Origin of the sequence: Actinoplanes sp. NPDC049265 (assembly GCF_043197135.1) — a bacterium.
In the GTDB taxonomy this organism is placed as follows: domain Bacteria; phylum Actinomycetota; class Actinomycetes; order Mycobacteriales; family Micromonosporaceae; genus Actinoplanes.
The window spans coordinates 1-47,746 of sequence record NZ_JBICSP010000008.1 but is presented as its reverse complement, the minus strand read 5'-3'; the positions used below and the strand labels follow the sequence as shown (position 1 = coordinate 47,746).

The following is a 47,746-nucleotide window of genomic DNA, read 5'->3' as shown; positions in this document are numbered from 1 at the left end:
CTTGGCGGCACGGCGGGGTTGAGGGGCGCGGCGGGATTCGGCGCGGCGGCGGCCACATCGGCGGCGGCGTTGGCCACGCGTACGCGGGAAGCGCCCGCCACCCCATCGCCCAGTACGACCCACGTCCAGCCGAAACCGTTGGCGATCCGCGCGCCCAACGCCGGGTCGTGCGTCGCGCACCAGGTCAGCGCCGCGTCCACGTCGGCCCGTTCCGCCCGGGCGAACGCGAGGCACGACGCCTGTTCCGGGCCCCGGACCAGAACGGCGTGCCGGTCGGACTGCGCGGCGTACCAGCCGGCATGCGCGGCGGGGCCACGGGCGTCCGGCCCCAGGCGCTCGGCCGCGAAGGCGCGGATGCTGTCCAGCAGCCGGTAGCGCACCGCGCCGGCGTCGTCGAACTCGGCCACCACCAGCGAACGCGAGACCAGCCGGCCCAGCACGTCCAGCACCGACGACGACGGGACGCCGAGGGCCGGCAGCACGTGCTCGGCCGCGGCCAGCGACGCACCGCCCGCGAAGCACGACAGAGCCAGCAGGCCGCGCTGGTCGTCGGGGGCGAGCAGGTCGTAGCTCCAAGCTATCGCGGCGGCCAGCGCGGGGCGGCGGCCGGCCGGGTCGCGCAGCAGGGTGAAACGGTCGTCGAGGCGGCGGGCAATGTCGCGTACCGGAAGAGTTTTGACCCTCGCCGCCGCCAGCTCGATCGCCAGCGGCAGACCGTCGAGCGCGCGGCAGATCTCGGCGACCGTGGCCGGGTCCGGCGTGAAGTGCCGGCGGCTCTCCCTGGCCCGGGCCGTGAACAGGGCGACCGACTCGCCGGCGGACAGCGGCGCCAGCGGGTGGACGGCCTCACCGTCGACGTCCAGCGGCACCTGGCTGGTCGCCAGCATGCGCAGGCCAGGCGCGGCGGTCAGCAGCCGCTCGGCCGTCTCGGCCACCGGGCCAGCCAGGTGCTCGCAGTTGTCCAGCACGAGCACCGTTTCGGTGCCGGCCAGGCGGTCGGTCAGCTCGGGCGCGGCGATCTGCATGGTTTCGGCGATGATCCGCGGGATCGAGGCGGTGGCGTCGGCGGCGTCGAGGCGTACGAGCCAGACTCCGCCGTCCGCCCGCAGCCCGCGCGCCGCCTCGATCGCCAGCCGGGTCTTGCCGACGCCGGCCGGGCCGACCAGCGTGACCAGCCGGCGGTCGGCCAGCCGAGCGCCGAGACCGGCCAGCTCGGCGGTGCGCCCGACCAGTGGTGCGCTGAGCCCGGGGAGATTGCCCGCGCTGGTCGCACGCAAGATCCGGCCCTGGAGGGTACGCAGCTGAGCGCCCGGCTCGACACCCAGCTCGTCGTCGAGGAGGCGCCGGACCCGGGTGTACGCGGCCAGTGCGTCGGCCGGGCGCCCGGCCCGGTGCAGCGCCGTCATCAGGGCCGCCCAGAGTCCTTCGCGCAGCGGATGCCGGTCGACGAGTTCCTCGAGGTCGCCGATCAGGTCGGTGCGGGTGGCGGCCTGCTGCTCGATGAGGCCGAGGCGGAGGTCTTCCAGGCGTACCCGATGGGGGTTGAACCACTCACCGACCGGGAGCTCGCCCCGGAACAGCGCCAGCGCCTCGCTCGCACGCTCCGGGTCGCGGGCCAGTCGCGCCACGCGCAGCGCGTCGACGGCGTCCTCGTCGACGTCGAGCAGATAGCCGCCGTCGCGGCCCACGATCAACGCCGGGTCGCCGAGCGCGCGGCGCAGCTGGGACACCTTCGACTGCAGGGTGTTGCGCCCGGCCGTACCCCACAGGTCGTCGATGATCCGCTCGGCCCGCACCGGCCGCCCCGCGTCCATGGCCAGCCGGACCAGCACCTCGGCCGACCGCCCGGACGGCACCGCGAGCAGTACGCCGTCGCGGCGCACCTCGAGCGGGCCGAGCACGGCCACGGTGATCACGCGGCGAGCCTATGCCCTCGTCAGAGCGCCGTCAGCACATCGTCAGCGCGACGCGGGACGCTGCCCGAATGACACCGCACCGCCTGGCCGCCGCGACCATCAGCGTCGCCGCCCTGCTCGCCATCGCCGGCTTCACCGCACTCGGCGCGATCTTCGACTATCCGCGCATCCTCAAGGAGCCGACCGCCGACATGCTGGCCGCGTTCCACAGCCGCGAGGGTGCCGTGGTCGGCTGGTTCGTCGTGCTCGTGATCGGCGCCGCGCTGCTGGCCCCCGCCGCCGTCCTCTTCGGACGCATCGCCGGTGGCGCGACCGGCCGCCCGATTGCCACGGCCTCCAGCACGCCCGCCGCGGCCTTTGACACATCCGGCGCGGCTCTTGACACACAGGGCGCGGCTTCTGACCCACCCGCCGCCCCGGTTTTTGACACACCTGCCCGTCGGATCATGGCGGCCTTCGACACGCCCGCCCGTCGGGTCAATGCGGCCTTTGGCCCGCCCGGCCCATGGATCACCGTGGTCGGCGTCGCGGCGGCTGTGGTTCAGGTGGTCGGCTTGTCGCGCTGGATCGTGCTGGTCCCGTGGATCAATGACACCGGCGTGGTCGAGCGGCTGCACTTCTGGCTGGGCGAGATCGTCGGAGAGACCATCGGGTACGCCCTGACCGCGGCCTTCACCGTCCTGGTCACGCACTTCGTGGTCCGTACCCTGGCCCCGGCCTGGCTGACCGCCCTCGGTCACGCGTCCGCGGTCCTGATCGCCTCCGGCGTGATCAGCACGCCGGTGTTCGCCGCGATCAACTTCGCCGGCTACGTGGCCTGGTGTCTCTGGCTGCTCACTGTCGCCGTCGTCCTCTGGCGGACGGGAGCGCCCGAACGAGTTTCGCCATCGCTCTGATCGCCTCGACCCGACGATTCCTGGGTACGAGGACCAGCGCGCAGACGAACATAATCATGATCGCCACCAGTGGCGCGCAGATGATCAGCACGGCCGCCCAGGGTCCACTGGCCAGCAGCGGGTCAAGGAAGTTGATGGCCATCCTCGTCCGCCTCTCGACTCGGCGGTCGGGAGGGCACCAGGGCTCAGCCCGACCAGTCCACAACTGGAGGGAGGCTGAGTCCGACTGCCATCGGCACTCAGATGTACATACCCACCGTAATCCCCCACCTCCCTAACATCACCCCCAGGTCACCCTCCCGAGTGGCCCCAAGGTGCTAGCACCCACAACATCCCCCGCCCCCACCACGCCCCTAGCGGTAGCCCAACAAGGCATTACCCCGCCCAAACCACACGCCCAACCCGAGTGGCAGCCCACAACACGGCATCCGTCCCGCTAACCGCCCAGCCCTACCACCGCTACCGGGAGTGGCGGCCCAGCGCGGTGCCTAGCCACCGACGGGCGCCTGGGTCTCGGGTGGCGGGCGGCGGATGGCGATCGCCAGGAGCGCGGCGCCGGCCAGCTGGGCGGCGATCAGCAGGACGACCAGGAGCAGTGGAGCCGGAGCGTAGAGCGCCCCGGCCAAGGCGCCCCCGGCCAGCGCCGCCGCGCCCTGGATCGCGGCGAAGACGCCGTAGGCGGTGGCCCGGCGAGGTGCGGCGACCAGGTCGGCCACCAGGGCTTTGACGGTGGAGTCCAGCACGCCGCCGGCCGCGCCCCAGAGCAGGCCGCCGACGACGATGGCCGTCACGCTGTGCGAGAGAGACAGGGCCGGGGCGGCGCCACCGATCACCGGCAGGGCGAAGAGCACCCGTGCGCCCCACCGGTCGTAGAGCCAACCGGTGGCGAGCGCGGCGATCGCCCCGGCGGCCATCGCACCGGCGTAGAGCAGGGGTGCGGCCGCCACCGGGACCAGGCCGGCCTCCACCGCGTGGAACGACATCAGTCCGAAGGTGAGCAGTCCCGCCGTCGCGGCCGCCGCCGAGCCCGCGAACCAGTAGAACCGGGCGGGCAGGCCGGCTCCGATCCATCTGGCCCACCGGCTGGACGCCGCGGGGGAAGCAGACGGCGCCACCGAACCAGCGGCGGACATGGCCGAGGAAGGCGCGGCCGGAGCCGGCAAAGACGAGGCCGGAGCGAACGCGGCGGGAGGAGGCGAAGCCGGTGAGGATGCGGCTGGGATGGACGCGGCCGGAGGAGGCGGAGAGGACGAGGTTGGAATGGACGCGGTGGAAGGAGATGGCGAGGGCGGGGTGGACGGGGTGGCGGCGGGTGGGGCCGGGGCCGGGAAGCGGGGACGCAGGTAGAGGAGCAGGCCGAGCGTGACGGCGCCGGGGAGGGACAAGGCCGCCAGGGCGGGCCAGAGGACGCCGGTCGCGGCGACGACGGCGGCGATCGCGAGTGGGCCCGCGAAAGCGCCGACCTGGTCGAGGGCCTTGTGCACCGCGAACCCGCGCCCCTGACCGACCTGCACGGCGGCCTGGGCGAGGAGGGCCGACTTGGCGGGGCTGCGGATCGCCTTGCCTACGCGCTCGGCGATGATCAGGGTGGCGGCCACGGTCAGGCCGGCGGCGCCCAGGGCGGGTGTCACCGCCAGCAACGGTACGCACGCGGCGGTCAGCGCGTACCCGAGGATGGTCAGGGTCCAGTAGCGGGACGTACGGTCGGCGAGCGGGCCCGACACCAGCCTGAGCAGCAGCGCGGCCGCCTCGCCGGCCCCGGTGACCAGGCCGACGGCGAGCGCCGACGCGCCCAGGGCGGCGAGCAGAGGGCCGGTGATCGAGCGTGCTCCCTCGTACACCATGTCGGCGGTGAGGCTGACCACCCCGAAGCCGGCTATGGCCCGCCAGGGTGTCATCGCGCCGGCGGCACGCGCAGGATCAAGGCCACGAGCAGCAGCCTAGAAGACTCAGCCGTCAAGGTGGGCACGCAACTCGGCCAGCGCCTTGGCCGGCAGGCTGGAAAACTCAGCCGCCGAGGTGGGCACGCAACTCGGCCAGCGACTTGGTCGGCAGGCTGGAAAACTCAGCCGCCGAGGTGGGTACGCAACTTGGCCAGTGCCTTGGTCAGCAGCCGGGACACGTGCATCTGGGACACACCGACGTGGGTGGCGATCTCCGACTGGGTCAGGTTGCCATAGAAGCGGAGCGACAGGATGCGCTGCTCGCGCTCGTCCAGGGCGGCCAGCGCGGGGCCGAGGGCGACGCGCAGTTCGGCCAGCTCGTACCCATGGTCCTCGCTGCCGAAGGTGTCGCCCAGCTCGCCCTGACCGTCCTCGCCGGCAGGGGTGGACAGGCTGGTCGCGGAGTAGGCGCGGGCGCCCTCCAAGCCTTCCAGCACTTCTTCCTCGGTGGTGCCGAGGTGGTCGGCGACGTCGGCGACGGTCGGTGCGCGGCCCAGCGTGTGGGTGAGTTCGTTGTTGGCCGCAGTGATCTGCAGGCGCAGTTCCTGCAGGCGGCGCGGGACCTTGATGAACCAGGTCCGGTCGCGGAAGTGCCGCTTGATCTCACCGATGATGGTGGGTACGGCGAAACCGGAGAATTCCACGCCGCGGTCCGGTTCGAAGCGGTCAACCGCCTTGATGAGCCCGACCGTGGCGACCTGGGTCAGGTCTCCGAGCGGCTCGCCCCGGCCGTGGTATCGGCGGGCCAGGTGCTGGGCGAGCGGCAGCCACGCCTCGATGGCGCGTTCGCGGCGGCGGGCGCGGGCCGGGTCGCCGGGCGCGGTGCGCGCGAGGGCCTCGATGAGCTCACTGGCCGCGGCGGTGTCGGCCACTACTGAGTTCTGCACGTCGAACCCCTCCTTGCAGGTCGGCAAAGTTTGCCGTTAGACAAACATAACCGTACGTCCGGAGGAGGCCAACCGATAGGACGAGCGGAACGGCGAGTCGTACCCTTACGAGGGTTTCTTGAGCCACTCCCGGCGTCGCGCCTCCGACGCCCGGGCCAGCCAGGCGTCCTGGATGACCTCTCGCAGCTCGGCCCGGGTGATCTCACCCAGCCGGCCGGCCCGCACCAGCACCGAGAGATGCCCGTCGAAGTGCCTGGTGGTGAAGAACGGCGTCACCGGGTCGCGCACCAGCGCCTGCTTGTCGGCGTCGGTCTCGACCCAGAACACGATCACGTCGGGGTAGCGCTCGCCGGTGTCCGGGTCGACCGCGTCGGGGCGCGGCGTACGGAAGAACACGAACGACTTCCCGCCCACCTGATAGACCGGGTTTTCCCCCGACCCGTACTCGACCTTGACGTGCGGCATCGCCAGCGCGATCTCATGCACGTCCTCGACGGTCGCGGCGTCCTTCATCTCTTCCACCCCCGGCTGACGAACACCACTGTTACCACAACCGGGACGATCGCGAGCACCCGCAGGACCCCCCGTTGCACCCAGCGATGCCCCGAAAGCTCAACCCACCGGAAAGACGGCCGCAGCCGTCAGGTCTGGCGCAGCACCGAGACGACCTTGCCGAGGATGGTCGCCCGGTCGCCGTCGAGGTCGGCGTACGCCGGATTGCGGGCCTCGAGCACGACGTGCCCAGAGCGGCGGCGGTAGACCTTGACCGTCGCCTCCTCGTCGATCATGGCCGCGACGATGTCGCCGTTGTACGCCTCGGACTGCTGCCGCACCACCACGATGTCCCCGTCGCAGATCGCCGCCTCGACCATCGAGTCGCCGCGCACCCGCAGGCAGAACAGGGTGCCCCGGCCGACCAGGTCGCGCGGCAGGGCGAGGATCTCGTCGGCGTTCTGCTCGGCCAGGATCGGCGTGCCGGCCGCGATGTCGCCGACCACCGGCACGGTCACGGTGGCCGGGGCCTGGCGTTGCCGGGGCGGTTGGAGGAACGCGCGCACGTCGACCGGGCGGGTGGCGGTGCGGCCGCGGCGCAGGAAGCCGTACTCCTCCAGGGCCCGCAGGTGGCGGCCGGCCGACGAGGTGGCGATGCGCAGCGAATCGGCGATCTCCCGGGTGGACGGCGAGTGGCCGTACCGGATCGCGTAGTCCCGGATGACGGTCAGCACCTGCCGTTGCCGCTCACTGAGCGTAGACGTGTCGAGATCCTCATCCGGTAGCACCGCCCGATCCTGCCCTACGCGCGAGTCGCAGGTCGGAAGCCACGCCGGACACCGTAGAGGGTAGCGCCGAGGGCGAGCACGGCCGCGCCGGCGATCACCGAGGAGAGTGGCAGCGCGAAGGCGAGCATCGCGCAGCCGAGCAGGCCGGCGGCGGGGACGACGCGTCTGCCGAGCGTCCAGGCGCTGGCGTTGGCGATCGCGTAGTAGGCCAGCACGCCGAACGAGGAGAACCCGATGGCCGCGCGCAGGTCGGTGGTGGCGGCGAGGACGGCCACGACGGCGCCGACGGCGAGCTCGGCGCGGTGCGGGACGCCGAAGCGCGGGTGGACGGCGGCCAGGCCGTGCGGCAGGTGGCGGTCGCGGGCCATGGCCAGGGTGGTGCGGGAGACGCCGAGGATCAGGGCCAGCAGGGAACCCAGTGCGGCGATCGCGGCGCCGACCCGGATCGCCGGGGCCAGCTGGGCGGGGACGGCGTCGGCCAAGGGGGCGGTCGCGCTGCCGAGCCGGTCGCCGAGTACGCCGAGCACGGCGATCGCCACGGCCGCGTACACGATCAGGGTGATGCCCAGCGCGATCGGGATCGCCCGCGGGATGACCCGGGCCGGGTCCCGCACCTCCTCGCCGAGCGTAGCGATCCGGGCGTATCCGGCGAAGGCGAAGAACAGCAGGCCGGCGGACTGCAATATGTTGCCGGCGGCAAGGGTGGAGACGGGTTGCCGTGGCATCTCGAAGGACGACACGACGACCACGGCCAGCACGATCAGGACGATCGCCACGATGATCCGGGTGACCCAGACCGCCTTCTGGACGCCGAGGTAGTTGACCGCGGTCAGCAGCACCACCGCGGCCACCGCGACCAGGTGGGCGTGATCGGGCCACAGGTAGGTGCCGACGGTCAGCGCCATCGCCGCGCACGACGCCGTCTTGCCGACCACGAAGCCCCAGCCGGCCAGGTAGCCCCAGAACGGGCCGAGGCGCTCGCGTCCGTACACATAGGTCCCGCCCGAAGCCGGATATCGGGCCGCGAGCCAGGCCGAGGACATCGCGTTGCAGTAGGCCACCACGGCGGCGATGCCCAACGCCGGCAGCAGCCCGTCGGCGGCCGGCGCCAGGGCCGAGAAGATGCCGGCGCCGATCATCGCGCCGAGCCCGATCACCACCGCGTCGAACAGCCCGAGGCGGCGTCGCAGCTGATCTGTCACTTGGCCACGAACTCCTGGTAGGCCCGCAGGACCAGCCCGTGGAAGTGGTGGACGCCGTGCTCGGACAGCCCCGAGCCCTGGGGGTCGTACACGATCCGGCCCTGGTCGAAGGCTGGTGTCGCCATGCCGCGCTGGACACTCTCCACGATCGCGATGTCCTGCCGTTGCAGCACGTCGTCGATGTAGCTGACCGCCTCCTCCTCGGCCGGCTCGAGCTGGTCCGTCTCGAAGAAGAAATCCCAGGTCTCCAGCGTGCGGTCGACTCCGGCCGGCAGCACCTGGAAGACCATGAAGTTGCCCCGCCCGGGGTAGCGCAGCAGGCAGGTGTTGGGCCACAGCCACCAGACGGCGTGCTCGGTGACCGACGCGCCGGTCACGTCGTACGCCGGGTTGTCGGACTTGCCGGCCTCGGCGAAGTGGCTGGACCAGATGCCGTGCGTCTTCACCTCGTAGGTGTCCATGTCGACCAGGGCCACGAACTCGCGGTGGGCGATGTGGCAGTGGTAGCACTCGAGGAAGTTGTCGATGACGTTCTTCCAGTTGGACTTCACGTCGTAGGTGAGCCGCCGCGCGAAGGTGAGCTTGGCGACGTCGGGCGCCCCGGCGGCGATCTCGGCGGCCAGGTCGGGTGCCTGCTCGCCCAGCGGCCTGGCGGTGCTGTCCAGGTTCACGTACACGAACCCGCCGAACTCCTCGACCAGCACCCGGTCGAGGCCGATCTGACTCTTGTCGAAGGTCGGCATGTGCTGCGTCTGCCGTGCGTTGCGCAGCGACCCGTCGAGGTCGTAGACCCAGGCGTGGTATGGGCACACGATCGTCCCGGTCCGCCCCTCGCCGGACAGCAGCTCATGGGCGCGGTGCTTGCACACGTTGTAGAACGCCCGCAGCTCACCGGCCCGGTCCCGGACGACGGCGATCGGCATGCCCGCCACCTCGGCCGCGACGTAGCTGCCGGGTTCCCGCAGCTTCTCCACATGGCCGATCCATTGCCAGGTGCGGGCCAGGATCGCGCGCAGGTCGAGATCGAGGAACCGCGGATCGGTGTACGCCGCCGCCCGCAACGACATCGAGCGTCCCGGTTCGGGGTCGTAGCCCGCCCCGATGTCCCGTACGTCCCGCGCATTCACACCCGTCATGGCCCGACGGTAGCGTGACGGCATGACGGGGAGGCCGAGGCGCAGCTGGTGGTTGCTGTGGCCGATTCTGGGGTTCAGCTGCCTGGGTGGTGCGGCGTTCATCTATCTGGGCGTACGGACGAGAAGGGCCGGCTGGTGGATCGCCGGCGTCATCTATCTGGCCCTGGGCTGGACCGCTATCTACACGTTGCGGGACGCCGACCCGGACGGGCAGCTCTATCGCTGGGCCCTGGGCCTGGCCTTCGGCGTGTGGGTCGCCGCGATCGTGCACGCCTTCATGATCAACCGCTCCTAGCAGCGCTGGCGGGCGACCCACCCGTAGTCTGCTGATCCTCGCCGAGTCCCGACGACACCGTACTTTCCAAGATCCCGTCGAAGGTATGTCCCTGGCGACGGTCTCAGCCTCCGTCCACTCGCCAGGACGTCAGACCAGCTCGTCCGGTGACCAGGTGATGAGCCGCCGTTCGACACCCGCGGCCAGCACGACCCGGCCGTCGACGTGGGTCACCGCGAGATCGACGACACCGGCGCGGAAAACCCCGAGGTGCGGGCGTACGACCTGCTCGCCGGTGGCCGGGTCCCACACCGTGACCTTGGTGTCGCCGGCCGAGAAGACCAGCGGCCGGCCGGCGTGCTCGAGCATCACCACCGCGTCGTTGCGAGGGCGACCCGGTTCGGTGAAGGCCGACAGCACCTCGCCGGAAGCCAGGTCATAGACATTCAGGTCAGCTCGGTCCGGCCGCTTGTACCACCCGTTCTGCGCCGGGTCCGCGGTGTCCTCGCCGGGCGAGCCCGGACGCCCGTGCACCACCACCGGGCGGCCGTCCAGCATGCCAAAGGTGCCGACGGCGCCTTCCTCCCGCAGCGGCACCAGCGGGCGCAACGGCGCCCCGGCGGCCACGTCCCACACCACTGCCGTGTCACCGACGGTCAGCGCGACCGGCCGCCCGGCCAGCGTGGACAAGGCGACGCGACGTGGCACCCCGCCGATGTCGAAATCGGCGTGCAGTTCCCCGGACACGACATCCCACACCCGCAATCGGCGGTCCCGGCCCGCGCCTGCGACCAGGATCCGGTCATCGAGGCGGGTCGCGGCCAGCGCCGTCGCCGAACGGGGAGCACGGTGCAACGGCTCGTACGAGGCGCCGGTCGCCGGGTCCCAGCGGGCGACGACGCCGTCCGACCCGCCGCTGACCAGCACGTCACCGGCGAAGACGAGCGCACCGGCCCGCAGGCCATGCGCCTCGACGGTCCAGATCGGCTCGCCGGTCGCCGCATCCCACAGCGAGATCCGATCGTCGTTCGAGCCGGACGCGAACACCGGCCGCCCCTCGACCGTACCGGCGGCGACGGCGAGGACCATGTCGCCGTGGCGCAGCGCGGCACGGACGCCCCGGCCCCGGATCGCGGCCGGAGGCTGCCCGGCCGGGCTGTACGTTCCGCCCATCGTGTCGCCGTGAAAGGTTAGGTCGCCCTGGTTGCCGCGGGTGTCCCGCCAGCTGAGCCGGACCGGCGGGTGACCCGTCTCCCCCACCGCGAGGAGCAGCTCCTCCGACGGCGTCCACCAGGTGTCCGCCGACGGTGCGGCGTCCCAGGTCTGCTCGATCAGGAAACGCCGGGCGTCGGGGGTGTCCTTGTCCCGTCCGGCCAGCTCGCTGCGGAACTCCTCGCGTTCGGCACCGGCCGTCCGGCGGTGTCCGTGGGCGGTGCGCTCGTCCTCGTCGACGGTGATCGCGAACTCGGTACCGTCGGTGTCAGCCCAGCTGACCTGCTCCGGGCGGGCCTCCTCGCCGCGATCCAGGTAGACGGTGAACGGCGGCGCCGACGATGACGCGAAACGCAACACCGGTCGGCTCAACCGTCGCGCCTCGGTCTCCTGGCGCTCGGCTACCGCCGGATCAGGCCGGAGCAGGACCTCGTAGGCATGGACGGGATCCTCCTCCGCATCGACGATGTCCGCGCCACCGGAGTCCGGTCGCACCAGGCCGAGGTGCAGCGAACCGGACTCGGCGGCCGCACGCGCCAGATAGAGGGGCCGGCCTTCGTCGTCCTTCCCGGCGGGGTACGCGTCCGGCGGCACCCCGCCCCCGTTGTCGATGCCCCAGACGCCGCGATTCATGAGCACCTCGTACTCGAGGTGCACCGCCTCCTCGCCGTCCCACGCGACGTACGCGCCCTTCGACCGGCGCCTCACCTGCCCGGGACGGACACCGTCCTCGGTCTCGACCCGGCACGCGTAAATCGGCTCGCCATCGTGCTCGTACCCATGCGGCACGGCGCCGGCCGGGACATCGCCGTACGAGGCAGGCTGCCACCAGTAATCCTGCTCCACGCCGCCGGAGCGTACTGAGATGGATCAAGCTGTCAAGCTCCGGGTTTGATGGGCGATCGCCGGGACCGTGTTGCCTCCGGCCGAGGCGAGCACGACCATCGCCCGACGCAACCGCACTGCCGAACCGGTGCCGCGACGGACCAGGCGCCGCAGCTTCTGACCCTCTTGGTCGCTTGATCGGCGTACTCGATCGGGTTCTGCCATCCGCACAGCGTCGACCGACACCGACACCGACACCGCGACGCGGACCCGGCCCGGTGTGTCATCCGACCCGGCCAACGTTCGCGGTCAAGGCACTAGACCGGCTTGAGGTGCTCGATCGCCCATCGGGTCAGCTCGCCCAGGGCCGATCGCATGGCCACGCCGTGCTCGGTGAGCTGATATCGCACCCGGATCGGCCGCCCGTCGAGCACGGTCCGGGTGACCAGGTCGAGCTCGGCCAGCTCGATCAGCCGCTCGTTGAGGATCCGGTCGCTGATGCCCGGGATGGCCCGTTTGAGGTCGCTGAAGTACGCCGGCCCCTGCATCAGCGTGCTCAGCACCATGCCGGTCCAGCGCTTGCCCAGCATCGTCATCACGCGCGAGAGCGGCTCGCCCAGGTCCTCACACGGATCACCGCTTGACACGGCACACCCACCCCACTTACTTTTCTCAAGCGACTTACGTTTTGTTATTTACCCGTACGACAACAGCTAGGATGCCATGACCACCCTCGAACAGCGAGTCCAGCGCCTCGAAGACCGCGCCGCCATCATCGACCTGGTGATCGACTACGCGGCGGCGATCGACGACGGCGACTGGGACCGCTACGCGACGCTCTTCACCGACCCGGTGCACATCGACTTCTCCGACGCCGGCCTGCCCGCCGCCGACTTCCCCCGCGACCAGTTCGTCGGTTTCGCGGCCCAGGGCCTCTCGGTGTGGGACGCCCGCCAGCACATCAGCCCCAACCACCGCGTGACCTTCGACGAGGCCGACCCCGACCGCGCCGTCTGCCACTCCTACATGTTCGCCCAGCACCACAAGAAGGGCGCCGATCTCTACCTGATGCGCGGCGCCTACGACCACCACGTGGTACGCACGCCCGACGGCTGGAAGATCGCCAAGATCGTCCAGCACGTCAGCTGGACCGAGGGCGCCAACATCAGCACGCCTTGATTCACCACTGCAACGAGTACGGGTCCAGGACGTCCTCGGGGGCCGACTCGATCGTCATCTTGCGGCCCAGGCCGAGCTCGTCGGCGAAACCGAGCAGCACGTCGAGGGCGATGTGATCGGCGAACGCGCTGCCGGTCGAGTCGAAGACGCTCACGCCGTCACGGTGCGGGGCGGCCAGCCGGGGCGCCGCGCACAGGTCGGCCAGGGACGGGCCCAGGTCCCGGTCGGGCAGCTGCTGGAACTCGCCCTCGGCCCGCGCCTGGCCGGGATGGTCGACGCAGATGAAGGCGTCGTCGAGCAGGGCACGCGGCAGCTCCGTCTTGCCCGGCTCGTCCGCACCGATGGCGTTGACGTGCAGGTGGCCGGGGCGAGGCGCGGCCGGTACGACCGGTCCCCCGCCCACCGGCACCGAGGTGGCCGTGCTGAGGACGTCCGCGGCGGCGGTCGCGGTGGCCGCGTCGGTGACCTCGACGGCCAGCCCGAGGAACGCGACCCGGAAGGCGAACGACTCCGCGTGCGCCGGCCGGATGTCACTGACCAGGATGCGCTCCAGCGGAAGAACCCGGCTGAGAGCGTGCGCCTGGGTGACCGCCTGGGCGCCCGCACCGACCAGCCCGAGCGTGGTGCTGCCGGGCCGGGCGAGCAGCCGGGTGGCGACGCCGGCGACCGCACCGGTCCGCATCGCGGTGATGGTGCCCGCGTCGGCCAGCGCGACCAGGCTGCCGCTGTCGTCGTCCAAACGCGACACGGTGCCGACGATGGTCGGCAGGTGGAACCGTTCCGGGTTCTGCGGGCTGTAGCTGACCGTCTTCATCGTCACGCCGACACCCGCGGCCCGATGCGGCATGAATTCGATGACGCCGGGCACGTCACCGCGCCGGGCGAAACCGGTCCGTGAGGGCGGCGGGTCGGTCTCGCCCCGGCCCAGACGCGCGAATTCCCGCTGCATTTCGCTGATCAGCCGATCCATCACCTCGTCCCGGCCGACCACCGAAAGAATGCGCTTGATGTCGCGCTGGCAGAGAATTCTGGTCTGCATTTCGCCTCTCTTTCGGTGCGTGTGAAAAGGCCCCACCCACCGGTACGCACGCGATTCGCGAGAGGGTAACGGCGACGTTAGCAGTCGGTCGAGGACGGTCACCCCCTAACCATCCCCCTGGGAACGGAAGGCAGCCGAATAGCGTGCTTCTAGGGGGTTGCGGTAATTGACGCGCACATATTTTCTGGCTGGTACACGCCCGGGAACGGCGAGGGAGGGTGAGGCGATTGTCCGCGCCAGGAACGGCACCGTACTGCAGCTTCGAGAAGCTCGGGTCGGCCGATCTCGACGGCGACGAGACGCTGCTCGGTGTCATCGAGCACGGGACCGGGCCGGCCGACGTGTCGGTGATCGACGGTCGTCTGCGCGCGGCCGTGCACACGACGACCCGGGAAGACGAGTCGTTCGCCGAGGCCTGGCACGCGGAGGGGCCGAAGGAGTCGGGGCATCACGCGGGCGTCGCCTGGGCCCGAACCCCCGATTATCTGCTCGGCGTCGCCCGCGTCCCCGAGGCCGGCCGGTACGCCGCCGGCACCGCGGCCGCGTACACCGCGATCTTCGATCTGACCGCCGCCCTCGGCTATCCCACGCTGGTCCGCACCTGGAACTACCTGAGCGGCATCAACACGGCCAACGCCGACGACCTGGAGGTCTATCAGGATTTCTGCGTGGGCCGGGCCGAGGCGCTGGACGCCCGCGGGCTGGACCCGGCGACCATGCCCGCCGCCACCGGTGTCGGCGCCCACAGCGGCGGCATCACCTGCTATTTCCTCGCCGCCCGGCACGGCCACCGGATCAACGTGGAGAACCCGGCCGTGCTCACCGCCCACCGCTATCCGCCGCGTTACGGCACCCGGCCGCCGATCTTCGCCCGGGCCACCTGGCACGCACCGCCGGGCCCGGGCGAAGGCCGGCTCTTCGTCTCGGCGACCGGCGGCATCCTCGGCCACGAGACCGTCCACCGCGGCGACATCGCCGGCCAGTGCGAGGTGGCGCTGGCCAACATCGGCCGGGTGATCAGCGGCGAGAACCTCGGACGGCACGGTCTGGCGCGCCATCACGGTCTGGCCGACCTCGACCACCTGAAGGTCTACGTCCGCCACCGCGACGACATCCCGGTCGTACGCCGGATCTGCGCCGACCGGCTCGCGCGCGAGGCCACGATCGCCGTCCTGCACACCGACATCGCCCGCTCCGACCTGCTGGTCGAGATCGAGGGCGTGGTCACCGTCCCGCCCGGAAAGGACCCGCGATGAGCACCGAGGTTGAGCAGCCGGGCAGCACGGCCGGGCGGTGCCCGTTCGCCGTCCAGGACGGGCACCGCGCCGTGCTGGAGAGCGGCAGGATCGGCTCGTTCGACATGTTCGGCGTCAAGCACTGGCTGGTGGCCGCAGCCGACGACGTCAAGCTGGTCACCAACGATCCGCGGTTCAGCTCGGCGGCGCCGTCGGGGATGCTGCCCGACCGGCGTCCGGGCTGGTTCTCCGGCATGGACGCGCCGGAGCACAACCGGTACCGGCAGAAGATCGCCGGCGACTTCACCCTGCGGGCCGCGCGCCGGCAGGAGGAGTTCATCCGCCGGGCGGCCGACGCCTGCCTCGACGACATCGAGGCCGCGGGGGCCGGGGCGGACCTGGTTCCGGCGTACGCCCGCCGCCTGCCCTCGCTGGTCATCAACGACCTGTACGGCCTGGGCGAGGACGAGGGCGCCGCCCTGGAGTCGCGCATCCGGGCCATCACCGGCGCCGCCGACCTGACCGACATCAAGGACCTGACCGACGAGTTCTTCACCCACGCCCTGGCGCTGGTCCGGGCCAAGCGGGCCGAGCCGGGCGACAACCTGCTGCACCGGCTGGCCGAGGCCGGCGAGGACCAGATCCTGCTCAGCGACGACGAGGCGACCGGGGTGTTCGCGGTGCTGCTGTTCGCCGGGCACGATTCGGTGCAGCAGATGGTCGGCTACTGCCTGTACGCACTGCTGGCCCACCCCGAGCAGGCGGCGGCGCTGCGGTCGGACCCGGCGCTGATTGACCGCGCGGTCGAGGAGATGCTGCGTTACCTGCCACTCAACCAGTTCGGCGTGCCCCGGGTGTGCGTCGAGGACGTCGAGGTGCGCGGCCAGACGATCGCGGCCGGCGACGCCGTCATCCCGCTCTACTCGACGGCCAACCGCGACCCGGGCGTCTTCGCCGGCCCGGACACCTTCGACGTCACCCGGGCGCCGGAGCACAACTTCGCGTTCGGGTACGGCATTCACAAGTGCCCCGGTCAGCACCTGTCCCGGGCCCTGATCAAGGTCGCGGTGACTCGCCTGTTCGACCGCTTCCCGGACGTACGCCTGGCCGGCACGGTGCCGATGAACGACGGCCCGGGCCTGTTCAGCCCGGCCGAGCTGCGGGTCACCTGGGGTGCGGCGTGAGTGCGCCGGTGCCGACGATGGAGCTGCCGAACGGCGCCACCGTCGCGTACGTCAAGGCCGACGAGGCGGAGTTCCTCTACCGGGAGATCTTCACCGAGCGCTCCTATCTGCGCCACGGCCTCGAGGTGCGTCCGGGCGACGTGGTGTTCGACGTCGGCGCCAACATCGGCATGTTCACGCTGTTCGCGCACCTGGAGTGCCCGGGCGTCACGGTGCACGCGTTCGAGCCGGCGCCGGTGCCGTACGCGGCGCTGCGGGCCAACGCCGAACGGCACGGGGTGGCCGGACGGTTCGACCAGAGCGCGGTCGCCGACGTGGCCGGGCGCGGCGAACTGACCTTCTACCCCGAGGCGACGCTGCTGTCGGGCCTGCATCCGGACCCGGCCGCGCGTACCGAGATGCTGCGCACGCTGGCCCTCAACGAGGGACTGCCGGCCGAGGAGGTCGACCGGGCGCTGGCCGGGACCGAGCTCGTCGGCGAGGTGATCGACAGCCCACTGGTCCGCCTCTCCGACGTGATCGCCGACCGCGGAATCACCGCCGTGGGACTGCTCAAGATCGATGTGGAGAAGAGCGAGCGGCAGGTCCTGGCCGGTGTCGACGAGGCCGACTGGCCGCGGGTACGCCAGGTCGTGGCCGAGGTGCACGACGTCGGCGGCGCCCTCGACGAGGTGCTCGGCTTGCTGCGCGGGCGCGGTTTCACGGTCGTGGCCGAGCAGGCGTCGCTGTTCGCCGGCACCGGTATCCACCAGGTCTTCGCCCGCCGCACGGCCGGCTGACCACGCGTACACGGAGGTTCTGGGATGTCTCTGCCCGCGCTGCCGCTGCCCGACGAGAGCCGGCAGCCGTTCACCCCGCCCCCGGAGTACGCCGAACTGCGCGAGCGCCGCGAGGTCACCCAGGTGTCCTGCCCCACCGGCATGGACGCGTGGCTGGTCTCCGACTACGCCGCCGCGCGCGAGGTGCTGGGCGACGGCCGCCGCTTCTCCACCCGGCCCGGCCCGGTCGGCCACGTCCTCGCCGCGTACGGCGGCCCGGACGCCCCGATCAACGGTTTCCCCCAGATGGACGGGCCGGAGCACATCCGGATCCGGCGCAACTACGCGCCGCAGGTCTCGCACCCCCGCCGGCTCGCCGAACTGCAGCCGCTGGTGCAGCAGATCACCGACGAGGCGGTGACCGGCATGCTCGCCTCCCCGCAACCGTTTCCCCTGCACAGCGGGTTCTCCACGGTGATCACGACCGCGGTGATCGCCGAGCTCATCGGTGTACCGGCCGACCACCGTCATCTGCTGCACGACGCCGCCACGGCGATGTTCACCACCTCGACCACGCAGGACGAGCTGCGCCGGGCCCTGACGCCGCTGTGGACGTACCTCTATCAGCTGGCCGCCGCCCGGCGCGCCCGGCCCGGCGACGACGTCCTCAGCCGCATGATCAAGCACACCGCGAAGGACAAGCGCCCGCTCACCCCGGCCGAGCTGACCGACATGAACGGCGGCCTGCTGATCGCCGGGTACGACACGACCGCGTCGATGATCACGTACGGGCTGGTCTGCCTGCTGAACGCCCCCGGGGAGTGGGCGAAGCTCCGCGCCGAGCCCGATCTGGCCGGTTCGGCGGCCGAGGAGCTGGTGCGCTACCTGGGCGTCGCCACCGGGCTGTTCCGCCAGGCGACCGAGGACACCGAGGTCAACGGGCAACCGATCAAGGCCGGCGAGTACGTGGTGGTGGCCGTGCAGTCGGCCAACCGGGACACCGCCCTGCATTCCGACGCCGACACGCTCGACGTCGCCCGCAAGCCCGGCCCGCACCTGGGCTACTCGCACGGCGCGCACGCCTGCGTCGGGCGGCAGATCGCCCAGATGGAGCTGACCACGGTGCTGCGGGCGCTGGCCGAGCGGGTCCCGACGGTACGCATCGCGGTCCCGCCGGAAGAGATCGAGTGGAAGACCGGCAACGTGGTGCACGGTCCGGCCGAGCTGCCGGTGGCCTGGTCATAAGACCAACGGTTCACTCGGTCAGTTCGGCCGGCAGCTGCTGGCGGCCCTTCACGCCCAGCTTGCGGAAGACGTTCGTGAGGTGCTGCTCGACCGTGCTGGCGGTGACGAAGAGCTGGTCGGCGATCTCGCGGTTGGTCTGCCCGGCCGCGGCCAGCGTCGCCACCCGGCGCTCGGCGTCGGTCAAGGACCGGATCCCCTGCGGCGGGCGGCCGAGGCGACCGGAGCGGCCGGCCTTGACGCCCAGCCGGCGCAGCAGCGGGACCGCCCCGCACTGGGCGGCCAGGTGCCGGGCCTGCCGGAGGATGCCCCGGGCCCGGCCGTTCTGGCGCAGCGCGCTGAACGCCTCGCTCAGATCGGCCAGCACCCGCGCCCGCTCGTACTGGTCGTTGCTGGACAGCAGCAGGCCGGCCGCCTCGTCGAGCAGGTCGATCCGCTTCGGCGGCGGGGCGTAGGCCGCCCGTACCCGCAGGGTCAGCGCCCGCGACCGGGGTCCCATCGGCCGGGTCAGCTGCTCGTCGATCAACCGCCGGCCCTCGGCCCGGTCCCGGCCGGCCAGCAGCGCCTCGGCCGCGTCGACCCGCCACAGGGCCAGCCCGGGCACGTCGACGTCCCACCGGCGCATCCGTTCCCCGCAGTCCCGGAACGCCGTGTACGCCGCCTCGTGCCGGCCCACCGCCAGGTTGTACCGGCCCCGCGCCATCAGCAGGTGCAGGCCGGACAGGCTGTCGTGGACGGCGTCGGGCAGCGGCTCGGCCAGCCACTTCTCCGCCCGCTCGAGCTCGCCGAGCCGGATGGCGGCGGCCGCCGCGCTGCTCAGCGGCAACACGGCGGTGATGCCGAGCGACGACGGGCGGCCGCGGTCGAGGACCGCGCCGGCCGCCTGCACCGCGGCGGCCAGATCGCCACGGCGCAGGGCGGCCTCGGTCCGCGGCCCCGCGTAGCCGGCCTCACCCTCGGCCGCCCCGGTGCCCGCGGCCAGCTTGTCCGCCCACAGCTGGGCGGCGTCGGTGTTCTCGGCGTAGAGCAGGGCCGTCAGCGCGGCCAGGGCGGTCGGGCCGGACGCCGCGGCGTCCGCGTTGCGCAGGACGTTCTCGGCCTCGGCGGCGGCCGACTCGGGCCGGCCACGCAGCGCCGCCAGCACCGCGTTGTCGGCGGTCACACCGTGCCGGGCCGACCGGGACAGGCTCGCGAGTTCCTCCGGCGCGAGGGGGTGCGGGCGCCGCTCCGCGCCCGGTACGCCCGGATGGAACAGCGCGAGCGACACGTCGGCGGCACGCAGGCGGGCCCGATCCTGGTCGGTGGCGGCCAGCGCGCGCTGCAAGGCCAGCACCTCGGCGGCCTCGCCGGGGCGTCCGGCGTCGGCCAGCCAGTGCACGACCAGGGCCGCGTGCTCGGCCGAGAGCAGGCCGGCCCGGGCGGCGGCGGTCAGCTCGTCCAGGTGCCGGCTGGAGGTCAGCGGGTTGCGGCGGCGTTCGCCGGCCACGGTCTCCACCTGCAGGGCGGCCCGGGCGCCGGCGTCGTCGGAGGCCCGGTAGGCCAGTTGCAGGTATTCGGTCGCGGCGTCGAGCTCGCCGCGTACCCGCAGCTCCTGGCTGGCCCGGGCGAACATCTCGGCGGCCTGCGGCCCGTGGATCAGTCCGGCGCCGGCCTGGTGGTGGGCGAGCACTTCGACGGGTACGCCGTCCAGCACGTCCAGCGCGGACCGGTGCAGACGGCGGCGTTCCTGGGCCGACATGTCGTCGAGTACGACCGAGCGGGCCGCCGGATGCGGGAACCGGTGGTTGCGCAGCAGGCCGCCCTCGGTCAGGATCCCGGTCGCCTCTTCCACCGTCTCGGCGCCGAGCCCGCTGACCCGGCGCACCAGGGTGACGGTGGCGCTGGGGCCCAGCACCGCCGCCGCCTGGGCGATCTGCAACGGGACGGGACCGCAGCGGTAGAGGGAGCTGAGGTACGCCAGCCGGTATGCCCGCCCGGCCGAGATGCCCGTGCCGCCGGCCGCCCAGGCCTCCCGCACGTCGTTGACCAGGCCCCGGACCAGGTTGGGGTTGCCGCTGGTGGCCTCGTAGACCTGGGCCTGCTCGTCGGCGGTGACGTCGGGCCCGAGGCCGGCGCGGGCCAACTCGGTGACGTCGGCCGGGCCGAGCGGACGCAACGCGATCTCGTGGCGGTGCCGCAGGCTGAGCAGTTCCGCCTCGAACCGGGAGTGCGCGGGCGTGAGCCGGCGCAACTCGGTGAGGATCATGGCGATCCGGGCCGAGGCGACCCGCCGGGCCAGGTGCAGCAGGCAGTTCAGCGAGGCGGTGTCGGCCTGGTGCACGTCGTCGATGCAGATCAGCACCGGTCGTTCGGTGGCCAGGGCCAGCAGGGTGCGGGTGAGATCGCGGCGCAGGTGGTTCTCGGTGTCGGCTGGCAGCGGCCGCCCGGATGCCGTCACGCAGGCCAGTTCGGGCGCCCGCGCGGAGAGTACGGGATGGTCGAGGAGTTGACCGATCACGGCGTACGGCAGGGTCCGCTCCTCGGCCGAGCAGACCGCACGTAACGTGATGAAGTCCTCTTTGGCCGCGGCCGCGTCCAGCAGTTCGGTCTTGCCGCAGGCGACCGGTCCGGTGACGGTGACCACGACCCCCCGTCCGCCGGTCGCGCGGCCGAGGGCCTGGTCCATCATTCTGAGCTCGTCTTCGCGGGCGACCAGGTCGTAAAACTCCACAGACAGGCACCACCTTCGCGTCGGACCTCAAACGCTTCCCATCGCTGACAACAACGCATCAACCACGGCAAAGTTCAGCCCGTCCGACCGGCCGGACGGGGTGCGGCGTTGTTTCCCACGTGTATCCATTTCCTTTCCCACGGCGCATTTACATGGTCGGATCACCGAATTCCCGATCGATGAAATCGAGAATTTCGCCGGCGCTCGCACCGGCCAGCGATCCGGCCGGCGCGTCCTCCGGCTGCGACCGGCGGCGCCATCCGTTCAAGATCGAGGTAAGTCGATCACTCACCACGGATAGCTGCTGCTCATCGGCGACCATCTCCGACAAGCGAGCCTCCAGGCGGTCGAGCTCGGCACCCAGCGACGTCGACCGGGTGACCTCCGGGGTCAGCAGTTCGCCCAGCCGGCCGGCCAGCGCCTGCGGGGTCGGATAATCGAAAACCATCGTGGCCGGCAACCGCAGTCCGGTCGACTTGGCCAGACTGTTCCGCAATTCCACCGCGGTCAGCGAATCAACCCCCAGTTCACGAAATGCGGCGGTCACCGGAACGGCACCCGAATCCGCATGACCGAGAATTCCAGCAGCCGTGTCCGACACCAATTTCCGCAATGCCCGCTCGCGTTCGGCCGGCCCCAACGACGCCAGGCCGTGGACCGGGGACTCACCGCGGGAACGCAGACGGCGCGCGGCCGGGCGACGGACCAGCCGCAGCAACGCCGGAACCTCACCGTCGCGCGCCGCGTCCATCGGGGCCGCCACCAGAACCGGCTCGGTCCGGCCCGCGGCCAGGTCGAACAGGCGCATCCCGCGCTCGGCGGTGATGGGCCGCAGACCGCTGCGACGGATCCGGTCCCGATCGGTGCCGCTGAGTTCGGCCGCCGCGCCACCGGTGTCCTCCCACATGCCCCACGCCAGCGCCAGCCCCGGGAGGCCCTCGGCCCGACGCCGCTCGGCCAATGCGTCCAGGAACGCGTTGGCCGCCGCGTAGGTGCTCTGCCCGGGCGCGCCCAGCAGGGCGGCGGCCGAGGAGTACAGGACGAACGCCCGCAGGTCCCGGGTGAGCTCGTGCAGATGCCAGGCGGCGTCGGCCTTGGCTCGCAGGACCGCGTCGAGCCGATCGGCCGTCTGCGCCTCGACGACGCCGTCATCGAGCACGCCGGCGGTGTGGATCACGGCGGTGAGCGGATGCTCGGGCGGCACCTTCTCCAGTGCCCGGGCCAGCGCGGCGCGATCGGAGAGGTCACAGGCGACCGTCTCGACGTGGACGCCGAGCGCGTCGGCCGGGACGGCGGCGTCCAGCCCGATCAGCAGCACGTGGCCGGCGCGATTCTCGGCCACCAGGTGGCGGACGAGGATGGTGGCAAGTTCCCCGGAATCGGCCGTGATCAGCACGGTGCCGTCAGGATCCCAGGCCGCCTCGGCTTCGGGCGTGGTCCGGGTGAGCCGCGGCACCTCCCATCGGCCGGCGGTCACCCGCAGCCGCGGCTCGTCCAGCCCCACCGTCGCGGCCAGCTGCTCCAGCTCCACCTGGTCGTCGCTCTCGACCAGGACGAAGCGGCCCGGATGCTCCGACTGAGCGGAGCGCACCAGACCCGAGACCGTGGCGGCGGCCAGGCCGGTTCCGGTGTGCACGATCATGGTGCTGTGGGCGAAACGTTCGGCGGTCAACCAGGTCTGGATCGCTTGCAGGGTACGGGTGGTCAGCGCACGAGCCTCGGTCAGCGGGTCGCCGCCGCCCGGGTGGACCGCGAGGACCACGACGTCCGGGGTCGCAGGGCCGTCGTCCTCGAACCGCCCGGCCGTGCGGCTGCCCTGTCCGGGGGCGGGGACCTCGATCCAGGTGAGGGCGAGCAGATCGCCGGGGTCGGTGGCCACCGGCCGAGTGATCAGCGTGTCGATGGTGACCACCGGTCGACCCGAGTGGTCGGCGGCCCGGACCTTCCAGCCGTCCGCCCCCGGCGTCACGGCCACGCGCAGGGCGGTCGAGCCGGTGGCCTGGACCCGGATGCCGTTCCAGGCGAACGGGAGCCGCACTTCGGTCGGCGCGTCCGGCGTGTGGAGCATGCAGGCGTGCAGGGCAGCATCGAGCAGGGCCGGGTGTACGGCGTAGCGGGACGCTTCCGGGGTTTGTGCTTCGGCCAGGGTGATGTCGGCGTAGATCGTGTTGTCGTGGCGCCAGGCGGCTTGCAGGCCCTGGAAGGCGGGGCCGTAGTGGTAGCCGTCGGTGGCCAGCTCGGGGTAGAAGCCGGCGACGTCGATGGGGTCGGCACCCTCCGGTGGCCACGCGAGCTGGTCCGGGGCGGCGGCCGGGGTGGCGGCGGTGCTGATGGTGGCGGTGACGTGCCGCGTCCACTCGCTGCCGTCGTCCGGCCGGGAGTGGACCGTGACCGCGTCGCCGCTGACCGACACCGACAGCTGAACGTTTCCGGTGGCGGGCAGCACGAGGGGGGCCTCGGTGACCAGTTCGTCGATGACGTCGCAGCCCACCTCGGCGGCGGCACGCGACACGAGCTCCACGAACCCGGTCCCCGGCAGCAGAACGTCGCCCCGGATCTCATGGTCGGCCAGCCACGGGTGGGTGGCCGCGGAGATCTTCCCGGTGAGCACAAGGCCGTCGGTGCCGGGCAGCTCGACGATCGTGTCGAGCAGAGGGCCGCCGGTCGGGCGGGGCGTCTCGGCGACCCAGTAGCGCTGACGCTGGAACGGGTACGTCGGAAGGCCCGCGACGTGCCGCGTGGTCGTGCCCAGCACAGCTTCCCAGTCGACCGCCACGCCGAGAACGTGGGCTTCGGCCAGCGCGGTATGCATCCGCATCTGGGTTCCTTCGTCGCGCCGCAACGTTGCGATGGTGACCGCGTCGTCCATCGCGGGCAGCAGCACCGGGCTGGCGCTGACCTCCACGAACACGGTCTCGCCTAGTGCCTGCAGGGTTTGCACGGCGGGATGGAAGCCCACGGGTTGACGCAGGTTGCGGTACCAGTAGTCGCTGTCGAGCGGGCCGTCGATCCACGTCCCGTCAACGGTCGAGTACCACGGCACGGTGGGTGGTTGCGAGTCGATGTCGGCGGTCAGGTCGAGCAGTTCGGCGCGGATCTGTTCGATGTGCGGGGTGTGCGAGGCGTAGTCCACCGCGATGCGCCGGACCCGCTCGCCCCGCATCTGTTCTATCGCCTCAGGACTGCCCGCCACCACGGTCGAGGCGGGCCCGTTGACGGCGGCAATCCAGGCCCCCTCGGCCAGAACGACATCGTCGGCAGGCAACGCAACCGACGCCATCGCACCTTTCCCGGCCAGCCGTTCGCCGATCAGACGGCTGCGCGACGCCACAATCCGCGCACCATCACGCAGCGAGAGAGCACCGGCCACACATGCGGCGGCTATCTCGCCTTGGGAGTGCCCGATGACCGCATCCGGGTGGACACCGGCGGCCTGCCACACCGCGGCCAGCGACACCATCACCGCCCAACAGACCGGCTGCACCACATCCACCCGATCCAGCGCGGCCGGGTCGTCAAGCACGCTGAACAGATCCCAGTCGACAAACTCACGCAACGCGGCAGTGCACTCGGCGAACACCGCCGACCCCTTCAGCGTGTCGGCCATGCCCAGCCACTGCCAGCCCTGACCCGGGAAGACGAACACCACGCGCGGGTCGGTCAGGGCAGTGCCGGTGACGGTGTTGTCACCGAGCAAAACGGCGCGGTGGTCGAACAATGAACGGGTCATCGCCAACGCCCGCACGTCTGTTGCCGGTGCGTCGCTCAGGTAGGCACGGAGGCGATCCTCGTAGTCGGCCAACGCCTTCAGTGTCTTGGCCGAGATGACGAGCGGGGTGAGGGGTGGTGCCGGCTCCGGCGAGGGCTGTGCGGGCGGCCCTTCGAGGATGATGTGGGCGTTGGTGCCGCTGACTCCGAAGGATGAGACGCCGGCTCGGCGGGGTCGGCCGGTGTCGGGCCAGGGCTGGCTTTCTGTCACCAGTTGCACGGCGCCCGCGGTCCAGTCGACGTGGCGTGACGGCTCTTCCACGTGCAACGTTCGCGGGACGATGCCGTGGTGCAGGGCCATGACCATCTTGATGATGCCGGAGACGCCGGCGGCGGCCTGGGTGTGGCCGATGTTTGATTTCAGTGAGCCGAGTAGCAGTGGTTGGTCGCGGTTTTGGCCGTAGGTGGCGATCACGGCTTGGGCTTCGATGGGGTCGCCGAGGGTGGTGCCGGTGCCGTGGGCTTCGACGACGTCGATGTCGGCGGGGGTGAGGCCGGCGTTGGCCAGGGCGGCCTGGATGACGCGTTGCTGGGAGGGGCCGTTGGGAGCGGTCAGGCCGTTGGAGGCGCCGTCCTGGTTGACCGCCGAGCTGCGCACGACAGCCAAGATCCGGTGGCCGTTGCGTTCGGCGTCGGAGAGACGCTCGACCAGGAGGACGCCAACGCCCTCGGACCAGCCCGTGCCGTCGGCCGCGTCGCCGAACGCCTTGCACCGGCCGTCGGAGGCCAGACCGCGCTGCCGCGAGAACTCGATGAACGTGCGCGGGGAGGCCATCACCGTGACGCCGCCGACCAGGGCCATCGAGCACTCACCGTGCCGCAGGGCGTACCCGGCCTGGTGCAGGGCGACCAGCGACGACGAACAGGCCGTGTCGACCGTCGCGGCGGGACCCTCGAGGCCGAAAAAGTACGACACCCGGCCGGACAGGACGCTCAACGCTCCGGCGGTCCCGCCGAAGCCCTCGAGGTCGGCGCCGTAGCCACTGGTGAACGCGCCCATGAACACGCCGGTGTCGCTGCCGCGGGCGTCGGCCGGGTCGATGCCGGCCCGTTCAAAGGCCTCCCAGGACGCTTCGAGGATCAGGCGCTGCTGCGGGTCCATGGCCAGGGCTTCGCGGGGGCTGATCCCGAAGAACGATGCGTCGAAATCAGCTACCGCGTCGAGGAAGCCGCCCTCCACGCAGTACGACTTGCCGGGCACGTCCGGATCCGGGTCGTACAGGCTCTCGACGTCCCAGCCGCGGTCGGTGGGAAAGCCGGAGATGGCGTCGGTGCCGGTCTCGACCAGCTGCCACAGGTCCTCCGGGGAGGAGACCCCGCCGGGCAGCCGGCAGGCCATGCCGACGATGGCCAGGGGTTCGTCCTGGGCTGCCACCGTGGCGGCTCGGCGTGCGGGGGTGGAGGTCGTGCCGGTGAGTAGTTCGTTGAGTCTGGTGGCGAGTGTGGTGGGTGTTGGGTAGTCGAAGACCAGGGTGGCGGGGAGTCGTAGTCCGGTGGTTTTGGCGATGGTGTTGCGCAACTCGATGGCAGTCAGGGAGTCGATGCCGAGGTCTTTGAACGCGGTGGTGGTGGGTACGGCGGTGGTGTCGGGGTAGCCGAGGACGGTTGCGGTGTTGGCGCGGACCAGGGTGAGTAGGTCGGTTGTGGCGGTGGGGCGGCGTGTGTGGTGGACGGGGTTCATGCGGGCGGCGATGACGAGGGGGTTGTCGTGGCCGATCGCGGTGTCGAACAGCCGCATCCCGTGCTCGGCTGTGATGGGTTGCAGTCCGTTGCGGCGCAGCCGTTCCCGCGTGGTCTCGGTCAGGTTGGCGGTGAGGCCGCTGGTGGTTTCCCACATGCCCCAGGCCAGTGACACCCCCGGCAAGCCCAGGGTCCGGCGGTGTTCGGTGAGGGCGTCGAGGAAGGCGTTGGCGGCGGCGTAGTTGGCTTGGCCGGGTGCGCCGAGGACACCGGCGGCGGAGGAGTAGACGATGAACGCCTGCAAGTCGTGGGTGAGTTCGTGTAGATACCAGGCGGCGTCGGCTTTGGGGCGCAGGACGGTGTCGAGGCGGTCGGCGGTTTGGGCTTCGATGACGCCGTCGTCGATTACGCCGGCGGTGTGGATGACTGCGGTCAACGGGTGTTCGGGTGGCACCTGGGTGAGGGCCTGGGCCAGGGCGGCGCGGTCGGATACGTCGCAGGAGAGGGCGTTGACGTGGGCGTCTAGTTCGTCGATGCCGTCGGGGATGCTGCGGGAGAGTAGTAGGAGATGACGGACGCCGTGGTGGGTGACCAGGTGGTGGGTGAGGATGCGGGCCAGGCCGCCGGAGGCGCCGGTGATCAGCACGGTGCCGTCGGGGTCCCAGGGCTGTGCTTCGGCGGTGGTGGTGCGGGTGAGGTGGGGGGTCTGCCATCGGCCGTCGGTGAACCGTAGTCGGGGCTGATCCACGGGCACCGGGGGCAGGGGTTCGTTGCTTTCGATCAGGGTGAAACGGTTGGGGTGTTCGGATTGTGCGGAGCGGACCAGCCCGGACACGGCTGCCGAGGCGAGGTCGGTGCCGGTGTGGATGATCAGAGTGCTGTCATCAGCCAGCGCGGTATGGATGGCTTCCAGGGTTCGAGAGGTCAGCGTGCGGGCTTGGGTGAGTGGGTCGTCGTCGCTGGTAGGGAGCGCGGTGAACACAGCCGTGTCGGAGGCCGTCGTGTCTGTGATGTCGGTCCAGGTGAGGGTGTAGAGGTCGTCGCCGGTGGGGGCGAACAGGGGGATGGCTGCTGGTGTGATGCTGGAGGTGGATAGGACGGTGTGGCCGGTCGCGTCGGTGGCGGTGACGGATAGGGTGCCGTCGGGGCGCGTGGTGAGCTGGACGCGCAGGTCGGTGGCGTTGCTCGCGTGCAGGCTCAGGTTTCGCCAGACGGCGGGTGCGTCGCCGGCGACCGAGCCGAGGGCGGCGGTCAGGAGCGCCGGGTGCAGGGCGTATCTGGTGGCGTCTTCCCGGTCGTCCAGTTCGACGGCGATTGACCCGTCATCGGTGCGGGCCGGCATGGCGGTCGGGACGGCGTTTGACAGGCGTGCGGTGGCCACGCGAGTCCACGGTTCGCCGTCGCTGTAGCGGGCGTGGATGGTGAGCCGGCCGTCGGTGATCCAGGTCTGCATCCGGAGGGCGCGGTCGTCGACCAGGGCGGGCAGGAGCTCTACGGTGAGTTCGTCGACCTGGGTGTGGCCGGTCTCGTCGGCGGCGGCCAGGGCCATCTCGGCGAAGGCGGCCGGCGGCAGGGCGGTCTCATCCCGCAGCCACGGCTCGTTGTGACGCGACACGGTCGAGGTGAACAGCACGCCGCTGGTCTCGGCCAGTCGCACCGCCGGCCCCAGCAGCGGATGCCCACCGCCGACACCCTCGATCCAGTAGCGCTGCCGTTGGAAGGCGTAGGTCGGCAGGTCCCGCTCCCGCCGCCCGGCGGTGATCGGCCAGTCGACTGTCACACCACGCACGTGCAGCTGGGCCAACGCGGTCAATGCGGCCCGCGGCTCATCGTCACGGTCGAGCGTCGCGATGCCGTCGATCAGCCGCGCCAGACTCCCATCGGGTCCCAACTCGACAAACACGGCACCATCATGGGCAGCGACCTGCTCACCGAACCGGACCGTCTCCCGGACCTGCCGCACCCAGTAGTCCGGTCCATCCCCAACCGTCATCGGGATCCGCGGCGACCCATACGACAGCTGCTCGGCGACGGCCCGGAAATCGTCGAGCATCGGTTCCATCCGCGCCGAGTGGAAGGCGTGGCTGGTGGCCAGCCGCTTGGCCCGGTCGCTTAGTGTGGCGGCCGCTTGCAGCACTGCTGTTTCGTCGCCGGAAAGCACCACCGACGACGGTCCATTGACCGCAGCAATCTCCACCCCGTCGGTGAGCACAGGCTGGGCTTGTTGTTCGGAGACTGGGACAGCGACCATCACCCCGCCCGGCGGCAGGGCCTGCATCAACCGGGCACGAGCCGACACCAGCGCACAGGCATCCTCCAAAGACCAGATCCCCGACACATAACCGGCTGCCAGTTCACCGATCGAATGGCCGATCAGGGCGTCCGGGCGTACCCCCCAAGAATCGAGAAGACCGAACAACGCGACCTGCAGGGCGAACAAGGCCGGTTGGGCATAGCCGGTGTCGTTGACGTCCAGGTCGGGGATGTCGAGTTGGTCCCAGACCTGCTGGCGGATCTTCGCGAACACCGGGAACGCAGCGGCGAGATCATCACCCATGCCGGCGCGTTGGGAACCCTGACCGGAGAACACGAACACCACTCGCGGATCCGGCTCGGCCACCCCTGTGACCGTGTCCTCGCCCAGCAGGACGGCGCGGTGGTCGAACAACGACCTCGTCTCAGCCAACGTCGACGCAACAGCGGGCAGGCTAGGTTCGGTGGTGAGGTAGGCGCGCAGACGGTCTTCCAGCTGGGTCAGCGCTGCGGGGGTCTTGGCCGAAAGGAGCAGCGGGGTCAACTCGGATGGTTCCTCGAGTTGCGCCGGCTCCTCGGGCACGCCCTCCAGGATCACGTGAGCGTTGGTGCCACTGATGCCGAACGACGACACACCCGCACGACGCGGCCGGCCAGACCCGGGCCAGGCCCCGTTCTCAATGGCCAGCCGCACGGCACCCGCGGCCCAATCCACATGACGGGTCGGCTCATCCACGTGCAAGGTGCGGGGCACAACACCGTGCCGCAGCGCCATGACCATCTTGATGACACCGGAGACACCGGCCGCCGCCTGCGTATGACCGACATTCGACTTGACCGAGCCAAGCAGCAAAGGCTGGTCACGGTCCTGGCCGTAAGTGGCGATCACCGCCTGGGCCTCGATCGGGTCACCGAGGCGGGTCCCGGTGCCATGCGCCTCGACCACATCCACCTCGGCAGGCGTCAAACCGGCATTGGCCAGAGCCGCCTGGATCACCCGCTGCTGGGACGGGCCGTTCGGGGCGGTCAAACCGTTGGAGGCGCCGTCCTGGTTGACAGCGGACCCCCGTACCAGTGCCAGCACGTGGTGGCCGTGGCGCTGAGCGTCGGAAAGCCGCTCGACCAGCAGCACCCCGACGCCCTCGGCGAAGCCGGCCCCGTCCGCGCTGTCCGCGAACGCCTTGCTGCGGCCGTCGGCGGCCAGCCCGCCCTGCCGGGAGAACTCCACGAACGTGTTCGGAGTCGCCATAACCGTGACCCCGCCGACCAGCGCCAGTGAACACTCCCCCAGCCGCAGCGCGTGCCCGGCCTGATGCAGGGCCACCAGCGACGACGAGCAGGCGGTGTCGACGGTGACGGCCGGGCCTTCGAGGCCGAAGAAGTACGAGACCCGGCCGGAGAGGACGCTGCCCGCACCGGCCGTGGCACCGAATCCGGCCAGGTCGGCCCCGACCGCGTACCCGCCGGGGTAAGCCCCCATGAACACGCCGGTGTCGCTGCCGCGCAGTGAGCCCGGTTCGATGCCCGCTCGTTCGAAGGCCTCCCAGGACGCTTCGAGGACCAGCCGCTGCTGCGGGTCCATGGCCAGCGCCTCGCGGGGGCTGATGCCGAAGAACGCGGCGTCGAAGTCCGCGGCGGCCTCGAGGAATCCGCCTTGGAACGAATATTCGGCCCAGCCCCGGTCGGCCGGGAAACCGGAGATCGCGTCGGTGCCCGACTCGACCAGCCGCCACAGATCCTCCGGCGACGTGACACCGCCCGGGAGCCGGCAGGCCATGCCGACGATGGCCAGCGGCTCGTCCTGACCGACCGCCGGCGCGGACGGGCGTACCGGAGCAGGAGCCGCGCCGGTCAGCAGGTCGCTGAGCCGCGTCGCCAAAGCCTCCGGGGTCGGATAGTCGAACGCCACGGTGGCCGGCAGCCGCAGGCCGGTGGCCTTGGCCAGGCCATTGCGCAGCTCGACGGCGGTCAATGAGTCGATGCCCAGGTCCTTGAAGGCGCCGGTGATCGGCACGGCACCGCCGCCGGCGTAGCCGAGCACCACGGCGGCGCTGTCGCGGACCACGGTGAGCAGGTCGCCCTGGGCGATGGACGGGGTGCGCCGGGCGACGGGCCGGTGCATCGATCGCAGCAGCGCGGGAGTCTCGCCGACCGGGTTCATGGGCGCGGCCACCACGAACGGGCTTCCGTGGCGGATCGCCTGGTCGTACAGGCGCATTCCGTGTTCGGCGGTGATCGTGCGCTGGCCGCCACGGCGGATTCGATCGTGGTCGGCCTCGGTCAGCCGGGCGGTCAGCCCGCTGGTTTCTTCCCATAGTCCCCAGGCGATGGAGAGTGCGGGTAGGCCTTGGGTGTGGCGTTGCTCGGCGAGTGTGTCGAGGAATGCGTTGGCGGCGGCGTAGTTGCCTTGTCCGGCGTTGCCGAGCACGCCTGCGGCCGACGAGTAGAGGATGAAGGCGGCGAGGTCGTGGTGTTGGGTGAGTTGGTGTAGGTGCCAGGCGGCGTCGGCTTTGGGTTTGAGGACGGTGTCGAGCCGTTCGGGGGTTTGGGCTTCGATGACGCCGTCGTCGAGGGCTCCTGCGGTGTGGATGACCGCGGTGAGGGTGACACCGGTGAGTGCGTGGGTGAGTTGGTCGGGGTCGGATACGTCGCAGGTGGTGGTGTCGACTTGTGCTCCGAGGTTGGTGAGTTCGTCGATCAGGCTTTGGTCGGGGGTGCTGCGGGAGAGCAGCAGCAGGTGTCGGATGCCTTTGTCGGCGACCAGGTGGCGGGCGAGGATGCCGGCTAGAACGCCTGAGCCGCCGGTGATCAGGACGGTGCCGTCCGGGTCGATCGGCCGGGGAATCGTCAGGACGTTTTTGCCGGTGTGGCGGGCGCGGCTCATCCAGCTGAACGCGTCGCGGGCTTGGCGGATGTCCCACGCTTTCACCGGCAACGGCTGTAGGACGCCCTGTTCGAACAGTCCGAGCAGTTCGGTGAGGATCTCTTGCAGCCGGTCTGGGCCGGCGTCCATGAGGTCGAAGGCACGTACCCCGGCCCGGATATCGGTTTTGCCCATTTCGATGAATCGGCCGTCGGGTGCGAGGAGGTCGAGGGAGGCGTCGATGAATTCGCCGGTCAAAGAGTTGAGGACGACGTCGATGTTGTGCGGGAAGGTGTTCCGGAAGTCGGTGGTGCGTGAGTCGGCGATCCTTTCTATCCCGGCCGCTCGCAGCAGGTGTTGTTTGGGGGTGCTGGCGGTGGCGTAGATGGTGGCACCGAGGTGACGGGCGATCTGCGTAGCGGCCATACCGACACCACCGGCCGCGGCATGGATCAGCACCGACTCCCCCGAGCCGAGCCCGGCCAGATCCACCAAGCCGAAGTACGCAGTGGCGAACACCACCGGCACCGACGCCGCCACCGCGAACGACCACCCGTCCGGAATCACCGCCATGGTGCGCTGATCGGCGATGGCGACCGGCCCGAACCCGCCCTCGACCAGACCGAACACCCTGTCGCCGGGAACCAGCCCCCGCACGTCGGGTCCCGTCTCCAGGACCACGCCGGCCGCTTCACCACCGGCCAGCCGGGCGTCCTCGACCATGCCGAGGGCGACAACGACGTCGCGGAAGTTGAGGCCGGCCGCGCGGACGGCGATGCGTACCTCGCCGGGCCGCAGCGCGCGGTCCGCTACGTCGGTGGGCACCAGGGCCAGGTCCCGCAAGGTGCCGGTGCCGGGATGCTGCAGCAGCCATCCGCCGCTCTCCGGAATGGTCAGCGGTTCGGCGGCCCGGGTCAGCCGCGGCGCCTCCCACCGGCCGCCGTCGACCCGCACCCGGGGTTCGTCCAGCCCGGCCGCGGCGGCCAGCCGCTCGGGCGGGAGCGGGTCATCGCTCTCTACCAGCACGAACCGACCCGGATGCTCGGACTGCGCCGACCGGACCAAGCCCGACACGGCCGCGCAGGCCGGTCCGGTCCCGGTGTGCACGACCACGGTGCGGTCCGAGGTCAGCTCGGCTTGGATCGCTTGCAGGGTACGGGTGGTCAGCCCACGGGCTTGCGACAGCGGGTCGTCGTGGCCGGGCTGTGCGGTGACGATCACGACGTCGTCGGCGGGCGCATCCGCCGGGGCGGCGATCTCGGTCCAGGTCAGGGTGAGCAGGTCGTCGGTGTCGGTGGTGACCGGCCGCGTGGTCAGTGCCTCGATGGTGGCGACCGGCCGGCCGGTGTCGTCGGCGGCGCGCACGCTCCAGCCGTCCTCGGCCGGGGTCACCGCCACCCGCAGGGCGACTGCTCCGATGGCCTGCGCGTGGATGCCGTTCCAGGAGAAGGGCAGGCGCACGCCCTCCGGCGCGCCGCGCAGCATGCAGGCGTGCAGGGCGGCATCCAGCAGGGCCGGATGCACCCCGAAGCGGCTCGCCTCCGGCACGTCCCGCTCGTCCAGCGAGACCTCGGCGAACACGGTGTCCCCGCGGCGCCAGGCGGCCTGCAGGCCCTGGAACGCGGGCCCGTACTCGTAGCCGGCGCGCGCCATGCGTTCGTAGAAGCCGGCGACATCCACCGGCCGTGCCCGCGCCGGGGGCCACACGTCCAGGTCCGTGGCGACGGCGGGGGCGGCGGTGCTGATCGTGGCGGTGACGTGCCGGGTCCAGCCGCTGGCGTGATCGCTCCGCGAGTGGACGGTGACCGCGTCCCCGCTGACCGACACCGACAGTCGCACCCCACCGGTGGCCGGCAGCGCCAGCGGCGTGTGGATGACGAGTTCGTCGACGAGGTCCCGGCCCACCTCGGCGGCGGCCCGGGCGACCAGCTCGACGAAGCCGGTTCCGGGCAGCAGGACATCCCCGCGGACCTGATGGTCGGCCAGCCATGGATGCGTGGCCAGCGACACCCGCCCGGTGAGCACCACACCGTCGGAGCCGGGCGTTTCGACGACAGTGTCGAGCAAGGGGTGCCGCAGTCCCCCGTCGGAGGTGGTCGTCGCGGTCGACCAGTAGCGGTGACGTTCGAAGGGATAGGTCGGCAGATCCAGCGTCCGCTCGCCGGTGTCACCGATGACATGGGGCCAGTCGACCGTGACGCCGAGGACGTGGGCTTCGGCCAGCGCGGTGTGCATCCGCATCTGGGTTCCTTCGTCGCGCCGCAACGTTGCGACGGTGACCGCGTCGTCCATCGCGGGCAGCAGCACCGGGCTGGCGCTGACCTCCACGAACACGGTCTCGCCTAGTGCCTGCAGGGTTTGCACGGCGGGATGGAAGCCCACGGGTTGACGCAGGTTGCGGTACCAGTAGTCGCTGTCGAGCGGGCCGTCGATCCACGTCCCGTCAACGGTCGAGTACCACGGCAGGGTGGGTGGTTGCGAGGTGATGTCGGCGGTCAGGTCGAGTAGTTCGGCGCGGATCTGTTCGATGTGCGGGGTGTGCGAGGCGTAGTCCACCGCGATGCGCCGGACCCGCTCGCCCCGCATCTGTTCTATCGCCTCAGGACTGCCCGCCACCACGGTCGAGGCGGGCCCGTTGACGGCGGCAATCCAGGCCCCCTCGGCCAGAACGACATCGTCGGCAGGCAACGCAACCGACGCCATCGCACCACGACCGGCCAGCCGCTCGCCGATCAGACGGCTCCGCAACGCCACAATCCGCGCACCATCACGCAGCGAGAGAGCACCGGCCACACACGCGGCGGCTATCTCCCCCTGGGAGTGCCCGATGACCGCATCCGGGTGGACACCGGCGGCCTGCCACACCGCGGCCAGCGACACCATCACCGCCCAACAGACCGGCTGCACCACATCCACCCGATCCAGCGCGGCTGGGTCGTCAAGCACGCTGAACAGATCCCAGTCGACAAACTCACGCAACGCGGCAGCGCACTCGGCGAACACCGCCGACTCCTTCAGCGTGTCGGCCATGCCCAGCCACTGCCAGCCCTGACCCGGGAACACGAACACCACCCGCGGATCAGCCAACGCCGTACCCGTAATCGTGTCGTCCCCGAGCAACACCGCGCGGTGCTCGAACAACGACCGGGTCACAGCCAACGTCGAGGCCATACTCCGCGTGCCCGGCGCCGCAGCCAGGTAGGCGCGCAAACGGCCCTCGTAATCGGCCAGCGCGTCCGGTGTCTTGGCCGAAATGACCAACGGCAGCGGGTCCGTCGCCTGCTCCTCGATGATCGGCGCAGGTGAGCCTTCGAGGATGACGTGCGCGTTGGTGCCGCTGACGCCGAAGGACGAGACGCCGGCCCGGCGCGGGCGGCCGGTGTCGGGCCAGGGCTGGTTCTCGACGGTCAGCCGCACCGCGCCGGCGGTCCAGTCGACGTGGCGGGACGGCTCGTCGACGTGCAGGGTCCGGGGGACGATGCCGTGGTGCAGGGCCATGACCATCTTGATGACGCCGGAGACACCGGCCGCGGCCTGGGTGTGACCGACGTTCGACTTCAGCGAACCGAGCAGCAACGGCCGCTCACGGTCCTGCCCGTACGTCGCGAGCACGGCCTGGGCCTCGATCGGGTCGCCCAGCGTCGTACCCGTGCCGTGGGCCTCGACCACATCGACGTCGGCGGCCGACAAGCCGGCGTTGGCCAGCGCCTGCCGGATGACGCGCTGTTGCGACGGCCCGTGGGGCGCGGACAGGCCGTTGGACGCACCGTCCTGGTTGACCGCCGAGCTGCGCACGACCGCCAAGATCCGGTGGCCGTTGCGTTCGGCGTCCGACAACCGTTCCACGAGCAGCACACCGACGCCCTCGGCCCAGCCCGTACCGTCCGCGGTGTCAGCGAAGGCCTTGCACCGGCCGTCGGGGGCAAGGCCGCGCTGACGTGAGAACTCCACGAAGCTCTGCGGTGTCGACATCACCGTGACCCCGCCGACCAGGGCCAGCGAGCATTCGCCCTGCCGCAGCGAGTAGCCGGCCTGGTGCAGGGCGACCAGCGACGACGAGCACGCCGTGTCGACCGTGATGGCGGGGCCTTCGAGGCCGAAGAAGTACGACACCCGGCCGGAGAGCACGCTCGTGGCGCCCGCGGTCGCGCCGAAGCCCTCGACGTCGGCGCCGTACCCGCCGGCGAACGCGCCCATGAACACGCCGGTGTCGCTGCCGCGCACGGAACCCGGCTCGATCCCGGCCCGTTCGAAGGCTTCCCATGAGGTCTCCAGGACCAGCCGCTGCTGCGGGTCCATGGCCAGCGCCTCACGCGGGCTGATGCCAAAGAAGGCGGCGTCGAACTCGGCCGCGCCGGTGAGGAAGCCGCCGCGGACGCAGTACGACTTGCCGGCCGCGTCCGGATCGGGATCGAACAGGTTGTCGACGTCCCAGCCGCGGTCGGCCGGGAAGCCGGAGATCGCGTCCGTGCCCGACTCGACCAGCCGCCACAGGTCCTCCGGGGTGGAGACCCCTCCGGGGAGGCGGCAGGCCATGCCCACGATGGCCAGTGGCTCGTCCTGGCCGGCCGTCGGCGCCGGGGCGCGGCCGGGCGCGTCGGGCGATCCGGTACGCAGTTCGTCCAGCCGGGTGGCCAGGACCGCGGGGGTCGGATAGTCGAACACGAGCGTGGCCGGCAGCCGCAGCCCGGTCGTCTGGGCCAGGCGGTTGCGCAGTTCCACCGCGGTGAGCGAGTCGACGCCCATCTCACGGAAGGTCCGGTCCGGCCTGAAGCGATCGGGGCCGGCGAGGCCGAGAACCTCGGTGACGCCGGCCCGGATCAGGTCGAGTGTCGCCGTGGACCGCCGGGCCGGGTCCGCCCGGCCGTCGGCCGGTGCAACGGTCAGGTTGCGGAGAATGGGTGGGAGGGCGCCGGCCGCGGTCAGAGCGCGCAGGCCGGCGGTGTTGACCCGGACGACGACCGGCGCCGGGTCGGCGGTGGCCATGGCCGCGGTCATCAGATGGCCGGTGACCGCGACCGGGTCGGTCTCGGGCAGCCCCCAGGCGATGGCGGTGGCGGGCAGGCCTTCGGCGCGGCGGCTCCGGGCCAGTGCTTCGGCCGAGGCCGGTGCGTCCTGGCCGAAGACGACGAACGCGGCGAGGTCGAGATGCCTGGTCAGCCGGTGCAGCTGCCGGCTCTCGGCGGCGACGGCGGGGCCGCCGAGGTGAATCACCGCGGTCAGCGGGCGGTCGGCCGGCACGTCGCCACTCGAGAATTCGCCGGGCGTGGACAGCACAAGAGCATGTCGTACGCCGAGGCGTCCGGCCACGCCCCTCGCCGTGGCGGCCGATCCACCGGTGACCAGCACGGTGCCATCGGGGTCGAGCCGCCGCGGAATGGTGAGCACCATCTTGCCGACGTGGCGGCCCCGGCTCATCCAGCTGAACGCCTCGCGCGCCTGCCGGATGTCCCACGCCCGCAGCGGCAACGGCGTCAGCACACCGCGCTCGAACAGGGCGAGCAACTCGGTGATGATCTCCCGTAGCCGGTCGGGGCCGGCGTCGAGGAGGTCGAAGGCGCGGACACCGGGACGGATGTCGGTCTTGCCCATTTCGAGGAAACGGCCGTCAGGGGCGAGGAGGTCGAGAGAGGCGTCGATGAATTCGCCGGTGAGGGAGTTGAGAACGACGTCGATGTCGCGCGGGAAGATGTCGCGGAAGTCGGTCGTGCGGGAATCGGCGATCTGGGTTATGCCGGCCTCGCGCAGCAGGTGCTGTTTGGCGGTGCTGGCGGTGGCGTGGATGTCAGCGCCGAGATGACGGGCGATCTGGGTGGCCGCCATGCCCACCCCACCGGCGGCGGCGTGGATCAGCACCGATTCGCCCCGGGTGAGTCCGGCCAGGTCGACCAGGCCGTAGTACGCGGTGGCGAAGACGATCGGTACGGACGCCGCCGTGCCGAACGACCAGTCGGCCGGCAGTACGCCCAGCAGCCGGTGATCGGTGATCGCGATCGGGCCGAACGCGGCCGTGACCAGGCCGAACACCCGGTCGCCGGGCCTGTGGCCGGTCACCGCGGAGCCGACCTCGATCACTACGCCGGCCGCCTCGCCGCCCATGACGCCGCCGCCGGGATACGTGCCCAGCGCGATGAGGACGTCGCGGAAGTTCAGGCCGGCGGCGCGGACCTCCACCCGTACCTCATGGGGTTCCAGGGCGCGGGTGGCGACGTCGGAGCTGACCAGGGCGAGGTCGCGCAGGGTGCCGCTGGGGGACTGTTCCAGGGTCCACGGGCCGTCGGCCGGGACGGTGAGCGTGGCGGCGGCCCGGGCCAGCCGCGGAACCAGCGGGCTGCCGTCCCGGACGGCGATCAGCGGCTCGCCCAGCTCGGCCAGGGCCGACAGCGCGGCGTCGCCCGGGTCCGTACCGTCGAGGTCGATGAGGACGAAGGCGCCGGGGTTGTCGCTCTGCATCCGGCGGATCGCGTCCCAGGCCGCCGCGTGGCGCGGTTCGGGGAGCTCGGCCGGCCCGGCGCCGACGGCCCGGTGGGTCACCAGGACGAGCGCCGATCCGGTACGCCGATGGTTGGTCAGCCACGACCGGGCGAGGTCGCGGACGGCGCCGGCCAGATCGGTTCCGTCGTCGGCCGCCAAGGACGCGACGCGTACGACAACCCGTCCGTCCAAGGAGGACGGCCGAGGTGCGTCCAGGGGTGTCCACTCCAGCCGGTGCAGGGTGTCGGTGCCACTGGCCACGGCGAGCAACTCGGCCGGCCGTTCGGTGAGCAGGGTCCGCCGGATCTTGCCGGACGCGGTGCGCGGCACGGCGTCGACGCGGTAGATCTCCTCCGGCACCTTGAAGTACGACAGCCGCTCCCGGCACGCCGCGAACACCTCGTCGGTGTCCAGGTCGTCGCCGTGCGGCACGACGTACAGCACCGGGATCTCGCCCAGCACCGGATGGCTCCGGCCGGCCGCCGCCGCGTCCCGCACCCCCGGCACGTCGAGCGCCACGCTCTCGATCTCGTGCGGGTGGATGTTCTCGCCACCGCGGATGATCAGTTCCTTGATCCGGCCGGTGATGGTGACGTGCCCGGTCTCGCTGCGCCGGGCCAGGTCGCCGGTGCGGTACCAGCCGTCGGTGAGCACCTGCCGGGTGGCGTCGGGCTGCCCGTGGTAGCCGATCATCAGGCTGGGCCCGCGCGCCCACAGCTCGCCCTCGTCACCGTCGGCCACGTCGGCGCCGGTGACCGGGTCGACGAAGCGCAGGGTCAGGCCGGGGACGGCGAGGCCGCACGAGCCGGGCACTCGCGGCCCGCTGATCGCGTTCACGGTCAAGGAGCCGGTGGTCTCGGTGCAGCCGTAGGTGTCCAACAGCGGCACGCCGAAGGCCTCTTCGAAGCCCTCGATGAGCGAGGCCGGTGCGACGGAGCCGGCGACCAGGCCCATGCGCAGGGCGGGGGCGCGGCGGGCGGATCCGCCGGCGGCTCCGAGCAGGTAACGGAACATGGTGGGTACGCCGACCAGCACGGTGCACCCGTGTTCCTCGAGCTCGTCGAGGACCTCGCCGGCCACGAAGGTGGTCAGGATCCGGGCGGTCGCGCCGACGGCGGTGGCGGCCAGCAGGCAGAGGTGCAGGGCGAGGCTGTGGAACAGCGGCGCGGGCCAGAGCAGCACGTCGTCCTCGGTCAGTTCCCATGCCGGTACGTCGCACCAGGCCGCCGACCACAGCCCGCTGCCCTGGGTGGACACGACGCCCTTGGGTGTGCCCGTGGTGCCCGAGGTGTAGAGCATCCACGCGGCCTCGTCCAGTCCCAGGTCGTCGCGGGCCGGGGTGCCGGGCTCGGCGGCGGCCAGGTCGGCGAAGGACCGGATCCCGGGAACCGCGGCTTCGGCACCGACCAGGACGATGGCTGTCCCGGGGGCCACGCGGCGCACGTTGTCCAGATGGGCGGTGTCGGTGATGACGACCACGGCGCCGCTGTCGGAGAGGAAGTGCGCGATCTCGGCCTCGGCCGCTTCCGGGTTGAGCGGTACGGCGATCGCGGCGGCCCGGGCGATGGCCAGATAACTCTCGATCGTCTCGACGCGGTTGCCCAGCAGAATGGCGACCCGATCGCCCCGGTCCACGCCGATTTCCGCCAGATGCCCGGCGAGCCGCCCGGTCCGGGTCCGCAGCCCGGCGTGCGTCACCTGTCGCCGCGCATCGACGTAGGCCGTCTTGTCGCCATAACGTTCCGCATTCGCGCGAAGCAGATCATGAAGGGGCTTTATCAATTCCGCGCGTGACATGGAAACACCTTTCGGCGAAATCGGTCGACAGTAACCATAGTTCGACGTTCGCCGTGCTCCGCAACCCCCTAGATCGATCCCCCTAGACCGGGCTGAGCAGGTACGACACCTAGGGGGTTGCGTCGGCCGCGACCCCGGTGTCTCCTGATATTCGCCGATGCGGGAATCTGGAGACGTGAATGGCTTCTAATAGTCCGCACCCCAGGCCCGATAAACCGAGATTCGCGGTTTGGAGGGGGCAGCGGCAGCGCCCCCGGCCGGACCGGCTCGGCATCCCTCCCGCGGACCGGACCGGGCCGCTTCCGGCGTCCTACGCACAGCAACGTCTGTGGCTGATGCAGCAGCTCGACCCGGGGAGCAACGCCTACAACCTGCCGATCGTCCATCGGCTCCACGGCGCCCTCGACCCCGCGATCCTGGAGCGGGCGCTCGGACTGCTCGTAGACCGGCACGAGGCGCTGCGGACCGTCTTCGACGCCGAGGACGGCGAGCCGCGCCAGCGCGTCCAGCCGGCCGGGTCGGTACGCCTGCGGCGGTGCGACGCCCGCGACGAGGACCACGCCGCCGAGCTGGTCCGGCGGGACACGGCCGAGCCCTTCGACCTGCACGCCGGTCCGGTGCTGCGGGCGCTGCTGGTCCGGCTGGCCGACGACGACCACGTCCTGGCCCTCACGGTGCATCACGTGGCCGGTGACGGCTGGTCCCTGGCCATCCTGCAGATCGAGCTGTCGGCCCTGTACGCCGCCCTGCTCGGCGGCACCGAAGCCGCCCTGCCCCCGCTTCCGGTGCAGTACGCGGACTTCGCCCAGTGGGAACGGCGGGAACTCTCCGGCGCCGAGCTGGCCAAGCGGCTGTCCTTCTGGCTGGAGAACCTCCGCGACGCCCCGACCGTGCTGGGACTGCCGACCGACCGGCCCCGCCCGGCCACCGGCGGTTCGGACGCGGGCATGGTCGCCTGGCGCCCGCCGGCCGAGCTGGTGGCCGCGGCCCGGGCGCTGAGCCGGGCGGCGGGCGTCACGTTGTTCATGACGCTGCTGGCCGCGTTCCAGGTCGTGCTATCGCGCCACGTACGCGGCGACGACGTCCTGGTCGGCACCCCGATCGCCAACCGCAACCGCTCCGAGCTGGAGGGGCTGGCCGGCATGTTCGTCAACACCGTGGTGCTGCGGGGCGACCTGTCCGGCGATCCGAGCTTCCGCGAGCTGCTCGCGCGCACCCGGGCCAACACGACGGCGGCGCTGGCCCACGCCGAGCTGCCGTTCGACCTGCTCGTCGAGCGGATCGCACCGCGGCGGGACCTGTCGATCAACCCGGTCGTGCAGGTGCTCTTCCAACTGCTGCCGCAGCTGCCGAACTCGATCACGTTTCCCGGCGTCACGGCCGAACCGTTCGACACTAACCAGTTCTTCACCCGGATGGACCTGGAGTTCCATGTCTACGAGGACGCCGCCGCCGACTCCTTGACCGGTCACGTCTGGTATCGCCGGGAATTGTTCGACGAATACCGGATGAGGCAGTTCCTCGATCAGGTCACGGCAATATTGCGGGGCGTGGTGGAAAGTCCCGATTCCCCTATTTCCACGATTTCACTGGTGCCCGAAAGGCCATTTGTGGAATCAAACGAAACGGATCGCGTCCTGCCGGTCGAAACGTTGCCGGAATTGCTGGAAGGCGCGGTCGCCCGGGCGCCCGATGCGATCGCCGTCGTCGACCAACGGGAATCGCTGACCTATGCCGAACTCGGGCGGCGGGCCAACAAACTCGCGCACCTGCTGCGGCACAGAGGCGTACGGGCGGGCGCCCTCGTCGGCCTGTGCCTCGACCGCGGCGCCGACCTGGTCGTGGGCATCCTCGGCATCCTCAAGGCGGGCGCGGCCTACGTACCCCTCGATCCCGAACACCCCGCCGAACGCACCCGCTTCGTCCTGGACGACTCCGGCATCACCGCGGTCGTGACGCAGCGCGCCTACCGGACCCGGTTCGCCGAGGTCCGCGACGTCATCCACCCGGACGATCCCGGCCTCGACGACCAGCCCGGCACCGCGCCGGAGGTGGTGCTGGACCGCGACAGCCTGGCGTACGCCATCTACACCTCCGGGTCCACCGGGCGCCCCAAGGCCGTGCTCATGCCCGGCGTCTGCGTCGTCAACCTGCTGTTGTGGCAGGAACGGACGATGGGCCGCGAGGAGAACAGCCGCACCGCCCAGTTCATCACCGCCACCTTCGACTACTCGGTCCAGGAGATCTTCTCCGCACTGCTCGGCGGCACACTGGTCATCCCGCCCGACGACATCCGGCTGGACCCGGCCCGGCTGGCCCGCTGGATCGACGACAGCCGGATCACCCGGATCTACGCGCCGACCACTGTGCTACGCGCGCTGCTGGAGCACGTCGACCCGTACGGCGACGGCCTGTCCACGCTGCGGCACCTCTGCCAGGGCGGCGAGCCGCTCGTCCTGGACGGCCGGCTGCGCGAGGTGTGCCGGCACCGCCCCGCGCTGCGCGTGCACAACCACTACGGCCCGGCCGAAACCCAGCTGGTGACCGGCTACACGCTGCCCGAGGACGTCGACGGCTGGCCGGCCACCGCCCCGATCGGTACGCCGATCGACAACACGCGCATCCACCTGCTCGACGACAGTCTGCGTCCCGTCCCCGACGGCGTACCCGGGCAGGTCTGCATCTCCGGCATCGGGCTCGCCCGCGGCTACCTGGCCCGGCCCGAACTGACCGAGCAGCGGTTCATCGCCGATCCGCTCGACGCCGGACCGCGCATGTATCTCTCCGGTGACCTGGCCCGGCGGCTGCCCGACGGGAACCTCGACTTCCTCGGCCGGATCGACAACCAGGTCAAGATCCGCGGCATCCGCATCGAACTCGGCGAGATCGAGGCGGCGCTGGCCGGCCACCCCGCGGTGGCCCAGGCCGCGGTCGCCGTCCGGGAGGACGACCGGGGCGACAAACGGCTGGTCGCGTACGTGGTCAGCGGCCACGACACCGCGACGCTGGCCGCCCGGCTGCGCGAGCACGCCGAGGCGCTGTTGCCGGCCTACATGGTGCCGTCGACGTTCCTGGTCCTGGCCGACCTGCCCCGGACCACCAGCGGAAAGACCGACCGGCAGGCGCTTCCCGCCCCGGCGACGTGGTCGGCCGCGTCCCCCGCCCCGGTCGCCCCGCGCGACGACACCGAGGCCACCCTGTGCGGCATCTACGCGGACGTACTGGACGTGCCGAACGTGGGCGTACACGACGACTTCTTCGCCCTCGGCGGCCATTCGCTGCTCGCCTCCCGCGTCGTATCGCGCATCCGGGCCGTCCTCGGGCGGGACCTGCCGCTGCGTATGCTCTTCGACCAACGCACGCCGGCCCGCGTCGCCCAGGCCCTGGTCACCCTCCCGGCCGCCGGCCTGCCCCCGATCGCGCCGCGTGCCCGCACCACACCGGCACCGATCTCGCTGGCCCAGCAGCAGATGCTGACAACCCCGGACTCGCTGATCGAGCAACGGGTCTTTCCGGTCTGCCCGTACGGATTCCGGCTCCGCGGACCGATCGACTACGCCGCCATCGACCTCGCTCTCACCCGGATCGTCGCGCGGCACGAACCCCTGCGGACCGGCTTCCGCGACGACGGTCAGGGACTGGTGCAGATCGTCCGGGAACCCAGCCCGGTGCGGGCGCACACGGTCGAACTGACCGGCCACAACCCGGACGGCGTGGTCGGCCGGCACCTCGAGCGCCCCTTCGACCTGGTCGACGGCACACTGCTGCGGGCCGTGCTGATGCGGCTGGACGAGGACGACCACATCCTCCTACTGGTCCTGCACCACATCGCCGGCGACGGGTGGTCGTTCGACATCCTCGTACGCGAGTTCTCGGCCCTCTACACCGAACTGACCGGCGGTCCCCCGGCCGCGCTGCCGGACGTGCCCACCACGTACACGGACTTCGCGCAGTGGGAGCACGATGTGCTGTCCGGATCCGCCCGCGCCGACCACGAGAAGCACTGGCGGGCCCACCTGGCCGGCGCGGTCGCCCTGGAACTGCCGGCCGACCGGCCGCGGAAGGTCACGGCGGCGACCGCCGGCTCCCTCGCCTGGACTGTCGCGCCCGAGGTGACCTCGGCCGCCCGCCGGCTCGCGCGGGCCGAGGGCGTGACGTTGTACGAGACCATGCTGGGCGCCTTCGCGGTGGCCGCGGCCGGCCTCTCCGGCCGGGACGACATCCTGGTGACGACGCCGTTCGCCAACCGCGGCCGGCCCGAGGTCGACAATCTGATCGGCTTCTTCGCGAAGATCGCCGCGCTCCGGGTCGACCTGTCCGACGATCCGCCGTTCGGTGCGATTTTGCGCCGCGTGCAGGCCGCCATGCTGGGCGCGCACGACCACCAGGACCTCCCGTACGCCGCGATGCAGGCCACCACTCCCGGCCTGCCGCTGCCGCTGGTGCAGTTCCAGCTGATCAGCTCCCTGGCCGCCGACCTCGACCTCCCCGGCGTCACCAGCGAGCGCTTCTGGACGGTCGACACCAACCTCGCGCTTCCGGAGGGCGAGATCGCGATGTGGCTGTTCGACGACGGCCAGGCCCTGACCGGCACCGTCGCCTACGACGGATCCCTGTTCGACCCGGCCACGATCCGAGGTCTGCTCTCCGCGGTGGAGTCGGCCTTGCACGTCGTCTCCAGCACCCCCTCGGTACGCGCGTCCGAGGCGTCCGCAGCAATCCGCCACGCGAGGAGCTAGTGCCATGCCCGACCAGGACAAAGTAGTCGAGTATCTGCGCTGGACCACGGCCGAGCTGCACTCCACCCGGGCCAGGCTGCAGGCGGTCGAGGCGGCCGGCACCGAACCGCTGGCCATCGTGGGCATGGCCTGCCGTCTGCCCGGCGGAGTCTCCTCCCCCGAGGATCTGTGGCGGTTGGTCGAGTCGGGTACGGACGCGATCTCCCGCTTCCCCGCCGACCGGGGCTGGGACGTCGACGGACTGTACGACCCCGATCCGGACGCGCCAGGCAAGTCGTACTCGGTGGAGGGCGGCTTCCTCGACGCGGTGGCCGATTTCGACGCCGGCTTCTTTGGCATCAGCCCCCGCGAGGCGCTGGCCATGGACCCGCAGCAGCGGCTGATCCTCGAAGCGGCCTGGGAGGCCTTCGAACGGGCCGGCATCGAACCGGGCTCCCTGCGCGGCAGCGACACCGGTGTCTTCATGGGCGCCTACTCCAGCGGCTACGGCATCGGCGCCGACATTCCCGGTCTCGGCGTCACCGCGGGTGCCGTCAGTGTCGTGTCGGGCCGGGTGTCGTACTTCTTCGGCCTCGAAGGCCCCGCGGTCACCATTGACACGGCGTGCTCGTCGTCGCTGGTGGCCCTGCACCAGGCCGGGCATGCGCTGCGCCGGCGTGAATGCTCGCTGGCCCTGGTCGGCGGGGTCACCGTGATGGCCACGCCGTTCGGTTTCGTGGAGTTCTCCCGGCAGCGCGGTCTGGCCTCCGACGGCCGGTGCAAGGCGTTCGCCGACACGGCCGACGGGACGAGCTGGTCCGAAGGCGCCGGTGTGCTGGTCGTCGAACGGCTCTCCGACGCCGAACGCAACGGTCACCGGGTGCTCGCCCTGGTCCGCGGCTCGGCCGTCAACCAGGACGGCGCCTCCAACGGCCTGACCGCCCCCAACGGCCCGTCCCAGCAGCGAGTGATCCAGGCGGCCCTGTCCAACGCCGGCGTAGCGCCCCACGAGATCGACGTGGTCGAGGCGCACGGCACCGGCACCACCCTCGGCGACCCGATCGAAGCCCAAGCCGTGATCGCCACCTACGGCCAGGACCGCGACCGACCACTGCTCCTCGGCTCAATCAAATCCAACGTCGGCCACACCCAGGCCGCCGCGGGTGTCTCCGGCGTCATCAAGATGGTCATGGCCATGCGACACGGCGTCGTACCCCAAACCCTGCACGTGGACGAGCCAACCCGCCACGTCGACTGGACCACCGGCGCGGTGCAACTCGCCACCGACAACCAGCCCTGGCCGGAGAACGACCGCCCACGCCGCGCCGGCGTCTCCTCATTCGGGGTGAGCGGCACCAACGCCCACATCATCCTCGAAGGCGTGCCCGACGATCCGGCCCAGCCCGAGGAGCCCTCCGAACTGACCCCGCTGCTCCTTTCGGCCAAGACCCCCGCAGCGCTGACCCAGCTGGAAGACCGCCTCCGCGCCTACCTCACCACCGAACCTAGCCTGCCCGCTGTCGCGTCGACGTTGGCCGAAACACGGTCGTTGTTCGACCACCGCGCCGTCCTGCTGGGCGAGGACACGGTCACAGGGGTGGCCGAGCCGGATCCGCGAGTGGTGTTCGTGTTCTCGGGTCAGGGTTCGCAGCGCGCCGGCATGGGTGATGATCTCGCCGCTGCGTTCCCGGTGTTCGCGAAGATCCGTCAGCAGGTGTGGGATCAGCTCGACATCCCCGACCTGGATGTCAACGACACCGGCTATGCCCAACCGGCCTTGTTCGCCCTGCAGGTTGCGTTGTTCGGTCTTCTCGATTCTTGGGGGGTACGCCCAGACGCGTTGATCGGCCATTCGATTGGTGAGCTGGCGGCCGGTTATGTGTCGGGGATCTGGTCTTTGGAGGATGCCTGTGCGCTGGTGTCGGCTCGTGCCCGGTTGATGCAGGCCCTGCCGCTGGGCGGGGTGATGGTCGCTGTCCCAGTCTCCGAACAACAAGCCCAGCCTGTGCTCACCGACGGGGTGGAGATTGCTGCGGTCAACGGACCGTCGTCGGTGGTGCTCTCCGGCGACGAAACAGCAGTGCTGCAAGCGGCCGCCACACTAAGCGACCGGGCCAAGCGGCTGGCCACCAGCCACGCCTTCCACTCGGCGCGGATGGAACCGATGCTCGACGAATTCCGGGCCGTCGCCGAGCAGCTCACCTATCAGACCCCGCAAATCGCCATGGCCGTTGGGGACGGACCCGACTACTGGGTGCGGCAGGTCCGCGACACCGTCCGATTCGGTGAACAAGTCGCCGCTCACGACGGCGCGGTATTTGTCGAACTCGGACCCGACGGAAACCTGGCGCGGCTGATCGACGGCATCGCGACGCTCGACCGCGACGATGAGCCGCGGGCCGCATTGACCGCCTTGGCCCAGCTGCACGTGCGGGGCGTGACAGTCGACTGGCCCATCGCCGCCGGGCGCCGGGAGCTGGACCTGCCGACCTACGCCTTCCAGCATCAGCGGTATTGGATCGACAGCGTTGCCGGGCCCACCGGCGCGGGTCACCCCCTGCTGGGCCTGGCGGTGGAGCTGGCCGAGATCGGCGGGGTGCTGTTCACGGCGGCGGTGTCGCGCCACAACGAGCCGTGGCTGCGGGATCAGGCCTCCCTGCCGCCGGCCGCCTTGGCCGAGATGGCCTTGTCCGCCGCTGACATGGCCGGCTACAGCCAGGTCGACCAGCTCACCGTCGAGTTGCTACCCATGCTTCCCGACGACCATGTCCTGACCATGCAGACCTGGATCAGCCGGCCTGACGGGCGGCTCACCATCCATGCTCGCTACGCCGACAACCAACCCTGGACCCGGCTGGCCACCGCTCACCTCACCAACGCCACGGCCGCCGTGGAGCCCACCAGATCGGATTGGCCGCCCGCCGCGGCCACCCCGGTCGACACGGCAGAGCCCGGGGTGCGATCGGCGTGGCGAAGCGGCAGCGATCTGTTCGCCGACGTCGCGCTGGACGACGGCGACGATCCGGCCCGCTACGCCTTGCACCCGCTCCTCCTGACCGCGGCCCTCACCCTCACCGGCGAGGCACCTGCCGTCTGGCGAAACCTGAGCCTGCACGCGAGCAACGCCACCGACCTGCGCGTCCAGCTCACCACGCGCCCCGACGGCACCCTATCCGTCAACGCCACCGACGCGACCGGCCACACCGTCCTATCCACCTCCAGCATCACACCAGCAGCCATCCCCCTGTTCGCCCCCACCGGCGACGACCTCTACA

At 71.3% G+C, this 47,746-nt stretch carries 20 protein-coding genes and 1 pseudogene; 9 read left to right on the top strand and 12 right to left on the bottom strand.

The window, feature by feature from the left end; genetic code table 11:
- A partial coding sequence (locus ACGFIO_RS20395) for a BTAD domain-containing putative transcriptional regulator (RefSeq protein ID WP_392827844.1) occupies nt 1–1,916 on the bottom strand: 1,916 nt, incomplete at its 3' end.
- Nucleotides 1,917–1,984: 68 nt separating this feature from the next.
- Here ACGFIO_RS20395 and ACGFIO_RS20390 point away from each other — a divergent pair.
- The gene (locus ACGFIO_RS20390) at nt 1,985–2,812 is read left to right on the top strand and encodes a hypothetical protein (RefSeq protein WP_392827843.1); all 828 of its coding nucleotides are present in this window, start codon (nt 1,985–1,987) and stop codon (nt 2,810–2,812) included.
- A 488-nt stretch (nt 2,813–3,300) separates the two neighbouring features.
- Here the strand turns inward: ACGFIO_RS20390 and ACGFIO_RS20385 are convergent, their stop codons facing one another.
- The 6 genes from ACGFIO_RS20385 to ACGFIO_RS20360 all read right to left on the bottom strand — a co-directional run bounded on the left by ACGFIO_RS20385 (nt 3,301) and on the right by ACGFIO_RS20360 (nt 9,260).
- The gene (locus ACGFIO_RS20385) at nt 3,301–4,710 is read right to left on the bottom strand and encodes an MFS transporter (protein ID WP_392827842.1); all 1,410 of its coding nucleotides are present in this window, start codon (nt 4,708–4,710) and stop codon (nt 3,301–3,303) included.
- Between the two features lie 167 nt (nt 4,711–4,877).
- Nucleotides 4,878–5,642: a SigB/SigF/SigG family RNA polymerase sigma factor gene (locus tag ACGFIO_RS20380; RefSeq protein ID WP_392827841.1), complete on the bottom strand. Its 765-nt coding sequence runs from the start codon at nt 5,640–5,642 to the stop codon at nt 4,878–4,880.
- Between the two features lie 105 nt (nt 5,643–5,747).
- Complete coding sequence (locus ACGFIO_RS20375) at nt 5,748–6,155, bottom strand: MmcQ/YjbR family DNA-binding protein (protein WP_392827840.1); 408 nt, start codon at nt 6,153–6,155, stop codon at nt 5,748–5,750.
- 128 nt (nt 6,156–6,283) lie between these two features.
- Entirely contained in the window at nt 6,284–6,922 is a 639-nt protein-coding gene (lexA, locus tag ACGFIO_RS20370; protein WP_392827839.1) for a transcriptional repressor LexA, read from the bottom strand.
- A 14-nt stretch (nt 6,923–6,936) separates the two neighbouring features.
- Nucleotides 6,937–8,124: an APC family permease gene (locus tag ACGFIO_RS20365; protein WP_392827838.1), complete on the bottom strand. Its 1,188-nt coding sequence runs from the start codon at nt 8,122–8,124 to the stop codon at nt 6,937–6,939.
- Nucleotides 8,121–9,260: an SRPBCC family protein gene (locus tag ACGFIO_RS20360; protein WP_392827837.1), complete on the bottom strand. Its 1,140-nt coding sequence runs from the start codon at nt 9,258–9,260 to the stop codon at nt 8,121–8,123. The genes ACGFIO_RS20365 and ACGFIO_RS20360 overlap by 4 nt, the downstream gene beginning before the upstream one ends.
- A 22-nt stretch (nt 9,261–9,282) precedes the next feature.
- Here ACGFIO_RS20360 and ACGFIO_RS20355 point away from each other — a divergent pair, with 22 nt between their 5' ends.
- Entirely contained in the window at nt 9,283–9,555 is a 273-nt protein-coding gene (locus ACGFIO_RS20355) for a hypothetical protein (protein WP_392827836.1), read from the top strand.
- 129 nt (nt 9,556–9,684) lie between these two features.
- Here the strand turns inward: ACGFIO_RS20355 and ACGFIO_RS20350 are convergent, their stop codons facing one another.
- Together ACGFIO_RS20350 and ACGFIO_RS20345 are read right to left on the bottom strand one after the other, a co-directional pair.
- A complete protein-coding gene (locus ACGFIO_RS20350; RefSeq protein WP_392827835.1) occupies nt 9,685–11,592 on the bottom strand; it encodes a DM9 repeat-containing protein in 1,908 nt (635 codons plus the stop codon).
- Between the two features lie 296 nt (nt 11,593–11,888).
- A complete protein-coding gene (locus ACGFIO_RS20345; protein ID WP_392827834.1) occupies nt 11,889–12,218 on the bottom strand; it encodes a winged helix-turn-helix transcriptional regulator in 330 nt (109 codons plus the stop codon).
- A 76-nt stretch (nt 12,219–12,294) separates the two neighbouring features.
- Between ACGFIO_RS20345 and ACGFIO_RS20340 the strand changes: the two genes are divergently transcribed.
- On the top strand, nt 12,295–12,750 hold the full coding sequence (locus ACGFIO_RS20340) for a nuclear transport factor 2 family protein (RefSeq protein ID WP_392827833.1): 456 nt from the start codon (nt 12,295–12,297) through the stop codon (nt 12,748–12,750).
- 1 nt (nt 12,751) lies between these two features.
- Here the strand turns inward: ACGFIO_RS20340 and ACGFIO_RS20335 are convergent, their stop codons facing one another.
- Nucleotides 12,752–13,789: an ornithine cyclodeaminase family protein gene (locus ACGFIO_RS20335; protein WP_392827832.1), complete on the bottom strand. Its 1,038-nt coding sequence runs from the start codon at nt 13,787–13,789 to the stop codon at nt 12,752–12,754.
- A 227-nt stretch (nt 13,790–14,016) separates the two neighbouring features.
- Here ACGFIO_RS20335 and ACGFIO_RS20330 point away from each other — a divergent pair, with 227 nt between their 5' ends.
- The 4 genes from ACGFIO_RS20330 to ACGFIO_RS20315 are packed head-to-tail and all read left to right on the top strand — an operon-like array spanning nt 14,017 to nt 18,211.
- Nucleotides 14,017–15,045 carry an FkbO/Hyg5 family chorismatase gene (locus ACGFIO_RS20330; RefSeq protein WP_392827831.1) on the top strand — a complete coding sequence of 343 codons (1,029 nt, stop codon included), beginning with the start codon at nt 14,017–14,019 and terminating at the stop codon, nt 15,043–15,045.
- A complete protein-coding gene (locus tag ACGFIO_RS20325) occupies nt 15,042–16,208 on the top strand; it encodes a C9 hydroxylase cytochrome P450 (RefSeq protein ID WP_392827830.1) in 1,167 nt (388 codons plus the stop codon). The genes ACGFIO_RS20330 and ACGFIO_RS20325 overlap by 4 nt, the downstream gene beginning before the upstream one ends.
- Nucleotides 16,205–16,987: an FkbM family methyltransferase gene (locus ACGFIO_RS20320; RefSeq protein ID WP_392827829.1), complete on the top strand. Its 783-nt coding sequence runs from the start codon at nt 16,205–16,207 to the stop codon at nt 16,985–16,987. Before ACGFIO_RS20325 ends, ACGFIO_RS20320 begins: the two co-directional genes overlap by 4 nt.
- A gap of 24 nt (nt 16,988–17,011) precedes the next feature.
- On the top strand, nt 17,012–18,211 hold the full coding sequence (locus ACGFIO_RS20315; protein WP_392827828.1) for a cytochrome P450: 1,200 nt from the start codon (nt 17,012–17,014) through the stop codon (nt 18,209–18,211).
- Between the two features lie 10 nt (nt 18,212–18,221).
- Here ACGFIO_RS20315 and ACGFIO_RS20310 read toward each other — a convergent pair whose 3' ends face one another.
- Nucleotides 18,222–20,918 (bottom strand): AAA family ATPase, encoded by a 2,697-nt coding sequence (locus ACGFIO_RS20310; protein WP_392827827.1) that lies wholly within the window; start codon nt 20,916–20,918, stop codon nt 18,222–18,224.
- 148 nt (nt 20,919–21,066) lie between these two features.
- A complete protein-coding gene (locus ACGFIO_RS20305) occupies nt 21,067–39,753 on the bottom strand; it encodes an SDR family NAD(P)-dependent oxidoreductase (RefSeq protein WP_392827826.1) in 18,687 nt (6,228 codons plus the stop codon).
- Between the two features lie 179 nt (nt 39,754–39,932).
- Here ACGFIO_RS20305 and ACGFIO_RS20300 point away from each other — a divergent pair, with 179 nt between their 5' ends.
- Nucleotides 39,933–44,492, top strand: coding sequence for an amino acid adenylation domain-containing protein (locus tag ACGFIO_RS20300; RefSeq protein WP_392827825.1), 4,560 nt, complete (start codon nt 39,933–39,935; stop codon nt 44,490–44,492).
- A 49-nt stretch (nt 44,493–44,541) separates the two neighbouring features.
- Nucleotides 44,542–47,746: pseudogene (locus ACGFIO_RS20295) on the top strand (type I polyketide synthase); the annotation flags it as partial.

Coding starts and splice junctions, on each gene's coding strand:
- ACGFIO_RS20390 (WP_392827843.1), top strand. CDS start 1,985: ATGACACCGCACCGCCTGGCCGCCGCGACCATCAGCGTCGCCGCCCTG.
- ACGFIO_RS20385 (WP_392827842.1), bottom strand. CDS start 4,710: ATGACACCCTGGCGGGCCATAGCCGGCTTCGGGGTGGTCAGCCTCACC.
- ACGFIO_RS20375 (WP_392827840.1), bottom strand. CDS start 6,155: ATGAAGGACGCCGCGACCGTCGAGGACGTGCATGAGATCGCGCTGGCG.
- ACGFIO_RS20360 (WP_392827837.1), bottom strand. CDS start 9,260: ATGACGGGTGTGAATGCGCGGGACGTACGGGACATCGGGGCGGGCTAC.
- ACGFIO_RS20355 (WP_392827836.1), top strand. CDS start 9,283: ATGACGGGGAGGCCGAGGCGCAGCTGGTGGTTGCTGTGGCCGATTCTG.
- ACGFIO_RS20340 (WP_392827833.1), top strand. CDS start 12,295: ATGACCACCCTCGAACAGCGAGTCCAGCGCCTCGAAGACCGCGCCGCC.
- ACGFIO_RS20335 (WP_392827832.1), bottom strand. CDS start 13,789: ATGCAGACCAGAATTCTCTGCCAGCGCGACATCAAGCGCATTCTTTCG.
- ACGFIO_RS20325 (WP_392827830.1), top strand. CDS start 15,042: ATGAGCACCGAGGTTGAGCAGCCGGGCAGCACGGCCGGGCGGTGCCCG.
- ACGFIO_RS20315 (WP_392827828.1), top strand. CDS start 17,012: ATGTCTCTGCCCGCGCTGCCGCTGCCCGACGAGAGCCGGCAGCCGTTC.
- ACGFIO_RS20305 (WP_392827826.1), bottom strand. CDS start 39,753: ATGTCACGCGCGGAATTGATAAAGCCCCTTCATGATCTGCTTCGCGCG.
- ACGFIO_RS20300 (WP_392827825.1), top strand. CDS start 39,933: ATGGCTTCTAATAGTCCGCACCCCAGGCCCGATAAACCGAGATTCGCG.